The 57671-nt window shown below is 50.7% G+C and carries 51 protein-coding genes, 4 pseudogenes and 1 CRISPR repeat array (1 of these 56 running past the window's edge); of the genes and pseudogenes, 10 read left to right on the forward strand and 45 right to left on the reverse strand.

The features are described 5' to 3' along the window. Positions 1–200: 200 nt before the first annotated feature. Positions 201–308: pseudogene (locus tag T260_RS1000000138680) on the reverse strand (maltose acetyltransferase domain-containing protein); the annotation flags it as partial. A 56-nt stretch (positions 309–364) separates the two neighbouring features. Then, positions 365–1744, reverse strand: a complete 1380-nt coding sequence (gene dsdA / locus T260_RS132110; protein ID WP_020279069.1) for a D-serine ammonia-lyase — start codon at positions 1742–1744, stop codon at positions 365–367. Between the two features lie 277 nt (positions 1745–2021). On the opposite strand from dsdA, the pseudogene T260_RS1000000140765 reads away from it, so the two are divergent. The 3 genes and pseudogenes from T260_RS1000000140765 to T260_RS132100 all read left to right on the forward strand — a co-directional run. Beyond that, a pseudogene (locus T260_RS1000000140765) lies at positions 2022–2379 on the forward strand (MFS transporter); the annotation flags it as partial. 49 nt (positions 2380–2428) lie between these two features. Beyond that, a pseudogene (locus tag T260_RS1000000140770) lies at positions 2429–3163 on the forward strand (MFS transporter); the annotation flags it as partial. 72 nt (positions 3164–3235) lie between these two features. Further along, positions 3236–3715, forward strand: a complete 480-nt coding sequence (locus T260_RS132100; protein WP_023633739.1) for a GNAT family N-acetyltransferase — start codon at positions 3236–3238, stop codon at positions 3713–3715. A 114-nt stretch (positions 3716–3829) separates the two neighbouring features. On the opposite strand, the gene T260_RS132095 is transcribed toward T260_RS132100, so the two are convergent. The 34 genes from T260_RS132095 to T260_RS131925 form a co-directional block, all read right to left on the reverse strand. After that, positions 3830–4453 (reverse strand): urease accessory protein UreH, encoded by a 624-nt coding sequence (locus T260_RS132095; RefSeq protein ID WP_023633740.1) that lies wholly within the window; start codon positions 4451–4453, stop codon positions 3830–3832. Between the two features lie 23 nt (positions 4454–4476). Continuing rightward, positions 4477–5292 carry an urease accessory protein UreD gene (locus T260_RS132090; RefSeq protein WP_023633741.1) on the reverse strand — a complete coding sequence of 272 codons (816 nt, stop codon included), beginning with the start codon at positions 5290–5292 and terminating at the stop codon, positions 4477–4479. After that, positions 5289–5903 carry an urease accessory protein UreG gene (gene ureG, locus T260_RS132085; protein ID WP_011231413.1) on the reverse strand — a complete coding sequence of 205 codons (615 nt, stop codon included), beginning with the start codon at positions 5901–5903 and terminating at the stop codon, positions 5289–5291. Before ureG ends, T260_RS132090 begins: the two co-directional genes overlap by 4 nt. Before the next feature lie 49 nt (positions 5904–5952). Then, entirely contained in the window at positions 5953–6630 is a 678-nt protein-coding gene (locus T260_RS132080) for an urease accessory protein UreF (protein WP_023633742.1), read from the reverse strand. Continuing rightward, positions 6623–7069: an urease accessory protein UreE gene (gene ureE / locus T260_RS132075; RefSeq protein ID WP_020960052.1), complete on the reverse strand. Its 447-nt coding sequence runs from the start codon at positions 7067–7069 to the stop codon at positions 6623–6625. Before ureE ends, T260_RS132080 begins: the two co-directional genes overlap by 8 nt. Before the next feature lie 10 nt (positions 7070–7079). Further along, positions 7080–8789: an urease subunit alpha gene (ureC, locus tag T260_RS132070; RefSeq protein WP_023633743.1), complete on the reverse strand. Its 1710-nt coding sequence runs from the start codon at positions 8787–8789 to the stop codon at positions 7080–7082. A gap of 4 nt (positions 8790–8793) precedes the next feature. Next, positions 8794–9120, reverse strand: coding sequence for an urease subunit beta (locus tag T260_RS132065; protein ID WP_021321540.1), 327 nt, complete (start codon positions 9118–9120; stop codon positions 8794–8796). 43 nt (positions 9121–9163) lie between these two features. After that, positions 9164–9469, reverse strand: coding sequence for an urease subunit gamma (locus tag T260_RS132060; protein ID WP_023633744.1), 306 nt, complete (start codon positions 9467–9469; stop codon positions 9164–9166). Between the two features lie 80 nt (positions 9470–9549). Next, positions 9550–10251, reverse strand: coding sequence for an urea ABC transporter ATP-binding subunit UrtE (gene urtE / locus T260_RS132055; protein ID WP_011231419.1), 702 nt, complete (start codon positions 10249–10251; stop codon positions 9550–9552). Further along, positions 10230–10994 carry an urea ABC transporter ATP-binding protein UrtD gene (gene urtD, locus T260_RS132050; protein WP_013145134.1) on the reverse strand — a complete coding sequence of 255 codons (765 nt, stop codon included), beginning with the start codon at positions 10992–10994 and terminating at the stop codon, positions 10230–10232. Before urtD ends, urtE begins: the two co-directional genes overlap by 22 nt. Further along, complete coding sequence (urtC, locus tag T260_RS132045) at positions 10969–12027, reverse strand: urea ABC transporter permease subunit UrtC (protein ID WP_021321539.1); 1059 nt, start codon at positions 12025–12027, stop codon at positions 10969–10971. The genes urtD and urtC overlap by 26 nt, the downstream gene beginning before the upstream one ends. A gap of 9 nt (positions 12028–12036) precedes the next feature. Continuing rightward, positions 12037–12936, reverse strand: coding sequence for an urea ABC transporter permease subunit UrtB (gene urtB / locus T260_RS132040; RefSeq protein WP_031212522.1), 900 nt, complete (start codon positions 12934–12936; stop codon positions 12037–12039). Positions 12937–12992: 56 nt separating this feature from the next. Continuing rightward, positions 12993–14249: an urea ABC transporter substrate-binding protein gene (urtA, locus tag T260_RS132035; protein WP_023633746.1), complete on the reverse strand. Its 1257-nt coding sequence runs from the start codon at positions 14247–14249 to the stop codon at positions 12993–12995. 289 nt (positions 14250–14538) lie between these two features. Further along, on the reverse strand, positions 14539–15936 hold the full coding sequence (locus T260_RS132030) for a methyl-accepting chemotaxis protein (RefSeq protein WP_021321537.1): 1398 nt from the start codon (positions 15934–15936) through the stop codon (positions 14539–14541). A 117-nt stretch (positions 15937–16053) separates the two neighbouring features. Further along, a complete protein-coding gene (locus tag T260_RS132025) occupies positions 16054–17403 on the reverse strand; it encodes a GntP family permease (RefSeq protein ID WP_020960061.1) in 1350 nt (449 codons plus the stop codon). A 134-nt stretch (positions 17404–17537) separates the two neighbouring features. Then, positions 17538–19082, reverse strand: coding sequence for a gluconokinase (gene gntK, locus T260_RS132020; RefSeq protein ID WP_023633748.1), 1545 nt, complete (start codon positions 19080–19082; stop codon positions 17538–17540). Positions 19083–19099: 17 nt separating this feature from the next. Beyond that, a complete protein-coding gene (locus tag T260_RS132015) occupies positions 19100–20116 on the reverse strand; it encodes a LacI family DNA-binding transcriptional regulator (RefSeq protein WP_023633749.1) in 1017 nt (338 codons plus the stop codon). Positions 20117–20635: 519 nt separating this feature from the next. Then, positions 20636–21571, reverse strand: a complete 936-nt coding sequence (locus tag T260_RS132010; RefSeq protein ID WP_014196016.1) for an AEC family transporter — start codon at positions 21569–21571, stop codon at positions 20636–20638. A gap of 61 nt (positions 21572–21632) precedes the next feature. Next, on the reverse strand, positions 21633–22319 hold the full coding sequence (locus tag T260_RS132005) for a response regulator (RefSeq protein WP_014196017.1): 687 nt from the start codon (positions 22317–22319) through the stop codon (positions 21633–21635). 72 nt (positions 22320–22391) lie between these two features. Next, complete coding sequence (locus T260_RS132000; RefSeq protein WP_021321533.1) at positions 22392–23990, reverse strand: ATP-binding protein; 1599 nt, start codon at positions 23988–23990, stop codon at positions 22392–22394. Positions 23991–24062: 72 nt separating this feature from the next. Next, complete coding sequence (locus T260_RS131995; RefSeq protein WP_023633750.1) at positions 24063–25589, reverse strand: tripartite tricarboxylate transporter permease; 1527 nt, start codon at positions 25587–25589, stop codon at positions 24063–24065. Between the two features lie 13 nt (positions 25590–25602). After that, positions 25603–26067, reverse strand: a complete 465-nt coding sequence (locus tag T260_RS131990) for a tripartite tricarboxylate transporter TctB family protein (protein WP_020279064.1) — start codon at positions 26065–26067, stop codon at positions 25603–25605. A 54-nt stretch (positions 26068–26121) separates the two neighbouring features. After that, positions 26122–27162 (reverse strand): Bug family tripartite tricarboxylate transporter substrate binding protein, encoded by a 1041-nt coding sequence (locus T260_RS131985; RefSeq protein ID WP_023633751.1) that lies wholly within the window; start codon positions 27160–27162, stop codon positions 26122–26124. 366 nt (positions 27163–27528) lie between these two features. Beyond that, positions 27529–28446 (reverse strand): Rpn family recombination-promoting nuclease/putative transposase, encoded by a 918-nt coding sequence (locus T260_RS131980; RefSeq protein ID WP_023633752.1) that lies wholly within the window; start codon positions 28444–28446, stop codon positions 27529–27531. Between the two features lie 100 nt (positions 28447–28546). Next, positions 28547–29042: a CRISPR direct-repeat array (repeat unit 30 nt; unit sequence GTTTCAATCCCTCATAGGTACGATAAAAAC). A gap of 180 nt (positions 29043–29222) precedes the next feature. After that, positions 29223–30383 carry a mannitol-1-phosphate 5-dehydrogenase gene (locus T260_RS131975; RefSeq protein WP_023633753.1) on the reverse strand — a complete coding sequence of 387 codons (1161 nt, stop codon included), beginning with the start codon at positions 30381–30383 and terminating at the stop codon, positions 29223–29225. After that, complete coding sequence (locus T260_RS131970; RefSeq protein WP_014196025.1) at positions 30383–30826, reverse strand: PTS mannitol transporter subunit IIA; 444 nt, start codon at positions 30824–30826, stop codon at positions 30383–30385. Before T260_RS131970 ends, T260_RS131975 begins: the two co-directional genes overlap by 1 nt. Positions 30827–30831: 5 nt before the next feature. After that, positions 30832–32922: a BglG family transcription antiterminator gene (locus T260_RS131965; RefSeq protein ID WP_023633754.1), complete on the reverse strand. Its 2091-nt coding sequence runs from the start codon at positions 32920–32922 to the stop codon at positions 30832–30834. A 311-nt stretch (positions 32923–33233) separates the two neighbouring features. Next, on the reverse strand, positions 33234–34682 hold the full coding sequence (locus T260_RS131955) for a PTS mannitol transporter subunit IIBC (RefSeq protein WP_014196028.1): 1449 nt from the start codon (positions 34680–34682) through the stop codon (positions 33234–33236). 142 nt (positions 34683–34824) lie between these two features. Next, positions 34825–35328, reverse strand: coding sequence for a PIN domain-containing protein (locus T260_RS131950; RefSeq protein ID WP_021322439.1), 504 nt, complete (start codon positions 35326–35328; stop codon positions 34825–34827). Continuing rightward, the gene (locus T260_RS131945; RefSeq protein WP_223813678.1) at positions 35321–35596 is read right to left on the reverse strand and encodes a UPF0175 family protein; all 276 of its coding nucleotides are present in this window, start codon (positions 35594–35596) and stop codon (positions 35321–35323) included. The genes T260_RS131950 and T260_RS131945 overlap by 8 nt, the downstream gene beginning before the upstream one ends. Before the next feature lie 509 nt (positions 35597–36105). Next, positions 36106–37539: a CoA-acylating methylmalonate-semialdehyde dehydrogenase gene (locus T260_RS131940; RefSeq protein WP_023633755.1), complete on the reverse strand. Its 1434-nt coding sequence runs from the start codon at positions 37537–37539 to the stop codon at positions 36106–36108. Positions 37540–37740: 201 nt separating this feature from the next. Continuing rightward, positions 37741–38928, reverse strand: coding sequence for an iron-containing alcohol dehydrogenase (locus T260_RS131935; protein WP_023633756.1), 1188 nt, complete (start codon positions 38926–38928; stop codon positions 37741–37743). 194 nt (positions 38929–39122) lie between these two features. Then, the gene (locus T260_RS131930) at positions 39123–40832 is read right to left on the reverse strand and encodes a sigma-54-dependent Fis family transcriptional regulator (RefSeq protein WP_023633757.1); all 1710 of its coding nucleotides are present in this window, start codon (positions 40830–40832) and stop codon (positions 39123–39125) included. A 388-nt stretch (positions 40833–41220) separates the two neighbouring features. Continuing rightward, positions 41221–42168 carry an aldo/keto reductase family protein gene (locus tag T260_RS131925; protein WP_013523972.1) on the reverse strand — a complete coding sequence of 316 codons (948 nt, stop codon included), beginning with the start codon at positions 42166–42168 and terminating at the stop codon, positions 41221–41223. Between the two features lie 248 nt (positions 42169–42416). Between T260_RS131925 and T260_RS131920 the strand changes: the two genes are divergently transcribed. The 6 genes from T260_RS131920 (at position 42417) to T260_RS131895 (ending at position 47854) form a co-directional block, all read left to right on the forward strand. Next, complete coding sequence (locus T260_RS131920) at positions 42417–43145, forward strand: amino acid ABC transporter ATP-binding protein (RefSeq protein ID WP_013145090.1); 729 nt, start codon at positions 42417–42419, stop codon at positions 43143–43145. Between the two features lie 28 nt (positions 43146–43173). After that, positions 43174–44019 carry a glutamate ABC transporter substrate-binding protein gene (locus T260_RS131915; RefSeq protein WP_011231463.1) on the forward strand — a complete coding sequence of 282 codons (846 nt, stop codon included), beginning with the start codon at positions 43174–43176 and terminating at the stop codon, positions 44017–44019. 88 nt (positions 44020–44107) lie between these two features. Beyond that, complete coding sequence (locus T260_RS131910; protein ID WP_014196037.1) at positions 44108–44761, forward strand: amino acid ABC transporter permease; 654 nt, start codon at positions 44108–44110, stop codon at positions 44759–44761. Between the two features lie 16 nt (positions 44762–44777). After that, complete coding sequence (locus tag T260_RS131905) at positions 44778–45428, forward strand: amino acid ABC transporter permease (protein ID WP_023633758.1); 651 nt, start codon at positions 44778–44780, stop codon at positions 45426–45428. A 223-nt stretch (positions 45429–45651) separates the two neighbouring features. Beyond that, positions 45652–46905: a sensor histidine kinase gene (locus T260_RS131900; RefSeq protein WP_236620422.1), complete on the forward strand. Its 1254-nt coding sequence runs from the start codon at positions 45652–45654 to the stop codon at positions 46903–46905. Positions 46906–46954: 49 nt separating this feature from the next. After that, positions 46955–47854, forward strand: a complete 900-nt coding sequence (locus tag T260_RS131895) for a response regulator (protein ID WP_023633760.1) — start codon at positions 46955–46957, stop codon at positions 47852–47854. 315 nt (positions 47855–48169) lie between these two features. Here the strand turns inward: T260_RS131895 and T260_RS131890 are convergent. Further along, positions 48170–48340: pseudogene (locus T260_RS131890) on the reverse strand (MurR/RpiR family transcriptional regulator); the annotation flags it as partial. Positions 48341–48504: 164 nt separating this feature from the next. Between T260_RS131890 and T260_RS131885 the strand changes: the two are divergent. Next, entirely contained in the window at positions 48505–49032 is a 528-nt protein-coding gene (locus tag T260_RS131885; RefSeq protein WP_014196045.1) for a YceI family protein, read from the forward strand. A 149-nt stretch (positions 49033–49181) separates the two neighbouring features. Here T260_RS131885 and phaZ read toward each other — a convergent pair whose 3' ends face one another. From phaZ to T260_RS131845, 8 genes are all read right to left on the reverse strand, one after another. Beyond that, on the reverse strand, positions 49182–50075 hold the full coding sequence (gene phaZ / locus T260_RS131880; RefSeq protein WP_023633761.1) for an intracellular short-chain-length polyhydroxyalkanoate depolymerase: 894 nt from the start codon (positions 50073–50075) through the stop codon (positions 49182–49184). Between the two features lie 14 nt (positions 50076–50089). Beyond that, the gene (locus tag T260_RS131875) at positions 50090–50956 is read right to left on the reverse strand and encodes an alpha/beta fold hydrolase (protein WP_020279045.1); all 867 of its coding nucleotides are present in this window, start codon (positions 50954–50956) and stop codon (positions 50090–50092) included. A 35-nt stretch (positions 50957–50991) separates the two neighbouring features. Beyond that, on the reverse strand, positions 50992–51969 hold the full coding sequence (locus tag T260_RS131870; protein ID WP_050582821.1) for a branched-chain amino acid ABC transporter permease: 978 nt from the start codon (positions 51967–51969) through the stop codon (positions 50992–50994). 32 nt (positions 51970–52001) lie between these two features. After that, entirely contained in the window at positions 52002–52868 is an 867-nt protein-coding gene (locus T260_RS131865; RefSeq protein ID WP_015375059.1) for a branched-chain amino acid ABC transporter permease, read from the reverse strand. 18 nt (positions 52869–52886) lie between these two features. Next, the gene (locus tag T260_RS131860) at positions 52887–53591 is read right to left on the reverse strand and encodes an ABC transporter ATP-binding protein (protein ID WP_015375060.1); all 705 of its coding nucleotides are present in this window, start codon (positions 53589–53591) and stop codon (positions 52887–52889) included. Then, positions 53592–54341, reverse strand: coding sequence for an ABC transporter ATP-binding protein (locus T260_RS131855; protein WP_015375061.1), 750 nt, complete (start codon positions 54339–54341; stop codon positions 53592–53594). It lies immediately after the preceding gene. 88 nt (positions 54342–54429) lie between these two features. Beyond that, positions 54430–55674: a substrate-binding domain-containing protein gene (locus T260_RS131850; RefSeq protein ID WP_023633762.1), complete on the reverse strand. Its 1245-nt coding sequence runs from the start codon at positions 55672–55674 to the stop codon at positions 54430–54432. A 394-nt stretch (positions 55675–56068) separates the two neighbouring features. After that, positions 56069–57671, reverse strand: the 3' end of a protein-coding gene (locus tag T260_RS131845; protein ID WP_020279041.1) for a BTAD domain-containing putative transcriptional regulator. 1637 nt of this gene lie beyond the right edge of the window; the window shows 1603 of its 3240 coding nt (coding positions 1638–3240); the start codon falls outside the window, past its right edge; it ends in the stop codon at positions 56069–56071.

A 57671-nucleotide genomic window follows, 5' to 3' on the forward strand; every position in this document is an offset into this window, starting at 1 on the left:
TCCATGAAAAAAATCCTTTCTAACGTAGAGTGTTCGTTAGAAAGGATACCATGTTTTTGACGATGCACAAAGACCAAAATTCTTAACTTGATGGGTATGGGATACAGCCCCGCACATGCTTTGATGCGGGGCGCACTTCCTTTGGCTAGTTAATCCATTTGATCACTTTCCCCGGGTTTCCCGCCAACGACCGCGTTGGCGGTTTCATTATACAAACGAACGAGCCGCCGCGCCCGCTCCTTGACGAGCTCCGGGTCGGCGGGGTTGTACCATTGCCCCGCCAACATCTTTTCTTTTTCGGTTTTCATCGAATCCGTCCAACACTTTATGCATTCGTTTCAAAACTCCATCGAATGGCGGGGTCTTATCGCCCTCCGGAAAAACGGTTGCCTGTCATGGTTTCAATCCGCACGCCTTCCCGATAGTAAGCGTCCATCACATCCTTTGGCACCATGCTTCCGCCGGTAGCCCAGCAAATATGGACGGCGTTTTTCATTTTTTCTTTCAAATCGTTTTCCTCTACATACGTTTGTCCCGCCGAATCGCGAAACAACCGAACAGGCCCCTCCACTCCCGCCAATGCGGACGGCTCTAAATAGATTCCTTCTGCATCAGCCATGGCCGCAAGCAGGCGATAAAGCGTCGAATCGTCCACCGTATAAACGCCGCTGATGACGTTCTCAAGCATTTTCCCCACCAACCGCGACGGCCGGCCCACCGCCAGCCCGTCGGCTTCCGTCTTGTTATCGAGGCCAAAATCTTGCACCGACACGCGGTCGTGCTGTCCCGTCATCAGGCCGAGCAACATGCAAGGCGAATGCGTCGGCTCGGCGAAAAAGCAATGGACATGATCGCCGTACACGAGCTTCAGGCCAAACGTCACCCCACCCGGACCGCCGCCGACGCCGCAAGGAAGATATACAAAGAGCGGATGATCCTCATCGACGACGATGTTCATGTCCTCTAATTGTCGTTTCACCCTCGACGCTGCCACCGCATATCCCAAAAACAAATGGATCGAGTTCTCGTCATCGATAAAATACGATGTTGGATCCTCGGCGGACTGTCTTCTCGCCTCTTCCACCACCTTGTTGTAGTCGGTGAGATGTTCGATGACCGCAACCTCTTTGCTTCGCAACAAGTCTTTTTTCCATTGTTTCGCATCGGCTGACATATGAACGGTAACGCGGAACCCAAGCTTCGCTCCGATGATGCCGATGCTCAAGCCTAAATTTCCCGTCGAACCAACGACAAGCGAATAGCGGGAAAAGAACTGTCTGAATTCCTCACTGTCCATCACCGCATAGTCATCCCCCATGGTGATCATATGGTTTGCCAGAGCGAGGTCTTCCGCATGTTTCAGAACCTCGTAGATTCCCCCTCTCGCCTTGATCGATCCGGAGATGGGAAGATGGCTGTCACATTTCAGCAACAGCTCCCCTTCAATGTTGGTCTGAAACATCTTTTCCAAACGCTGTTTCATGTTCGGAATTCGCACTAAAGGGGATTCGATGATACCGTGGGCCGTTCGCGTCTCGGGAAATGCCTTCGCGATGTAGGGGGCAAAGCGGCGCAATCGCTCTTCGGCCTCCTTGACATCGCGCTCGCGTAAAGGAATCGTTCGAATGGCTTGCGCAAACGCGTGATATTTTGGATTGCGCCAAAATACCTCTTCGGCCGCCATGATCGTTTCAAGCAGCGGGAATTCCTTTACCCACTTTTGGATTTCGTTTTTGGTCATCATGCACCATTCTCTCCCATGCGTGTTTGTCGTTTCGTACCCTTGGCGGATGCCGGTCCAAAGTCCACTTCATGGTTTGCCGAACCGTTTGCCGTTTACCTTCAGTCTCGCGAAAACCGCTTCCATTGTCAATGGGGATGAAGGGAAATGGTTTGTGGATGACATTCGGGAGTGATCCCCAGCCTCGTCGGAACGGCCAAGCAAGGTGCGATCTGCTTTGAAAAACGCCTGTCTTTCCATTATGATGAAAGAGGCAAACCATATCGTGGAGATGATGATCATGGGCAATCGCCGTGATTTATCGCTTTTGTTTCTTGTGATGTTTTTGGTCATGGCCGGGTTTGGCATCATTATCCCTGTCCTTCCATTTTACGCAGAAAAAATCGGCGCTTCCCCGACACAACTCGGCTGGTTGATGGCCGTTTATTCGCTCATGCAATTTTTATTTGCGCCGATGTGGGGGAATTTATCGGACCGATATGGACGAAAACCGATGTTGCTCATCGGTGTTTCTGGCTTAGCACTTTCGTTTTTCTTGCTCGCCGCCGCCACAACACTTTGGATGTTGTTTGCCGCTCGCATCATCGGGGGATGTTTATCTGCCGCCACGATGCCGACCGCTATGGCATATGTTTTTCGGCCTGCTTTTCCGGGATGCCGCNTCCGCCCCATCGAAAACGTCGCCGAAAAGGGATCGGCGGCATATTTTCAAAAACGAGCTTGACCGCTCCGTTTTGGATTGCAGGCAGCTTGGCGCTGCTGACAGCTATATTCGTTTTCGTTTTCTTGCATGAATCGCTTCCGAGAGAAAAACGATCGAACATAAAAGCGAAACGACCATCGCTTGCGGTTGCTCTCCGAAGCCCTTTGGCACGCCTATACATGTTGCAGCTCATCGTAACGTTTTCCCTCGCCGGACTTGAAGCGACGTTCGCCTACTTTGCCGCTGAACGAGCAGGGCTTTCGTCGACGGAGCTCGGTTACATTTTCATGATCATGGGGCTTGCAGGAGCCGTCGTCCAAGGGGGGCTTCTTGGAAAACTGATCCGCTCATTCGGGGAAGGCGCTGTCATTCGTTTCGGGCTGTTCCTGTCAGCAGTTGGCTTTTTTCTCATTTTATTCGTTCATAGCTTTTGGACAGCCGCGCTCTATTTAACGATTTTCGGCATTGGCAACGGCGTCATCCGCCCGTGCGTCTCCGCCTTGTTAACGAAGCATACAGCGGATGGCCAAGGAAGTGCGACAGGCGTTTTATCCTCGTTCGATTCGCTCGGCCGCATTGGCGGTCCGGCGATCGCCGGCTGGCTGTTCACCTTAAAGCCCAGTTTGCCATATGCGGCAGGAATTGCGCTTACATTCATTTCCTTTTCCGTTTTTCAATCGTTCCAACGCGCGATGATGCAAAAAGACACGTCCCTTTGATTCAAGAGGGGATGGGGGTGACCCGCTACACACGCAAGTGCAAGTCTTATGGATAAAAGGAGGAGGAATGCTTTGAACATCGTTCCAATCAAACAATTGAACCGCGCCATGGTCAACCAGTTTTTCACCAACCATTGGGGAAGTCCGCAAATGGTTGTCTCGACCGGCATCTATAACTGCAGCGAACTGGATGGATTTGCGGCTGTCGAGAATGGACAGCGGATCATCGGGCTCATTACGTTTGTGATTCGCGGAAACGAATGCGAGATCATCTCGCTAGACAGCATAATGGAAAACCGCGGCGTCGGCAGCACCCTTTTGCATGAGGCGGAGACATGGGCGAGACAACAAAGGTGCACCGCTGTTCAACTGATCACCACCAACGACAACTTGCATGCGCTTCGTTTCTACCAAAAGCGCGGCTACCAAATTGTGAATGTCTTTCCGAACGCTGTCGACAAGGCGCGGCGAATCAAGCCAAGCATTCCGAAAACAAGTCCTGACGGCATTCCAATTCGGGATGAGTTATTGCTGGTGAAACCACTGGCGTGACACGATGTGATGATGACGCCGTATTGGAAAAGAAGCATCGGCCTCCTCCCGAGACCGGTGCTTCTTTCAATTTTTTGAACACTCCTCCACCTATGACGCTAGCCGTGAGGAGTGTCAAATTTCGGTGGCGATATGATAAATGTAATATACCCCATAGGCGATGCTGATGAGGGAAACGGTTTTCACCATCCATTGGTTCATGGCTTGCTGTCTCGCTTTCATCCAAACGAACGGAACGCCAAGGAATGTCGTGAATAACATCATGCCGATGACCGTCCCTAAACCAAAAATCAAAATAAAGGAAAGCGCCATCCAAGTTCCTTTGACCGTCGTCATCGTCAACAACACCATCCCAGCGCTTCCGGCCAATCCATGGATAATGCCGATCAATGTCGATTTGATATGTAAATGATGAATATCGTCATGGTGATGGTGATCCATGCTCATTGTCGAGCGAAAACTGGCGATTCCTAAAATGACGATCATTACGCCAACGGTCATTTCAAGGTAAGAAGCAACCTGTTCAGGAATTTGCCGCTCAAAGGCGATCATCACCATCCCGACAACGAGCAGCGTCAACGTATGGCCGATTCCCCAAAACATGCCGGCCAGTGACGAAAGAGAGAGCTTTTTCGTCCGACTGACGATCGTGGAAACAGCAATCACATGATCCGGTTCCGTCGCATGTTTCATTCCTAGCAACAATCCAAACAAGAGTACAGGCCATATCGCTCCCATTGTCCCATTCCTCTCCCTTGTCATTAATATTTCCGCCAACAGACCAGCGCTTCCTCACCGCATTGTTGGCGAATAAACTGTTGGACGCGTTGAAATATCGCTTCGATGGCCGATGTTTCATACGCCAATATACGTACAGAAAAGCCTGGAACGGCTGCCGCTGAAAAACCGCAGCGAACCTCTTGCGGCATCTCTTCCATTAATTGGTTGAACTGTTCTAACACTTCCTTTGTGATGAACGGAGAAAGAGCCACCAATGATCCGACATGCGTATAGCCGCCAAGCTGCAGCATGCTCGTTAAGTGCTGCCGCGAGTCCAAGTACAGATGATCAAACAGAACGAGCGCCTCGTCTTGATACACCTTCAGTTTCGAGCGAATCCAATCATAGCGGAACAGCTCGCCGCTTTCCGACCATCCAGGTGTGATGATTTCGCCATAAACGAACGTGGAGCTTGGCGTGATGTACACCGTCGTTTCTTGATAAAAGCGCGCATGCTCATAGGCGATCGTCGGGTCGGGGAAATATTCAAGTACGCTTTGCTCCCCAAGTGACAATCGTGTATACTGCCTTACAGGCGTTGAAGGAGTTTTGTAGATTTTCGCCGCCGACTGGGTCGTCACCATCAACCGGGCGCTGGGCTCGAGGAAGATTTCCATATCATATGAATCCCCATCGACATACCCGCCGCCCACGTGGACAAGATATAACGTCGGATGAGCCGGGTCGAGGTAAACAGGACGCATCAGTTTCAGCGCCCCTTCACTATAGTTGTCCAAAATGACGGTGCGGCCGTTTTTCACGACCGCTGTACATCGCAAACGCCCCGTCCAGCTCATTCTTCCAGCCCTGCCAGCAGCACCTGTTTTTCGATCCAATCCACAACGTCAAAAAGACCAATCTCTTCTTTTAAATTCGTAAAAATGACCGGCTTCGCCCCTCGCGCTGCTTTGGCGTCCCGTTCCATCACTTCCAGACTGGCGCCGACGTAAGGGGCAAGGTCGATTTTGTTGATCACGAGCAAATCCGACTTAATCATCCCTTGCCCGCCTTTGCGCGGAATTTTCTCCCCTTGGGCGACGTCGATGACATAAATGGAGAAATCGACCAACTCCGGGCTGAAGGTCGCCGCCAAGTTATCGCCGCCGCTCTCGATCAAAATGAGTTCCACATCTGGATGGCGCCGTTTCAGTTCATCAATGGCCGCAAAATTCATTGATGCGTCTTCGCGAATGGCCGTATGCGGGCACCCGCCCGTTTCGACGCCGATAATCCGATCTTCCGGCAGAACGCTGTGTTTGATTAAAAATTGGGCATCTTCTTTTGTATAAATATCATTCGTAATGACCGCGATGCTAAAGCGGCGATGCATCGCCCGCGTCAGCTTCTCGACAAGCATCGTTTTGCCGGCGCCGACCGGGCCGCCGATGCCGATTCGTACCGGTTCCATTCTGGATTCTCCCTTCTCTGTCCTTCTTTCGTTCCACGTCAAACAAGATTTACGACATAAACAATCGAACAGGAAGACGTTCATGCTGCATTTGTGCAATTTCCAGACCAACGGCTGCCGCTCCGAGCTCCTCTTCGTCGAGCGTCTCGATGATGCTTGCGGCATGAATCAAATATGGCTGCACCATGACAAGAAGCTTTTGCCCGTCCGTTTGACCGAGGGGGATGCCGCGGACCGCGTTTTGCACCATCGTTTGTACGGAAGCAAACAAATACGTCAGCACCGTCGTTTGTTTGGCTGCTCCGATTTTGCGGCCAACCGCCGCAAACACAATGGCCGGATGAATGGACCGCGTCGTTTGCACGATCTCATCCAATTCATCGACTCCGTAAATGTCGCGGCACAGTTTCCATAAGCGCCCCCCAATCATTCTCGTTCCTTCTCGCGTTTCCTTCGCCAAGCAGAGAGCAAACAGCGTGTCGTTCAGCCGCCGCAGTCCTTCCATACGGTCGACTTCCAACTGCTCATAGGCGATCCGGCACGCCAATCCATCCGTATACGTCAGCTGGGTCTGAATATAAGCGACAAGCACATCGCCAAACGTTTTGGCATCGCAAATTTGTTCATTGTACATGTATGTTTCAAACCCAAAGGAATGGGAAAATGCTCCAGACGGAAAATTCGAATCGGAGAGCTGCAGCAGCCACAACAACTGTTGGTCAGTCATGGCGATGCCCGATATGGCGGAACGCTTGTTTTACTTTCCGTTTTTCCCTCTTGTACGGGATGCCGAGTTGCTGGAGCAGCTCTTCGACTAAATAGTCGTATTGGACGAGCATTTCCCCTTCCTCGAATTGGGCGGGCAAGTGGCGGTTGCCGAGCTGATGAGCAATCTCCCCCATTTGTTTCATGGAAACAGGCTGGATGACAAGCAAATCATCGGGAAGAACGGATACGACAATGGCATTATGCTCATCCATCCATAACACATCTCCGTCTACCAATTCTTTCGCTTCTTTCAAGCGAATGCCAATCTCCCTCCCATGGTCGGTCACCACCCGCTGAATTCGTTTTACTAAATCATCGCTTGGCATGTACACCCGTTCGATGTGCGGGGGGAGAGAAGAAAGAGCTCGAATGTTGCCGATAACCGTTTCTACAATCATCATCATCACCTCAAAACAGAAAATATCGTTGCGCCATGGCCACAACTTCAGCCGGTTCGCACGTGATGAGCCGCCCATCGACCTTCACTTCATACGTCTGCGGATCGACATCGATTTGGGGCATGGCGTTGTTGAATACCATATCGTGTTTAGTCAAAGAGCGAATGTTTCCAACCGGCTTGACGATTTTGTGCAGCCCCAGCTTGTCCGGAATGCCGCGCTCGAACGCCGCTTTGGATAAAAAGGTGATGGACGTTTTCGCGATGGCGGCGCCATAGCTGGCGAACATCGGGCGGTACAGCGCGGGTTGCGGCGTCGGAATGCTGGCGTTCGGGTCGCCCATCACGCTGTAGGCGATCATCCCGCCTTTGATGACGAGCTCAGGCTTGACCCCGAAAAAAGCGGGATGCCAAACGACCAAATCCGCGAATTTTCCGACTTCCACCGAGCCGACATATTCGGCAATCCCATGCGTAATGGCTGGATTGATCGTGTATTTGGCTACATACCGTTTGACGCGAACATTATCGCCCCGCCCCGTTTCCTCCGGCAAGCGGCCAAACTGTTTTTTCATTTTGTCGGCCGTTTGCCACGTGCGTAAAATGACTTCACCGACGCGCCCCATCGCTTGCGAGTCGGAACTGATCATGCTGAACGCGCCGATGTCGTGCAAAATATCTTCAGCAGCAATCGTTTCTTTGCGGATGCGCGAATCGGCAAAGGCAATGTCTTCCGGAACGGACGGATCTAAATGATGGCACACCATTAACATATCTAAATGCTCATCAAGCGTGTTTTTCGTATACGGCCGCGTCGGATTCGTGGAAGAAGGCAAAATGTTCGGGAAGCTGGCGACTTTCATAATATCGGGCGCATGCCCCCCTCCGGCTCCTTCCGTATGGTATGTATGAATGACGCGCCCGTTAATGGCCTTCAGTGTATGCTCGACAAACCCGCCTTCATTCAATGTATCGGTATGAATGGCGACTTGCACATCGTACTCATCCGCCACTCGCAAGCACGCATCAATCGCCGCCGCCGTCGTTCCCCAGTCTTCATGAAGTTTGAGTCCAATCGCTCCGGCGCGGACTTGCTCAGCGATCGGCTCTTTCGCCGATGCGTTGCCTTTTCCTAAAAAACCGATATTCATCGGGAACGCTTCGGCGGCTTCAAGCATCCGGTAAATGTTCCACTCTCCCGGCGTGCACGTCGTGGCATTCGTTCCGGTCGCCGGCCCGGTCCCGCCGCCGATCATCGTCGTAATGCCCGATGATAGAGCAGTTTCGATTTGCTGCGGGCAAATGAAATGGATATGGGCGTCGACCCCGCCGGCTGTCACGATTTTTCCTTCCGCCGCGATCACTTCCGTTGAGGCGCCGATGACAATATTGACGCCATCCATTAACAGCGGATTCCCAGCCTTGCCGATGGCGGCGATGTTTCCATCTTTGATCCCGATATCGGCTTTGTAAATGCCGGTGTAATCAACGATGACGGCATTCGTCAGCACTAAATCGACCGCTTCGTCGCGGGTTGCGAGCGGATGTTGCCCCATCCCGTCGCGAATCACCTTCCCACCGCCGAATTTCACTTCATCGCCGTAAACCGTATAGTCATGCTCAATTTCAACCCATAAGTCCGTATCCGCCAACCGGATGCAGTCCCCAGTCGTCGGCCCAAACATATCCGCGTATTGCCGTCTTGACATGGAAAAACTCATTCTCTTACTCTCCCTTCTTGCTGCCATCAAGCGGACCGTTGACCATATTGTTTAATCCGTACACCCGGCGCTCGCCGGAGAACGGAACAAGCTCTACTTGCTTCGCATCTCCGGGCTCAAAACGAACCGCTGTCCCGGCTGGAATGTTCAAATGTTTTCCGTACGCCGCCTGCCGGTCAAATTCAAGAAATGCGTTGACTTCAAAAAAGTGAAAATGGGAACCAACCTGCACCGGGCGGTCGCCGCGGTTTACAACCGTCAGTTTCGTGGCCGATTTTTGTCGATTGCACACAATCGGTTCCTCACGCAATCGGTATTCTCCTGGGATCATATCATCACTCCTCTGTCCGCAGTCATGAAATCGTCCAGCGCCGTTACGACCGGATCGGCTGGTGGACAGTGACGAGTTTCGTGCCGTCCGGAAACGTCGCCTCGACTTGAATCTCGTCGATCATGTCAGCGACGCCTTCCATCACATCATCGCGTGTCAAAATCGTCGCGCCGTATTGCATCAACTCCGCCACCGTCCGCCCGTCGCGGGCGCCTTCCAACAGCTCATACGTAATGAGCGCCACCGCTTCCGGATAATTCAGTTTCAATCCTCGTTCTTTCCGGCGGCGCGCCAAATCGGCGGCCACGACGATCAACAGCTTTTCCTGTTCGCGCTGAGTCAGTTTCACTCATCTCTCCCCCTCTTGAATGCTCCCACCTATACTCGCAGGTTCAAGAAATCTCTCATCGCTAACCCGCGGCCTGTGGCTTAAACAGCAAGAAATGATTGAATATAAGTCAAATCAGCCCCATCGACATCCCCCTTCGCCACGACAGTGCCGCGATCCAAAATATAGAAACGATCGGCACAAGAAAACGCCAGCTCCACGTTATGTTCGACCAATACGATGCCAACCTGTTTTTCTTCGGCGATTTTCATAATCACATCATGAATCAACTCAACGATCGATGGCTGAATGCCTTCCATCGGTTCATCAAGCAAGAGCAGTTTCGGCCGGCCGGCCAACGCGCGGGCGATGGCCAGCTGTTGCTGCTGTCCACCGCTTAAATCCCCTCCTTTTCGCTGGCGCATCTCTTTTAGGACTGGAAATAATGCATACATTTCCTCAAGGATCGGCTGAGGACGGACGTTCTCGGCCTGCGCTTCCAACCCGAGAAGGATATTTTCTTCCACTGTCAGCGCGGAGAAAATTTCCCTCCCTTGCGGCACATAGCCGATCCCTGCCCGCGCCCGACGCTCCGGCGGCCATCGCGTGATATCTTCTCCTTCCCATTCGATCACGCCTGACATCGGGCGAATCAACCCGATGATCGTTTTCATCAACGTCGTTTTGCCGACTCCGTTTCTGCCCAACACCGCCGTCACCCGGCTGAGAGGAATGTCCATGCGAACTTGATCGAGCACAACGCTTTCGTCATAGCCAGCGGTTACATTCCGGAGGCATAACACGCGTTTTTCCTCCTTCCAAGATACACATCGATGACTTGTTCGTTTTGCTGCACCTCATCAATCGAGCCTTCGCACAATACTTTTCCTTCATGCATGACCGTCACTTGCTTCGAATAACGGCGGACAAAGTCCATATCATGCTCCACAATGATCACCGCACAATGTTTGGCGATTTCGTGCAGCCATTCCCCCGTGCGCTCCCGTTCCGCCGCGCTCATGCCGGCAATCGGCTCATCCAATAAGAGAAGTTGCGGGCGCTGAATCAGCTGCATGCCAATTTCCAACCACTGCTTTTGGCCATGAGACAGGGTGCCCGCTAAGCGATGACGTTCATCAAGCAATCCAATTCTCTCTAGTTGTGCTGCCATGATCTCTTCCTCTTCTCCGGTCCGCTTCGCCCGCAAAACAGAACGCAGACGCCGGTCTTGTCGCATGGCCAACTCCATATTTTCCCATACCGTCAAAAATGGAAAAATGGAAGGGCTTTGAAACTTCCGGGCGATCCCCATTTGCACAATTTCATATTCGGGCCGTTTCGTGATGTCATGGGAGAAAAACAGCACTCGGCCGTCCGTCGCTCTCGTCCGTCCGCAAATGACATCGAGCAGCGTCGTTTTCCCCGCTCCGTTCGGGCCGATCAAAAACCGCACTTCATGAGGGTAAACCGCGAGATCAACACCTTGCAAAGCACGAAATCCATCGAAGTCAACGACGACGTCACGACACATCAACACGGGCTTCACGTTCATGCCCCCTTTTTGCTTTGATGCGAACGGCAACGAGCGATTCATAAATGCCCGCCAATCCTTTCGGAACCAATAACACGACAACGACAAACAGCGCGCCTAACAAAAGCAGCCATAGATCCGGATAATTTTCGCTTAAAAAGCTTTTCGCCGTGTTCATGACAATCGCGCCAATGATCGCGCCCATGAGCGATTGGCGTCCGCCGACAGCGGCCCATAACACCATTTCGATCGAAGGAATAATCCCCATCATCTCCGGGGAAATGAGCCCGACTTGCAGGACAAACAACGCCCCAGCCACCCCGGCAAAGGCTGCTGACAAACTATACACAAACACTTTATAGACGGTCGGATTGAATCCTAAAAAACGAACCCGGTTTTCCGCGTCGCGAATCGCGATGAGCACCTTCCCCAACCGTCCGGACGTCAAGCGGCGCGCCGCGACGAAAATGAGAGCGAGACAGGCCGTTGTCAGCCAATACAAAACGATTTGGGTGAGCGGCGATGACAGCGAAAAACCAAACACGGTCGAAAAATTGGTCAAGCCGTTCGTTCCGCCTGTCCATTCTTGCTTGCCGATAAACAACGTAACAAACACGACAACAACCGCCTGGGAAAGGAGAGAAAAATAGACACCTTTAATCCGATTTTTAAACGTTAAATAGCTTAATAGCGCAGCGAGCAACGTAGGAAGAGCGATCGCGGCGGCGATGGCCACCATAGGATGCGCAAACGGCTTCCAAAACCACGGCAGTTCGCGCACGCCGCTCCATTCCATAAAATCAGGCAAATGCCCTCGCGAAGCTTCGAGCTTCAAATACATCGCCATGCAATAAGCGCCTAACCCGAAGTACACCCCATGGCCGAGGCTCAAAATGCCGGTATAGCCCCAAATGAGGGAGATGCCGACCGCCACGATGGCAAAGCAAAGAAATTTGCCGAGCAGGGACAAGCGGAACTCGGTCAAATAAAACGGCGCAAGAAACAAGGCGGCAAAAAACAGCCAGTATCCCCAACGTTTGTTCACCATGCTCCCCCCTCAATCGAGCGACCGCGTTCTCACGCTAAGAAGACCGGATGGTTTCCATTGCAAGAAAGCAATAATCAAAACGAACACAATGACTTTGGCAATGGTGGCGCTTGTGGAATATTCGACGAACGTCGAAATCAAACCAATGCCAAATGCCCCCAGCAGCGTCCCGGCCAGTTTTCCCACTCCCCCTAAAATGACGACCATAAACGCATCGACAATATAGTATGTGCCGATCGTCGGCCCGATCGGCCCAAGCAAGGTCAACGCGCATCCCGCCACCCCCGCCAACCCTGAACCGATGGCAAGCGAGTAAGCATCGACCTTTTGCGTGGCAATGCCGAGGCAGGCTGCCATCGACCGGTTCATGGTGACGGCTTGAATGCGTCGGCCAGCTCGTGTTTTCATTAAATACATATAGAGAAAGAAAACGATCGCCAACACAAGGCAAAGAATAAACAACCGTTTATACGGAAACACTGCCCCAAACAAGCGGATTCCGCCATCCAGCCAGCTTGGCGGCACAACCGCCACGTTGGGCGCCCCAAAGATGAGACGGGCGGTCTGTTGCAAAATCAAACTGATCCCCCATGTAGCCAACAAACTGTCCAACGGACGGCGATACAAATGGCGGATCAAACTTTTTTCCAGCCCCCATCCAAGCAGAGCGGCTGCCAAAAATGACAATGGAATGGCGGCGACAAAATACAGCCCTGCCGAGTGCGGCATATGGCTAGTGAACCATTGCTGGATGACATAGGTCGTATACGCTCCGACCATCATCAGTTCACCGTGCGCCATATTGATGACGCCCATCAGCCCGAACGTGATCGCCAACCCAATGGCAATCAAAAGCAAAATCGAACCGACGCTCAGCCCGTTGAATAATTGGTCAATGAACATCGCCATCCCCCCTCTCATGTCCGCTGGGCGAGAAGGAAGGAAATCCCTTCCTTCCAAGTGAACTATTCACTTAATCCTTTCGCCCATGGGTAGCTCTTTAAATACGGATCTGGCTTCACCGGCTGGCCGGAATTCCATAACTCTTTGAATTGTCCGTCCGCTTGGATTTCGCCAATGCGCACCGTTTTCCATAGATGCTGCGTTTCCCCGTCAATTTTCACCGTTCCTTCCGGCGCCTTGTATTCAAGGCCGGCCGCCGCTTTTTTCACTTGATCAACATCAAAGGAACCGGCTTTTTTCACCGCTTCGGCCCATAAATGAACCGCAGTATACGCCGCTTCAATCGGGTCATCCGTCACGCGGTCTTGTCCATACTTTTCTTTATACTTTTGTACAAATGCCTTATTCTCCGGTGTATCGGTCGTCTGGAAATAGTTCCACACAGCCAAATGACCGGCCAACACATCCGGCCCGATCCCGCGGATTTCTTCTTCTGCGATGCTGACGGACATCACCGTCACGTCTTTCGGCGTGATGCCAGCGTCTTTCAACTGTTTGAAAAAGGCGACATTGCTATCGCCGTTGAGCGTATTGAAGACGACAGCCGGTTTCACTTGTTTGATTTTGCTGATAATGGTGCTATAATCGGTATGGCCGAGCGGCGTATATTCTTCCCCGACCACTTGCCCTCCTTCGACCTTCAGCTGAGCCTTGATGATTTTGTTGGCTGTCCGCGGAAAGACGTAATCCGACCCAAGCAAGAAAAACGTTTTGCCGCGGTTTTTCAAGAGCCAGCTGACCGCCGGAACGATTTGTTGATTCGTCGTCGCCCCGGTGTAAAAGATGTTCGGTGATGACTCCATCCCTTCATATTGCACCGGATACCAAAGCAGCCCATGGTTTTGCTCCACAACCGGAAGCATCGCTTTGCGGCTCGCCGATGTCCAACCGCCAAAAATGGCGGCCACTTGATCTTTTTGCAGCAGTTTTTTCGCCTTTTCGGCAAACGTCGGCCAGTCGGACGCTCCATCTTCCACAACCGGTTCAATCTTCTTGCTGAGCAGCCCGCCCGATGCATTGATTTCCTCAATGGCCATTAACTCGGCATCGCGCAGCGACACTTCACTGATGGCCATCGTTCCGCTTAACGAGTGCAGGATTCCTACTTTGACCACATCCCCTTCTTTGCCAGCCGAAGATGAATCATTTTGATTCTCGTTTTTGGCTTGATCCACTGCTGATGACGCCGCACATCCCCCAAGAGCAAAAACACTGACGCATAAAAGCAGCCATAATTTCCACATGAATGCTGGTTTCATTCGCACACCCTTCCCCCTATTCATTTGAAACATCGATGAATTCCTGCCCCTCGTTCATCTAAAAGAGCGCATCCCTCCCTTGTTCCTCAAAAGCGATGCATGTTCTCCACGTTGAGGATTTGTTCTTGATTAGCAGTATAAGGCCCACGTTTCACGGACTCAACATATTTGTCATATTTTATTACATATTTTTGTTATATTTATTATCAATCATCTTCCGACCAATCAGCCAGGTCGAAAAACAAAACATGCCCCAAAAAGGCACACATGCACCTTTTTGGGGCAGCGTTCATTTCACAAGCGACAAATCCACTCCAATGACCCCGACAATTTGACCGTTATGATCCCTAATGGGAGCGGACACCGTGACGCAAAGATGTTTCGTCAATGCCGATACATACGGATCGGAAACATACACTGTTCCTCTACAAGCTTCCTGAAACCACGACCGGACTTTGGCGTTGACCAAGCCCGCCGGCGGATTCGAATAGACAAACGCCCCATCAAGACGATTCGACCAGACAGCCTCAATCTCTCCATTCTCAGATAAAAATCGATCCAGCACGCGTTGATGCATGGCCTCATCCATTTGTTCCAACGGAGCTGACTGAAGCAAAGCCGATAGTTTCTGAATCGTGTTTTTCACGACCGCATCATCGACAGAAATCGTTTCTCTCATCCAATCACGTCCGACCGTTTGCTGCAGCTCCTCCGCTGTCTTTTGCAGCGCTTCATTAATGCGCAAAATCTGTTCGACGCTTTCATGCTGTTCGTTCATATCCGCCGTCACTCGCTCGACAAACCGTTGATTTTCCCGGCTCAATTGCACGATTTCTTCTAGGAGAACGGCGATTTCTTTCACGCTGTCCGACTGCCCAGACGCTGACCGGACAGAAGAGGAGACGAGGTCCGTCATATCATTCAGCTGTCGCTGCAGCAAATGAAGGAACGACATAATCGCTTCCATTTCTTTCTCTTCGACATCGATTTGCTTTGTTTCTTCGCGAACGATATCGGTTGTCGCTGCGATTTCGCGTTGAATAAGGGACAAAATATCCTGTGTTTGCTGGACAGCTTCCGACGTTTGATTCGCCAACATGCCGATTTCCCGCGCGACGACCGCAAACCCGCGCCCATGTTCTCCCGCACGAGCCGCCTCAATATTGGCATTGAGCGACAAAATTTTCGTTTTCTGCGAAATCTCGCCGATCGCTGATATAATTTCATTGATGCGTCGCGAATGATGAACGAGATGGTCCATTTGTTCCAATAACGTTTCATGGTGGGAGCGCAGTGTTCGAATTTCTTTTTGCAACGTCTCCAATGAATTCCATGAATGCAGCCAATGTTCGGAAAACTGCTGGCTGCTCGCATACATATCACGCGAAGATGCAGCGATTTCCCTAGCCGCCTCCTCGATTGTTCGCATTTTGTTCGCCACTTTTTCCGTATACTCCACCGTTTTCTCGCTATGGTCCATCAGCTCTGCCGCACTATTCCGGCTTGAATCGGAAATGTCATTCAGCGAAAGTGCCGCCATCTTCATCTGTTCCATCGCTGCTTTGAGCTGATCAACCGCCACAACAATTTGCCTTGCAATTTGTTGCGGTCCTCCCTGCGTTTCCTCACGTCGAGGCTGATCCAGTTCGCGCTTTATTTTTCGTTCCGCACGTCTCGCAAAAATCAACAGGCGTCACTCCTTATGTTATTTTTTATTACATAATTATAATATAAAATATAACAAAAGGACATATAAAAATAAGACGCCCGTTCTTCTAAAAACGAGCGTCTTGCCTGGAAAAGGCTAGAGAACCATATTCAATAACAAAATGAAGACAAACGCCACCACCGAAATAATCGTTTCCATGACTGTCCATGTCATGAGCGTTTCTTTCACCGTCATGCCGAAATATTCTTTGATCATCCAGAAGCCGGAGTCATTGACGTGCGACAAGATCAACGAACCCGCGCCGGTCGCCAAGACAAGCAGTTCCATATTCGTTCCCGGCATGGTAGCCGCGATGGGGGCAACGATGCCGGCAGCGGTCATCATCGAGACGGTCGCCGATCCCGTCGCTACGCGAATGAGCGCCGCAATGCCCCAGCCTAACAGGAGCGGAGAGAAGTGCGAGTGTTTCGCCACTTCCGCGATTTGTTCGCCGATGCCGGAATCAAGCAGCACTTTGTTGAATGCGCCGCCCGCCCCGATGACAAGCAGGATGTTCGCGACCGGGCCGAGGCAGTCGTTGGCAAATTTCAAGACAGCGTCGCGGTTGAAGCCGCGGGCGTAGCCTAAGCTGAAGAACGAATAAACCGTCGCGATCAAGAGCGCAACAATCGGGTCGCCGATAAAGCGCAACACTTTCGCCGCTTCTGACTTTTGATCAAGCGTCACGTTTGCCACAGAGGCAATCAACATCAAAATGACCGGAAGCAAAATCGTGAACAGCGTATTGCCAAAGCCAGGAAGCTCACGTGCTTCTTTATGCTGCACAAGCTGTTCGGCAATCTCCGCCGGCACTGTTTTGTGCAGGCGCGAACCGATCCATTTGCCATACAGCGGACCGGCAATAATGGCGGTCGGCAAGCCGACGATGATCGAGTAAAGAATCGTTTTTCCGACATCCGCCTTAAAAATGCCGACTGCCGCCATCGCGGCTGGGTGCGGCGGGACAAGCCCATGCACGACAGACAAACCAGCGACAAGCGGAATGCCGATCGTCACAAGTGAAATGCCCGTTTCCATCGCGATCGTAAAGACGAGCGGAATAAGCAAGACAAACCCGACTTGGAAAAAGACCGGAATGCCGACTAAAAAGGCGACGACCATCATCGCCCAATGGACGCGTTTTTGGCCAAAGCGGTCGATCAACGTTTTCGCAATGCGCTCGGCGCCGCCTGATTCGGCCATCATTTTGCCGAGCATCGTCCCGAGCGCCAAGACGATCGCCAAAAAGCCGAGCGTGTTGCCAAGCCCCGCCTTGATCGAGTCAATGATGCCCGGCGTTTCCGGAGACGGCGCGATAAGCGGCATGCCCATCGCCAGTCCGACGCCGACGGACACTAAAATGAGTGCGACAAACGGATGCATTTTCGCCATAGTAATGAGCAATAATAACACGATAATAGCAGCAACAACAATGGCGATTTCCATCACAAGCTCCCCCTTTATCTTTGAGATAAATCGATTTAGTGAACAAAGCAAACGTTTTCAGATCTTTGAAGGAAAGGGCTAAATCGATTTAGCGCCCGATCATAGCCAGCTAAATCGATTTAGTCTTCCTCCCTTTACCCACTCCGCCGCTGAAACGCAGCGATGATGTCAAATTCCTCTTTCAATCGCTCATACAAGCGGGCATACAAATCAAACAGTTCAGCGTAAATGAGCGTATGTTCTTCCTTCGGCTCATGGCGGGCCGTTGTGTCGATCCACGTTTTCACCGTTTCCAGCGACGGCAGCTCGCCTAACGCGTAAAGCGCCACCGCAGCCGCCCCCAGCGCCGACGCCTCGTGCGTCTGCGGCACGATGAGCGGTTTGCCGAGCATATCAGAAAGCATTTGCCGCCAAAACGGCGACTTGGCGAATCCGCCCGAGACGCGGATTTCCGACATCGGCCCCGTGACATCGCGAATGGCTAAAGCGACCGAGAGAATGCTGAAGCAGACGCCTTCCATGACAGCGCGGATGAAATGCTCGCGCTTATGATGAAGGCCAAGGCCAAAAAACGTCCCACGCGCGTTCGCATTCCAGTACGGCGCCCGCTCGCCCGACAAAAACGGCAAAAACACAAGCCCTTCCGCCCCCGGCGGGACGCGTTCCGCGTATTTCGTCAACAAGTCATACGGATCCATGCCGAGCTTTTTCGCCACTTCCCGCTCGTGGGCGCCGAACTCGTCGCGCAGCCAGCGAAGCAAAATGCCGCCGTTGTTCGTCGGTCCGCCGACGACCCAATAGCCGGGCGTCAACGCATAACAAAACGTCCGCCCTTTTTCATCGGTCGTCGGTTTTGCCGCAATCGTCCGCACCGCCCCGCTCGTTCCGATCGTGATGGCCGCTTCACCTGGGAGCACCGCCCCGACGCCGACGTTGGCGAGCACGCCGTCGCTTGCTCCGACGACAACAGGCACATCCGGAGCGACTCCCATTTTTTCCGCCCATTCTCTTTTCATGCCAGTCATGATATGCGTGGCGGGAACGAGCCGCGGCAGCTGGTCGCGGCGGATGCCGACAAGGGCGAGCGCCTCCTCGTCCCAATCGAGCGTGTCCAATCGGAATAAACCCGTCGCCGATGCCATGGAATGGTCAGCGACATAGTCGCCATACAGACGGTGCAACACGTAATCTTTCACCGACACAAACCGCCGTGCTTGCTGAAATACGTCCGGCTGCTCTTCCTTGAGCCAAAGCAATTTCGATAGCGGCGACATCGGATGGATCGGCGTCCCCGTCCGCCGGTAAATGGCAAGCCCGTTTTGCTCTTTCCACAGCCGCTCCGTTTGAGCCACGCTTCGGTTGTCCGCCCAGATGAGGAGGCGGGTGAGCGGCCGCCCCGACTCGTCAAGCACCATAATCGAGTGCATCGCCGCACTCAAGCCCATCGCTTTCACCTGCGCTGGGCGGATGCCGTGGCGGATCGTCACCGCCCCGACCGCTTGAACGACCGCCGCGAACAGTTCATCGGGATCCTGCTCGGCAAACCCCGGATGCGGCTGGATGATCGGATAGTCGACGGCGTGAGAAGCCAGCACCTTCCCCCGCCCGTCAAACACAACCGCTTTTGTGCTTGTCGTTCCAATATCAATTCCAATGACGACGTCCTCATGAATCGCCATCGTTTCTCCTCCCTTCTTCATTCCTTCCCCCGCCTGATCGATGTCCGTTCCATCAATGTCGGGGAGAAACGAAATACGCGCGGACCGTCGGCTTTTTTCGCTTTCATTTGTTCAAACACGCGCTCAGCTGCTTTTTTCCCCATCGCAAACGTCGGCTGGGCGATGGTTGTCAGCGCCGGCGTGTAAATATCGGCAAACGGCACATCATCGATGTTGATGATCGCCACCTCATCCGGCACACGAACCCCTGCGTCTTTCACAAACCGCAAAACCCCCATCAGCGTCAAGTCGTTGATCGCAAACAAGGCATTAGGCCGCTTCGGTTCGGCAAACCGTTGTTTCAACACTTCCGGCAGCGCGTCCGGATCAGCGGCGATGATGTTCCCATCTTCAACGTCCAGTCCTCTTTTGCGCATAGCCGCCCGAAACCCTTCAAATCGTTCCATCCGCGGCACGTTGTAAGGGACAAGCGGCGGGGTGACAATGGCAATCCGGTCGTAGCCATAGGAAGCGAAATACTGAACCGCCATTTCCGCTGCACCTGCATTATCAAGCAGCACGCTGTCCGCCTCCACCCCCGGCACCATCCGGTCGACAAACACAAGCGGAAAGCGCTCCTCGACAAGGCGGCGGTAGACCTCTTCATTTTTCCCTGTCGGAAACACGATCAGCCCGTCCACTTGTTTCGCCAGCAACATGTCAACATATTTTTTCTCCTTTTCCGAATCATCGCCGGAGTTGCAGACAATGACTTGAAACCCGCGCTTTTGGCATTCCTCTTCAATGGCGTGCAGCACTTGCGTCGTCAACATATGAAGCATGTTGAACACAATCACGCCAATGGTCGCTGTCGTCTTTTGCTTTAAGCTGCGGGCGATGACGTTTGGCTGATAGCCAAGTTCCTCAATCGCTTGAGCGATGCGCTTTCTTGTTTCCTCGCTCATATATTCATAGCGTTTGTTCAAGTATTGCGAGACCGTGCTTTTCGAAACGTTGGCCAATTTCGCGACATCAGCCATCGTTACTTTTTTCAATCGGGATCCCTCTCTTACACTAAATCGATTTAGTTCAAAAACGTTTTCATAAACCGGTTTAGCTTTATTATAAACCAAATGAAAGCGGTTTACAATAGTTTTGGATTGAAATCCTAAAGCGTCAGAGAAAGTTCGAAAATCCAACGTTCTTCTTCGTTTTCGCACCTTTTGAATCAAAACGTCTGGTCAATCGATGAGTTCTTTGATAAACGGAGAATACATGCGAATGTTCCTCCAATGGGTTGGTTTGGTCACCTTTACCATACAGGAACATTCGCATTTTTTGCACCCTCTATTTTTCCTATGCATACCTATCTTAAAATCTCAAGTACAACTTGTGGTGAAGAGCCGATATTGGTTCATCACCAAAAGATGTACTTGCACCTGCCATTAAAGTATGGTAGCTGTTTCTAACTGAACCTGCAATGTAAGCTGTAGGGTTTTGACACGAAAGCACATTGTCGTCGATCCCCCATGATTTTTGCATGATTGGGAGTCGACGACAGCTTGCCCTCGTTTTCATCCAGCGATCGGAAACAACAGCCGGGCCGCATACACAACGCCTGTAACGGTAATGGCGCTCAACAAAGTCGACACCAACACCGCCTGGGCGGCGTAATCTGGGTGGCAGTCATACTCGAGTGCATACAGCGCCGTATTGCGCGAGCACGGATAGGAACTAGCAATGAGCAACGCCTGAGCCGTCACTCCATCAATTCCTAATAGAAAGATCAAAGACGCAGCCAACAGCGGCGACAAAACGAGACGCCCAAACACACTTGCATACACAAGCGGCGGCAAGGCGTTAAAACGGGCGTAGGCGATTTGCGCTCCCAACGTAAAGAGGGCGATGGCTAAAAACGCGTCGGCAACCCGCCGAAGCGGCGTCCATAAAAATGATGGGATTGGGACGTGAAGCCATCGGCAGACCACACCGAACAACAGCGCGTGAAGAACGGGATTTTTCCATATCTCAGCAGCCCATTTCCCACTTTTCCCGTTTCCTGACACGAACTGATACACTCCATATGTATTGGTCAAGAAGTTTTGAAAAATGGTCACGATGATTTGAATCGTCGCCCCGAGCGGATGTTGGTGAAACACCAGCTGGCTGACAGGAATGCCGAAGTTGCCAGAATTGTTCAGCACAACCGTATTTTGAAACACCGCTGCCATACTTCGCTCCAGTTTGAATAGTTTCGCCATGATCCTACTCAAAACCATCAGCCCGCCGTTTTGCAACAGAAGAAACCCTAAGATAGCCGCTAACACCTTTCCATTCAACTCACTGTCGTACACGTTGATGAATGCGACTGCCGGCAGCAGGACATACATGTTCAATTTGGATAATGTATTGAGGTCAAGACGAAAGAAACGGTGAAGCCCTGCTCCCAAGCCGACGATCAGCAACATCGGAATCATGACTTGAAGCAAGATACTCACAAAAATGTACAAGATGTTTTCCCCCGCTTTCTTTATGCATACGGAAGCCGCTATTCTCTGAAACGGATCTCGCTCATCCTCTTTTCTTATAGATCCGCTCCGGACGACCGACCGATCCATAGACAATATCGGCTAGCACTTGTCCCGTGGAGACAAGGTATTCTAAATATCGACGGGCGGTCGTCCGGCTTGTGCCAATTTGCCGTCCGACTTCTTCGGCCGTCACTCCATCTTGACACCGTTTCACAACCATCAGCACTTTTTCAAGGGTTAGCGGCTGAATGCCTTTTGGAAGCATAGGCTGATCCCTAACCGGGGCCTCCCGCCCGATCAGTTTGTCGACATCCTCTTGATCGATCCACTCTTTTTCTTTCATCCACTGCTGCATTTTATCATAATATTCTTTATATCGATGCAAGGTTTCGGCAAATCGATCAAACATAATCGGCTTGATAATATAATCAAACACCCCGCCATGCAGCGCTTGTTTCAAGGCATCCACTTCTCGTGCTGCTGTGATCATAATAATATCGATATTGGAAAAGCGTTCCCGAACCCATTTTAAAAAAGAGAGGCCGTTCATATCCGGAAAATAGACATCAAGCAACAACACGTCGGGTTGCAGCACCTCTGTCAATTCCCTTGCCTCTTCGGCGTTCGTGGCAATGCCGACCACTTCATACCCATTCACTTTCTCGACAAAGCGCCGATTAATTTCAGCGATGCGGCGGTCGTCTTCAATAATAAGTACACGAATCATCCCCCCTGCTTCCCTCCCTCCGAAATATTGATGCATAAAGGTGTAGAGGCCTTTTATGGGAAATGCTTTCTTTCAGCATGGGTTGGCACGGCCCGACCGCTTCGGAATAATGACGGTAAACACCGTTCCCTCTCCTTGTTTCGACTGGTAGGTGATTTGCCCACCAAGCATCGCCAGCGCCTTCTTGACAAGATCAAGCCCATACCCACGGAGGCCGTTGGCTTTGGTCGAAAAGCCGCGGTCGTATATCCGTTCCGCCACATCCGGATCAACGCCTAATCCGTTATCCTCGACCTCAATAATCAAGTCATCGCCGAGGTCGGTCAAAAAAATGGTCACTCGTTTCTCTTCTTTTCCGTTGTGGAGGACCGCTTCCATGGCGTTATCCAACAAATTCCCGATAATCGTCACCAAATGGTCGCGATCGATCCATGGCGGCACATCGCGAAAACTGCTTTCCCGATCAATTTCAAAGGTGATTTTCAGCTCATGGGCGCGGTTGAACTTGCCAATCAGCAGCCCGCCGATGATCGGATCCGGGATTTCTTTCATGACAAAACGAATGATATTTTGTTGTAAGTTCGTTTCTTTCGTAATAAGCTCAAGCGCTTCTTCATACGACTCAAGTTGAATCAACCCAGAGATCAAATACAGCTTATTGGAAAATTCATGTGTTTGCGCCCGCAGCGCATCCGCGTACACCCGGAGCTGGGACAGCTCTTTTGTGAGGCGATACAGCTCCGATTTGTTGCGAAACGTCGACACCGCTCCAATGACGCGCCCTTGCTTGTCTTTGATCGGAATTCGGTTCGCAATGACGGTCTCTCTCCCTAAAACCATCTCATCATCGTATTCCGCCCGCCCTGTTCGGATCACTTCGGGCAAGCGAGAATGGGGAATGAGCCGCAAAATGGGCATTCCCAATACACTGTGCTCCTTCTCATACCCAAGCAACTTCAACGCGGTTTGATTGACCATTGTAATCGTTCCCTCTTGATTGATGGCCACAATTCCTTCGCGAATCGCTTCTAAAATCGCCTGCTTTTCTTGGTAGAGCAAACCGATTTCTTCCGGTTCAAGACCATGAATCGATTTTTTCACCGTGCTGGCGATCGCCATTGCACCCACCGCTCCGAGAAAGAGGGCAAAAACGGAGAAGAGAAACATCTTCATACGATACGACCATACTGTACGCTGAATATCCTCTAGCAAAAAACCAACCGAAACAATGCCGATCACATGTCCGTTTTCATCAAAAATCGGCGCTTTTCCCCGGATCGCCGGACCAAGCGAACCGACCGCCTCGGAAATAATCGCTTTGCCTTTCAGCACTTCGCCGTTGTCGCCCCCTACCATATGCTTTCCAATCCGATCTGGCAGTGGGTGAGCGTAGCGGATTCCCTTACGGTTGCCAATCACTACGTACTCCGCCCCTGTCTTTCGGCGAATATGTTCGGCAAACGGCTGCAAGCGCACTGACGGATTCGGGTCGCGGAACGCCTCGCGCACGAGCGGAGTCGACGCGACCGTCTCGGCCACATTCAGCGCTCGCATGCCAATTTGTTGTTTGAGCGTCGTCGCAAACATATGCTGAAACAAAAACGTTAAAACCACGATCACCAGCAGCAACAATGAACAAATAATGACCATTAACCGTGTCTGAAGCTTCATAGGGCTCGCTCCCCAAACAGCAAATAAAGAAAGACAGTCCGCCTGTTAGGCGGAACGTCTTTCTTTCTATTATTACATATCTTCGTTGATGACGACCGATTTTCCTCTTAGTTTCATGACAAACGGCACGGCAATCCATAAAAAGGCAATGACCAACAAGACGAGCGAAATCGGCTTTTCAAAGAAAACGAGATAGTCCCCGTTTGATGCCGTCAACGCCCGGCGCATATTGTTTTCGATCATCGGCCCGAGAACAAGCCCCAACACAAGCGGTGCCAATGGATAGTCGTGCTCTGCAAGCCAGTAGCCAAGCAGACCAAACGCCAGCAACAGAAACACATCAAACGTCGTCACTTGCACCGCATACACACCGAACACGGAAATGGCAATAATAAGCGGCAACAAATATTTCGTCGGCGTCTGGATAATTTTCGCGAACACTTTGACGAGCGGCATGTTGAGAATGAGCAACATGACGTTGCCGATAAACATGCTGGCGATCAATCCCCAGGCGACAGCTGGATGCTCATCGAACAACAGTGGACCTGGCTGGACGTTGTACATAATGAGTGCACCCATGAGGATCGCTGTCGTCCCTGAACCAGGAATGCCCAGCGTCAAAAGCGGAATCATTGCGCCCCCAGAAGCCCCGTTGTTCGCCGACTCCGGCGCCGCCACACCGGCGATCGTCCCTTGCCCGAACTTTTCCGGATGTTTGCTCACTTTCTTTTCAAGAATATAGGAGAAAAACGATGCCAACGTGGCTCCGGCTCCCGGCAGCACCCCGATGAAAAAACCGAGCAGCGACCCACGGGCGATCGGCCCCGCGCTTTCTTTCAAATCCGCTTTCGTCGGCAACACGCGCCCGATTTTGGCGATGTCCCCGTCGTTCGTCTCATGATGGAGAATGGACTTGAATACCTCTCCTAACGCAAATAGCCCGACCGCTACGGTTAAAAACTCGAGACCTCCATATAAATAGGAAATGTCGTACGTAAAGCGAGCCACGCCGGAAACATTGTCGAGCCCAATCGTGGAAAGCAACAAGCCGAACACTGTCATGATCCATGCTTTCGTCATCGATTTGCCAGCCAGTCCGCTCACCGCCGCCAACCCGAGCAGCATGAGCGAAAAATATTCAGCCGGGCCGAACTTCAGCGCCACATTCGACAACGGTTGGGCCAATAAGACGAGGCCGATTAGCGAAACAATTCCGGCGACAAAGGAACCGATCGCGGAAATGGCAAGCGCCGCCCCCGCCCTTCCTTGCCGGGCCATTTGATAGCCGTCCAGCGTTGTGACAACCGATGACGATTCCCCAGGCGTATTTAACAAAATCGATGTCGTCGAACCGCCATACATCGCCCCGTAATACACGCCGGCGAGCAAAATAATCGAACTGGCTGCCGCCTGTTCCGGACTAAGGCCGGACGTCATCGACGCCGTCACCGGAATAAGCAACGCCACCCCGCTCATCGGGCCAATCCCAGGAAGCACACCGACCGCTGTGCCGATCAACACCCCGATAAAGGCAAACAGCAAGTTATGCGGCTGAAGCGCTGTCTGAAATCCGTCAAGCAAAAACGATAGTGTGCTCATGATGCCCCTCCCTTCATTGGAACCAAATCGGCCAGCTTGGCAATGTTCCTTGCAGCAGCTTCACATAAAGGCCATATACGCCAAGCGAAAAGCCAGCCGCAATGGCGATCGACTTCCATAGCGCCCCTCTTTCCATCGTTTGAAAGCCGATAACAAGAAACAGAAACGTCGTGATTACATACCCAACCGTTTCAAGCAACGTCGCATAGAAAACAGCAGCAATGAAAATGATGAGAAACTTTTTGTACTGCCGCGGCGGCTTCTCTCCCACTGAATCCTTATAATCCTTATAGCCTCTCGTTTCAAACAACAGCTTGATGCTTAATAATGCCAGAACAAGTCCAAGCAAAAACGGAAATACGTTCGGTCCTACCGCACTGCCGTAGGCGCTTTTCGATAGGCGCAAGCTTTCCGCCATAAACAAGGAACCAACCGCCAAGAATGCCACCGCCGCGATACGATCAGCCGTTTTGTTCATGGTTCTTCCTCCTGTTCTTTACAAAAAAGGGGAAGAATGTTCTTCCCCCTTGCTTCATTTATGCATGCCAAGCGACTTCAGAAGGTCGCCGATTTGCTGCTCCTGCTCTTGCAAAAACTTCGTAAATTCGTCCGAATTGCGATATTCCGCCGCCCAGCCTTGTTTTTGCAGTTCTTCTTTCCACTTCTCGTGTTCAGACAACTTTTTCAATGTTTCTTCCCAAAACGCTTTTGCCTCTCGGGACATTTGCTTCGGCCCAAAAACCCCGCGCCAAATCGTAAATTCCGCATCAATGCCAAGCTCTTTCAACGTCGGCACGTCTTTCAGCACTCCGCCGAGGCGTTCTGGAGCGGAAACCGCCAACACCCGCACTTTGCCGGCTTTGAGATATTCGCCAACAGAAGAGGCATCCGTTGCAATCACATCGGCATTGCCGCCAAGCAGCGCAGCCATCGCTTCCCCGCCGCCATCGTACGAAACATACTTGACTGATTTCGGATCGATGCCCGACTTATAGATCGGCAAAATCGCGACTAAATGATCCATCGAACCTGGCGCCGATCCCCCGGCTACCGTGACCGATTTCGGATCTTGTTTAATGGTATTAAGCAAGTCGGTTAACGTTTGAAATTTCGAATCCGCCTTCACAACAATCGCGCCAAAGTCCTTCGTCAACTGGGCGAGCGGTGTCGTGTCTTTGTAGCCAAACGGGCTGTTCCCTTCTTTTTTCAAGTTGTTGATAATAATTGGCGGGGAGTTGACAAATAGTTTGTAATCGTTTTTCACATCTTGGGTGGCGTATTCGGCCATAAAGACCGCCCCGCCGCCGCCTGGTTTGTTTTCAACCGTCATGGTCTGTTTGATGAGCCCCGTCTCATCCAACACCTTCGTAATCGCGCGGGCCGTTAAATCCCAGCCGCCGCCCGCTCCGGACGGAGCGACAATCGTAATCGGCTTCGTCGGATAGTTGGAAGCAGACGAACCGGAGTTGGAACCGGACGGTTTCGACCCCGCCGATTCATTGCCTCCACAGGCCGCCAATGCCAGTGTCATCATCCCAGCCGCTAGCAACCCCCACCATCTTTTTTTCTTCATTCTCCCTTGCCCCCCTTGTTTTCTTTGATAACGTTTTCATCCATAACGTTATCACGCCGCCAGATCGGTGTGAAGTTTTTGAAAATAAAATGAATTTTGTGCATTTTGTTCATGGAGGTATAATCAGACCTGATATCAAGCACCTAGCGGAACGCTGGAGTCTCAAAGCAAAAAAAGACCGCCAGCCTTCAAAGCAGACGGTACATAAAACTTTGGTACAGTACATACTTTCTGACTTTCGTTCCTCATCTTTTATGTGACAGGACAATCATCCGTTTTTTTACAATCTATCACTTACGAATCAATGATTTCATCTGCCTCTTTTGTCGCCGCCAACCGTCCTCGTTAGATAGCCGCCTCTTGTGTTTAATTTCCCTGCTCTTCAAGCAATTCCCGAACATCTTGCTCTGGAAGATCCACCAACCGAGCAATATCTTCCACCTTCATTCCTTTGCGCGCCATGTTGCGGATCAGTTGTTTCATTCCTTGCTTCATTCCTTGTTTCATTCCCTGTTTGATCCCTTGTTCAATCCCGCGTTTAATTCCTTCTTCCAACCCCTGTTTTCTTCCCCTTTGCTCATAGGAAATGATCAGCTCCAACATTTTCTCTTTTTCTGTCGTTTCCATCTCCTTCACCTCTCTTTGCAGTTGTTGCTCTTCCTCCTCCGACAGCTTCACATACGTTTCAAAAAAGCCCAACAAGAGCCGTTGCCTCGCTTCATCCAGCTCCAATCGCACCAACATGCGCAAAAACTCTTTTTTCAACTCAATTTTCTCACTTTCAGTATACCCCATTTTGCCAAGGAGGGCAGCCGCAATCGGATTGTCATGCCGGATATAGTCTCTCCAATGTTTCTTGCGCAACTCCACCGGGAAAAAGCGAAACTGCAGCACGTCGCCAAAGGGAAACTCGATTGAGAACACGGACGGTTCTTCGCGGAGGGTGTCATGGCTGAAGACAGCGATCGGAACGATGCGGGTGCGGTATTTTTCAAACAAACGGCTGAAATAGATAAACATGCGCTCTGGAAACGATGGTTGCACGTAGCTTTGATTCTCCACATGAACGATGATCAGCCCATCCTCCCCTTTCAGCTTCGTCTCGACTAATAGATCGACGCGGTATTTTTCACCTGCCGTGACATCGGTAAACAGTTCTTCGGACAGAAAGGACAAATGGCTGAAATCAATGTGTTCATGCATGTCGGGAAAAAAGAGGAGAAGAAACTCTTCGAAGAACGTTTGGATCAGTTCTTTAAACAACCGGTCGTGGTCAATAGCCATTCCATCACCCCTCTTTGAACGTGTTCAATTCTATCCATTCGCAAGCAGGGGGTGAAAATCCTGCATCGGGGACAGAAAAAGTTGTACCGTACTGTATAGCGCTTCAGTCCCCCACAGGTACGATAAAAACGTATTCCTGTACCACGTGATTTAACTGTTGAACAGATGTTTCAATCCCTCATAGGTACGATAAAAACCAAATTGGATCGGCTTGTACGGTCTGTCGGTGACTTGGAGTTTCAATTCCTCATAGGTACGATAAAAACTTTGAACGCAAGGCGACAGAGAAATACCAACCAGAAATGTTTCAATCCCTCATAGGTACGATAAAAACTTCGTGGCAAATCTCCAAAAACAGTGAGCTTTGAGAGTTTCAATCCCTCATAGGTACGATAAAAACCAACTGGCGCAAAGACCCGTTGTTTGAGCGAGAGCGTTTCAATCCCTCATAGGTACGATAAAAACTGATTGCATGTGAGGGTTATGAGGAACTGGATGCATGTTTCAATCCCTCATAGGTACGATAAAAACATTCATTCATCTTCCGATGGAATCGGACTTGCAGGGTTTCAATCCCTCATAGGTACGATAAAAACCCAAACCATTCGCATAAAATCAAGCTTTTCCCCTTTTGGCTGTTTTCAGAATATCACGTTTCAAAAATTCTGTCAATACTGTTGAGCCGTGTTGGTTGTAGGATTTTGACGCAAAAAAATATTGTCGTCGATCCCCCGGGGTTTTTGCACGATTGGAGGTCGACGACATTTGAAAGGCGGTCAGCTTTTGTTTTTCTCCATTCTCCCGTACTCTTCTCTCACCGCGGCCACAAGCGGGTGCGCACTCTCAAGCCCCGCGTATTGCCGAAGCGCTCCTTCGATTCCGTGGTGTGCGATCGTTTGTTGCAGAGCGGCGGCTTCTGCATCGCTCGCATCATCAAAGCGCAACAGCGCGGCAATTCCTTTGGCGAGACCAGCAGGAACGCTGCCAAATAGTGTGCAGTATTGCGTCGCCGGAGCGATGAGCCGGTCGTTCGGCCCGAGCTTGCGGATCGGCGAACGGGCGACGCGGACGATATCGTCGGAAAGGGACGGGTTGGTGAAACGCCCGATCGTCGTTTTGATATAGGAACGGTGCTCTTCCTCATGCCATCCGTGCTTTTTCACTAAGACGGCTCCCGACTCACTGAGCGCTTGCTCGACATTCAATCGAATACCTTCATCGTTCATCGCTTCCTGGACGGTTTTGTAGTTTCGCAGATACCCTAAGTAAGCGGCCAACGCATGGCCGGTATTGACCGTAAACAATTTGCGCTCGATATACGGCTCTAAGTCAGCGACAAAATGAGCCCCTTGAATCGGCGGAACAGTGCCGATGACGTTTCGCGTTTCAATCGTCCATTCGAAAAACGGTTCCACCGTGACAGCGAGTGGATCGTCATTCGTCTGATTCGGCACGATGCGGTCGACCGCGCAGTTGAGAAAACCAACTTTTTCATCTGCCAGCTGCTGCCCAGCCGTGGAAAGATGGGCAAAGACGTGCGTTTTCAGCGTTTCCGTGCCGCCGATCATGTTTTCACAGGCAATGACATGAAGCGGCTTCTGATGAACCGTGAAGCGCCGCTCAAGCCCAGCGGCGATGACTGGCGCAATAGCCGGCAAAATGTGCGGGCCGACCGCGGTCGTCACCAAATCAGCGTCTGCGATCGCCTCGATGACCGCTTCCCGCTCCGTTTGGCTGTTCAGGGCCGAAACGCCGCGCACCCATTGTTCTTCGCGCCGCTCGCCGGCAACAATGACGCGATACTCCCCCCGCTCTTTCAGCAAACGGACGATTTGTTCATTGACATCAACGAACACGACGTCATATCCCGACGCCGCCAGCAGGCTGCCGATAAAGCCGCGGCCGATGTTGCCGGCGCCAAAGTGGACGGCCCTCATCAGCCGTTCACCTCATGGAGCAGCGCAAGAATTTCCTCGGCCGTTTTGGCGTTCGCCATGGCGGCCACATTGTCTGCTTCGGCGCAGACGAGTGCGAGTTTCGAAAGAATATCCAAATGTTCCCCGTCTTTGCCGGCAATGCCGATGACGATCGTGGCCATGTTGCCGCCTCCAAAATCGACGCCGTCCGGAACTTGCACGATCGAAATGCCGGACTGTTTCACGAGCGCTTTTGCCGCTTCCGTTCCGTGCGGAATGGCGACGTTGTTGCCGATATACGTTGATGTCAGTTCTTCCCGTTCAAGCATCGCATCAACATATGCCGGGGCGACATATCCTTGCTTGACCAACACCTCGCCGGCGAGGCGGATCGCCTCTTCTTTCGTTTTTGGTTGCGCATTGAGCACAATGTTTTCTTTGTTTAAAATCGAATGGGTCAACATCCGTGTCACTCCTTCATCGATATCCAATAATCATCGAAAAATTGTTCCAAATGGCCGCTAATAAGCGAATACACTTCGTCTTCGCCGCCATAAGCCAACGTGGCCGCGCTTTGCTCGTTCTTTACGAGCAACGTGCTCACATGGCTTAATACTGAAAGCACCTCTTCATCCGCATCAGCAGGACCGAGAAGCAACACGACCGTGTTGATCTCCATCGGCTCCCCGTCCATCCCCGCCACCGTTTGCGGCGAATCAAGTCGGTACATCGTCAGAGACGGACGAAGGACAGCGAAGCTTCGAGCGTGGTAAAGCGCCAGCGTCGTGCCAGGGACGCCAAGCCCGCCAAGCGACTCGCGGCGCCGCAGCTCCTCGATGACGACATCGGCATCGACAATGACGCCACTTCGTTCGAGGCGGCGGCACGCGTCCGTCAATATTTCATGAACAGAGCGCCTCTTGACCACCTCGAGGGAAAAACCGTCCAAAATGTGGACGATCGTCTCGCTGATGCGCCGAACCGCCTTCATCGTGTCGATGGCTGGCCTGTTTCGCCGTGCGGTTGACTCTTTCCTCATCCGCTTTTCAGCGGCCGATTTTCGCTCTAAACACTCGCGAATCTTCCGCGCTTCCTCCTCGGTCAGCATCGGGCTGACGACGATATGCGGCCCATACTCCTCAGGAAGCGGCACGGTCGAGATGACGAGATCGTACGCGCTGACATCTTTTCCTTTCCATTCAAACGCGGAAGCTTGTTCCAGCGAAACAATGTCCGGAATCTCTTTTTTCAGCCTCGTCGCTAAAATTTTCGCCGTCCCAAGCCCGCTCGAACAAATGACTAACACCTGCCAGCCTTTTTTCTCCCGCATGAGCGCGGCCGCAAAATGGAGCACCAAATAGCCAATCTCCTCATCCGGGATCGGAATGCCGCCAAACAGCTGCCGCGCCCCATCTGCGACAATGGCGAACAGCTCCGCATAGTCTTGTTTGATTGGATCAAGCAGCGGATTGGCGACCCCCATTCCGTGTTCGAGGCGATACAGAGCCGGCTTTAAATGGACGACAAGGTCTTCGTATAACGTACGGTCGGCGGATAAATCAACGCCGAGCTTATCACTGACAAAGCGGATGAGTTGTTGCGCCTTCATGCCGACGGCCAAACTCGGCTCCTCCATCACCATTCCTTGGCGGCTGCGCCATTTCGCTCCCATCAAGTGCATCGTCATATAGCCGACTTCTTCGTTAGGGATGTCAACGTCAAAGACTTTTTCTAACGATTCAGCGAGCTCATGCGCGATCTCATATTCTTTCGTCGCTTGCAACGCCTGCAGATCCCGCGGATCGAAGTGGATCGCTTCTCCCCGCTTGATGCGCTCGATGGCGAGCGCCAAATGGACGACGAAGGCGATGTACGAGCTGTCGGCCATCGTAAACGGAAACGTTTCTTTCACCTGCGCGATTTGCTGCTCAATGACAGCGAGCTTTTTTCTGTCCACAAGCCCGAGCAGCTTCTCCGCCACGGTGTCAAGCGGAGCGTCCGTCCGTTTTTGGATCGTCTCTTTCATCAATGCCAAAAATTCGTGTTCATCAACATGGCGGAACAACAAGTCGCTCATCAAGCGCCGTTTCGCCGATTCCGAACCGGCAAGCTCCACCCCGTATCCACGCTTGCGGATGAGCGAAAGCCCGTACGCTTCTACCGTTTGTTCCAATTTGTCCAAATCCAAGCTGACAGTGGCGACCGTGACGTTCAAGTCATGGGCCAATGTGACGAGTTTCACTGGCTCGTTGGCTTCCAACAGCGCAATTAAAATCATGAGCTGCCGCTCTTCGGGGGTGTATTCATGATGAGAAAGGCGAAACAGCTCTGCGGCCAGCGCCTGCTTCTTTTCCTCTTCCCCGACGAGGCGGATGCCGACTCCTGCTCTTTTCGCGAGCTTAAGCCCATAGCGGCGGAAGACCGATTCCAAACCTTGCAAATCACGATGAACCGTGCGGGCGCTGACATTCAGTTCCTCCGCCAATTCGCCGACTGTTATGTCCCTATCGTCCGCCAACAACCGTTCAAGCAACTTCCGCTCCCGTGCCGATACGTACATCGCCGTTCACCTCCCATCACGGAACAGCATTATTGACATTTTTGAAATAAATCTTTGCCTCTTCCATCCTTATTGTAAGGGCTTTTTTCTTGATTTGACAATGAATAGATGTTTCGTTTTCGTCATTGTTATTGTTGACAGATTTTAATTTTGCATGTATTTTTCTCTTTCGTCGTTTGACGAAGTTCACCGCGGTCGGGCACATCCATGCGGATGGGAGCGGAGGAAAGTGCCCCTAGCCGTCGAGGTAAACGGGAAATCACAAAGCAAAACGCAGGGGGAACGCCATTTCCCCTGCGTCTCATGCCGATTTACGCGTTCTTTTTCAATTGCTCGATCAATTCATCGTATTTCGGGCTGTTTAAGAAGTTTTCGACCGATACATGGTACGCATTGGGCAACTTCGCCTTCGCCCGGTCGGTCAAGTTTTGATGGGTGACGACGATGTCGGCGTCGGCCGGAAGCTGGTTGATCGCTGTATTCGTCACTTCGATATCGAGCCCGGCCTTTTGTACTTTGTTGCGCAAAATCGATGCTCCCATCGCGCTCGAGCCCATTCCCGCATCACACGCGAACACAATTTTCTTCACGCGGCCAGGAACCGCTTGGGCCACAGTTGCCGAAGCGGCTTCTTTCTGTTGCAATGCGGCAGCCACTTGGCTCTTTTTTCCTTTCAGCTGTTCCATTTTTTCCGTTGCTTTCGTCAACTCTTCTTCCTCTTCAGATTGTTTCGCCGCTTTTAAGAAAATCGAAGCGACGAGGAACGACACCGCTGCAGCGACGAACACGCCGGCTAGCACGCCGAAATAATTCCCTTTCGGCGTCATCGCCAGCAAGGCGAAAATGCTTCCCGGCGACGGCACCGCCACCAGCCCGGCATGGAGCACCGTAAACGTGAACACGCCGCTCACGCCGCCCGCCATGGCTGCCAAAATCAAAATCGGTCGCATGAGAATGTACGGGAAGTAAATTTCATGAATCCCGCCAAGGAAGTGGATAATGACTGCCCCCGGCGCCGATTGTTTCGCCATCCCCTTGCCAAACAGCCAATACGCCAGCAAAATCCCCAACCCTGGACCAGGGTTCGTTTCCAGCAAGAACAAAATCGATTTCCCGGTTTTCGCCGCTTGTTCGACGCCAAGCGGGCTTAAAATTCCATGGTTGATCGCATTGTTCAAGAACAGCACTTTCCCCGGCTCGATGAACAAGTTCGCCAGCGGCAACAAGTGCCAATCAATGATTTTTTCCACTCCTGCCGCTAACGTTTTACTGATCACAGAAATGACCGGGCCGACTCCTTTAAAGGCGAGCAGCGTCAACACGCCGCCGACGATCCCGGCCGAAAAGTTGTTGACGAGCATCTCAAACCCTTGTTTCACTTTTCCTTGGAAGAGCCCGTCTACCTTTTTGATCACATAACCGCCAAGCGGCCCCATGATCATCGCGCCTAAAAACATCGGGATTTCCGAACCGACGACCACGCCCATCGTCGCCGTCGCCCCGACGACACCGCCGCGGACGTCGTACACCATTTTGCCGCCCGTATAGCCAATCAACAGCGGCAGCAAATACGTAATCATCGGACCGACGAGCTTCGCAAACGTCTCGTTCGGCAGCCAGCCGGTCGGGATAAACAGGGCGGTAATCAGCCCCCAGGCGATAAACGCCCCGATATTCGGCATAATCATGCCGCTCAAATAACCGCCAAACCGCTGAATCTTCACACGGAAGCCTGTTTCGTTTCCGGTTGTATGCGTCATAAAGCTGTTCCTCCTTTTTGGCTTGACTGTACCTTTATCTTAAAACGCTTACAACCGGCCCTTCAATGATAAGTAAACGCGATTTTGTCAAGGGGGTTGTTGACAGGTTTTAAAAAGGAAAAGCCGAGCGCGGCGGGCGGGGTTACGGCGTTTCTTCTGCCAACGACAACGCCTCTCGATAGAGACGTTGGGAGAGATAAAATCCATTTTCAAGCAAAGTGTCTAACAGCGGCTTGACTTCCGCTATTTTCCTGTTTTTCTTTCCCAGAATCAAAACTCCGATTGTACCGATAGGCCGTAAAAGGAATTGTTTCGACAATGATCTGGCAGCATGCTCATCAATCACAACGACTTGAGCACCAAGTTCTTTCGCTCCAATAATAACTTCTAACTCCCCGGCATGGAATTTTCCATATAAACTTTCAACAAGGCTGCGATTTTTTACATGGTATAGCCTAAACACCCCCTCGCTGACCAATCGTTTGAGCTCCTCTTTTCCATAATGGCGTGGGGCATGGTTATGAACAATTTCTTGATAGACAGCTTCCGGAACATATACTTCATCAAATAGTTCAGACAAAAGAGTCAATTGACCAACGATCGACAGACCTATAATCGGTGTAGAATTAACCGTAACCCTACTCATTGTGATCCCTATTTTCTTTGCTCAATTTTTGCACCGTGTCCCAATCATCTTTGATGTGTTCCTCCGTATATTCCATCCAAGGAATCGCCTTCGAACGCAATACATCGATAAATTCCCCTAAGGATTTTCCTGCCAATTCAGCCGCTTTCGCCAGCGTCACCTGTTTTCCAACAAACAAACCAATCGCCAATGAAAGCTTTATTTTTGCCTCAACTGTGTTGCCTTCCAATTCATTAATGGCGGGCAAAAACTCTTTCGGCAAGTTCACCTGAAAGTAGTCCATGGCCATTGAACTCACACCCTTTTTTATTTTATTCTATCACACTTCGCGCCTTTTGGATGCTGTCACGGAACGAATAGCATTTCCAAATTTTTTACTACACGCTCAACACGATAGAAATGAAACCGACTCAATTGAACACTCCCCACCCGCGCTCACGTAGAGAAGTAGGGGATTCTCGGGAACACCCTAACATACGGTAAGCTGTCAGCTAAGCCATCCCTGTGCATCCCACCGTTGAGCTTCCTCAAAAAGATCGCAATCGAAGCCCTTCCTTTGTTCTTTTGGTGCAAGGGGAAGATCGTTGGTGGAAGACGCCGGTTCATCCCCCACTTACGCTCATGCTTGGAAGTTGAGGCCTTCTCGGTTCGAGGTGATAAAAAGGGGACTGACCCAAAAGGGTAATTTTCCTTAACAAAACACAACATATTGTCTATATACGGTAATAAGAAAGGGTGTCCCGATCCTTTTGGGACACCCTCTTACAGCCTATTTTACTAATATCTCGCCGTCACCATTTTCTTTCTCGTGTAAAACTCGACGCCGTCGCGGCCGTTGGCATGAAGGTCGCCGTAAAACGAGTTTTTGTAGCCCGAGAACGGGAAAAACGCCATGGGCGCCGGGACGGCGACGTTGACGCCAAGCATGCCGGCGTCGATTTCTTCGCGGAACTGGCGGATCGCTTTGGCGCTATCGGTGTAGATGCAGGCGCCGTTGGCAAATTCCGATCGGTTGGCGATCTCAATCGCTTCGTCCAGATCGCGGGCGCGGACGACCGACAAGACCGGGGCGAAAATTTCATCCGTCCAAATCGCCATGCCTGGTTTGACATGGTCAAAAATCGTTGGACCGATAAAATACCCTTTTCCGCTTGTCGCCGAGTCGCGGCGTCCGTCGCGGACAAGGAGCGCCCCCTCTTTTTCGCCGATTTCGATGTATTTGATCGTCCGCTCTTTATGCGACTCGCGGATGACCGGGCCTAAAAAGACGCCTTTGTCGAGCCCATTGCCAATTTGGATGCGGTCGGCGGCTTCTTTGAGCCGTTCGACCAACTCATCGGCGATATCGCCGACTGCAACGACGACCGAGCACGCCATGCACCGCTCGCCCGCCGAACCNACCACTTCAACGAAAAGATAGCCGAAAACAATCGAATGGTTTTTCGCACCGGCGAGCGCCTGCACCCGCTTGCCGTGGGCGGCGGCTGTTTTGTATACATACTCGGCGACCGGCTGCGAGCCGACGAACGAAACGGCTTTAATATCTTTATGTTCTAAAATGCCGTTCACGACCTCGTGCGCCCCATGAACGATATTGAGCACCCCCGGCGGCAGTCCGGCTTCGGTGAACAGTTCAGCCAAGCGGTTGGCCAGCATGGGCGTCCGCTCAGACGGCTTCAACACAAACGTGTTGCCGCAGGCGATCGCGAGCGGGAACATCCAGCACGGCACCATCATCGGGAAGTTAAACGGCGTAATCCCGGCGACGACACCGAGCGGGTAGCGGTACATCCCCGATTCGATATCGGTCGCGATATCCGGCAGCTGTTGGCCCATCATGAGCGTCGGAATCCCGGCCGCAAACTCCACGCATTCAATGCCGCGCTGCACTTCACCGTAGGCGTCCTCATAGACTTTGCCATTTTCTAGCGTCACAAGTCTAGCGAGTTCGTCCCAATGTTCGACCAACAGCTGCTGGTAGCGGAACAAAATGCGGGCGCGACGCGGAACCGGGACTTTGCGCCATTCGCGGAACGCTTCTTTCGCGGCCGCCACCGCCGCATCCAGCTCCTCGCGCGAGGAGAGCGGCACTTTCGCCAATACTTCCCCCGTTGCCGGGTTCGGCACGATTTCTTCTTTTCCGGATGTCGAAGCGACCCATTGGCCGCCAATAAAGTTTTTCAATGTTTTTGTTTCGGTTACAGAGCTCATGAATGAAACCACCTTTCTAGTCGATCTTTCAAAAGATTGGTTCATGAACGTACACAAGAGCTATGGATGATCGGCGAGCGCTTCCTTTCGCGGAAACGGCCGGCGGGCTGAACGCTTCCAAAAAGTGGCATTCTTTGCTGTCTGTTTGCTGCTGGTCGCTGTCATGCGTCCTGCAATCGCCATCCCAGCCGCCGGACTCATTTACGAACTTACGGTTTTGGTGTCGTACTGATAGTCGTAACAATAATGGTACAATGCCACAATTTCCTCATGCGTCGGCACTTTCGGGTTGTTGGCGGGGCTGCCGCTCGCAAGCGCGTCAGCCGCCATTTTGTCCACCACCTTGTCAAACGCTGTTTTGTCAATGCCCCACGTTTTCATATTCGGGATGTGCAAATCGCGGCAAAGCTGTTTCACTTCCTCAACGAGCGCCTCAGCCGCTTCCGTATCGGAAACGTCTTTGAGCGGCGGCTTGATGATTCGGGCGATCACCGCCAATCGTTCGATGGCGCTGTCTTTTGTAAACTCAAGCACCCCCGGCAGCAACATCGCGTTCGATACGCCGTGCGGCACGTGGAAAAGCGCTCCGATCGGCCGCGACATGCCGTGCACGAGCGTCACCGAGGCGTTGGAAAAGGCCATGCCGGCCTTCATGGCCGCGATCGCCATTTTCTCCCGCGCTTCGATGTCTTGACCGTTTTCGTACGCCCGGCGCAAATGGCCGATGATCGCCTCAATGGCGGATAGAGCTAACACATCGGTCACCGGATGGGCGCGTCGGGAAATATACGCCTCAATCGCATGGCACAGCGCATCAACCCCGGTCGCCGCTGTAACGGACGGCGGGCATGAAACCGTGAGCAACGGGTCGACGATCGCCACGGCCGGAAGCAGCGCCGGCTGGGAAATCATCATTTTGACGTCTGTCTTCGTATCAATAATGACCGTCACTTTCGTCACTTCGGAACCGGTGCCGGCCGTTGTCGGAATAGCGATGAGCGGCAGCGGTTTTTCGGTAAACCGTTTCTGATTGCCGACATAGTCGCTGATCGTTCCTTCGTTCGTGATCATCACCGCCACCGCTTTGGCGGCGTCGATGCTGCTGCCGCCGCCAAGAGCGATAATGACATCGCACTGCTCGCTCCGGCAGACGTCAAGCGCTTCCTTCACATGGACATCCGTCGGCTCCGTGTCAACCCCTGTGTACTTGGCAAACGTCATCCCCACCTGTTGCAAGTATTGCTCGCAACGGGCGACAAGGCCGATTTTCTCCATCACCGGGTCGCTGACGATCAGCGCTTTCGTCCCGAGCGCTTTTGCCTGTGGGCCGACTTCGGCGAACGTATTGCGCCCATACACAACCCGGCTGGGCACCAACAATTCGTACATCGTTTCCCCTCCTTTTTTGACAACGGTTTCATTTCCTTATGAAGCAAATTCCGTGCCAACATACAAAAGACGCCATGATAAGGGGGCTGTTTCGAAACAAAAACGCGTTCACCGACAGTAAGCAGACATTTCTCCTACAATACCAGACACTTATCCAACAGAGCAACAAAAAACAACGGCTTTACCGCCGTTGCCTACAATCCGTATTTTTTCAGCTTCTCATATAACGTCGAGCGGTGAATGCCGAGCCTCCTTGCCGCTTCCGCCTTGTTTCCGCCCGCCGCCACCAGCGCCGCAGCGATGCGCTCACGTTCCGATTGATAGACCATTTCTTTCCACCGATCAGCCATCTTCACACCACCGTTTGGCAAAGACGAGGCTGCCGGTTGAACGGTCGACAAGTAAGACGGCAAGTGTTCGCGTTCTACTTTTTCCCCTTCGACCATGCTGATCAGCCATTCGACGACGTTGACCAGCTCGCGGACGTTCCCCGGCCATGAATAGTGGACAAGCACTTCCATGGCCTCTTTGGTAAACGACTTCAACGCGACGCCAAACTGCCGGCACATCCGATCCATATGGTAAGCCAACAGCGCGGGAATATCCGTTTTCCGCTCGCGCAATGGCGGAAGATGAATGCGAATGATATTCAACCGATAAAACAAATCTTCGCGAAAGGTTCCATTCCGCACCATCTCCTCGAGCGGCTTGTTCGTCGCGGCAATAATGCGCACGTCCACCTTGGTTTCGTATAGTCCGCCGACTTTTTCCACTTTCTTTTCTTCCAAGACGCGCAAAATTTTCGCCTGCATGGCAAGCGGCATATCGCCGATTTCATCCAAAAACAGCGTCCCTCCATGGGCGAGTTGAAACTTGCCGGGCTTGCCCCCTTTTTTCGCACCGGTGAACGCCCCATCTTCATAGCCGAACAGTTCCGCTTCCAACAACGACTCAGGGATGGCGGCGCAATTCACGCTGACAAACGGTCCGTCCGCATGCGGCCCAGCTTCATGGATCGCCCGCGCCACCACCTCTTTCCCCGTTCCGCTTTCACCGGTAATGAGCACCGTCGACGGCACGCGCGCCGCCCGACGAATCATCTGCTTCACAGCGGCGATCGACGGGTGGCGGCCAATGATCCGCTCGATTCCTTTCGGGGCGGAGGCGGCCGTCTCCTGTGGTTTCGCTTCTTTCTTCTCCTTCCGGCTTGCCTCACGCGACAGCTCCTGCAGGCGCCGGAAAATTTCATATACTTCCGATACCCCTTGGAAAATAAGCATCCCGATCGCCCCGATCACCTTGCCGTCCCGCCAAATCGGGATGCGGTGCACAACCATCGGCTGGCCGTAAATTTTTTGAATATATCCTCTTTCTGGAATGCCCGATTGAACACAAATGTGCAGACGGGTGTTTTCGATCACTTCCGTCACATGTTTTCCGATCGCTTCTTCCCGGCGAATGCCGAGAAACTGGCAATACGCCCGGTTGATTTCACGAACCACGCCGCCCTCATCGACGACAACCACCCCTTCGTACGCCGCATCCAGCACCGTTTTCATCGTCTCAGCCAGACGGTGCGTTTCCTCCAACTCACGCCGCAGTCGCTCGAGCTCATTCGTTGCTTTGGAATCGCTTTCGGACATTGGCATTGCAGCGCAGACGCCTTCCTGTTTCGTTTCCCACTTGTCGGAAAATGCCATCAATACTTCCCCTATCGGCATGGAACGATCGAGCCTATCCGCCGCCGCCCGCAGCATCATCCGCCACGTGCACCGCCCCACCGTCCGGCCATGCTCATCGATCACGTTCACCGACTCAAGCCCACGAGCCGCCATCCGTTGCATGACTTCTTGCAACGTTTGGCGACAAACGACGGTTGGCAAAGCACTGCAATCACTCGCCATTCCCCATTCCCCTTTCGTTCTTCCCTCTTTCCGTACCGTTCGCCGTTGGCGTGAAAAAATCCTTCTGTTCCTTCCTTGGAAATGCTGTAGAAGGATGGTGATTGAACAGGAAATACGGCTCAACAATGGGATTTCTCAAATTAGAAAGCTCCATAAAAGGCTATCTTTCTCTTCACTCGAGAACCGTTGATTTAGGAAAAATGGCTGATTTTCACCAGCCTTCTAGGGAAACACGTACCAATGACAAAAAATGGGGCTGACCCAAAAGGGTAATTTTCCTTAAACAAAACACAACATATTGTTTCTTAATGATTTGTTTTATACCTTATATGCGGTAAAAGTAAATAAGAAAGGGTGTCCCGATCCTTTTGGGACACCCTCACCTCTTTTACGCCAAAATCCCCTCAATTTTCTCGAGCACATCTTCGCTGAGCACGACATCGACCGCTTTGACGTTCTCTTCGACTTGTTCCGGGCGGCTGGCGCCGATTAAGGCGCTGGCGACGTTCGGCTGGCGCAGCACCCAAGCGAGGGCAAGCTGGGACAACGTAATGCCAAGCTCAGCCGCGATTTTTTCGAGTTGTTCCACTTTCGTTAACACTTCGTCATTGAGCAATCCTTGGATAAACGTATTCGCTCTTGGATCAGCGGCGCGGCTGTCAGCCGGCAACGCTTGACCTCGTTTGTATTTGCCGGTCAGCACCCCTTGGGCGAGCGGCGAAAAGACGATTTGACTGATGCCGTTTTGTTCGCACACCGGGATGACTTCCTTTTCAATATAACGGTGAAACATGTTGTATTGCGGCTGATTGACGACGATCCGGTCGAGCAAGTAGCGGTCGGCCACGCCGAGCGCCTCTTGAATTTGCTGGGCCGTCCATTCGCTCACGCCGACATACAGCACTTTTCCTTGGCGGACGAGATCATCGATCGTACGCAACGTCTCATCGACCGGCGTTTCTTTGTCATAGCGGTGGCAGTAGTAGATATCGACATAATCCAGTTGCAGCCGCTTTAAGCTCGCATGGAGCTGCTCAAACACATGCTTGCGCGACAGGCCGCGGTCGTTCGGGCCGTCGCCCATCGGCCAAAACACTTTCGTCGCGATGACATACGATTCGCGCGGATATTTGCGCAGCGCCTCGCCGACGATTTTTTCCGCTTCCCCGCGCGCGTAGACGTTCGCTGTGTCAAACGAGTTGATGCCAAGTTCGTACGCCTTGTCAATGACGCGGATCGCGGTTTCTTTTTCCACCGAATTTCCATATGTAAGCCAGCTGCCTAAACTAATCTCACTGACTTTCAGCCCCGTGCGGCCGAGTTTTCGATACTTCACCTTCGCTCCCCTCTCCTTTTGACGGCAATCAATGCCAAATTCTTCATGTCCTCATTATAATCCTCGATCGCTGATTTGCAAAGAGATTTGCCTTACTATTCAAAAAATGACTTCCCCTTCTTTGCGTCCATCATCGTCTTTTTCAATCGATTCACAAAATTTTTGTAGATTTCCGTAGATTTTCGTAGATGCGCATTTACAATCAATTCGAAAAACATTCACAAATTTGTCACAAAGGAGGGGGGCTATTGATTTATTTCCACCAAGTCAACAAATACTACGGCGATTTTCATGTGTTGAAAGACATTAACTTGACGATCAACCAAGGGGAAGTCGTCGTCATTATCGGGCCATCCGGTTCGGGCAAAAGCACGCTCGTGCGCTGCATCAACCGGCTCGAGACGATCTCAAGCGGCGAATTGATCGTAGACGGCATCAAAGTGAACGACAAACACATCAACATTAACGAACTGCGGCGCAATATCGGCATGGTGTTTCAACATTTCAACTTATACCCGCACATGACCGTCTTGCAAAACATCACGTTGGCGCCGCGCAAAGTGCTCGGCATGTCTGAAAAAGAAGCGAACGAGATCGCCATGTATTACTTGGAGAAAGTCGGCATTCCGGACAAAGCGAACGCCTATCCGTCCGCGCTGTCCGGCGGCCAGCAGCAGCGCGTCGCCATCGCCCGCGGATTGGCGATGAAACCGAAAATCATGCTGTTTGACGAGCCGACATCAGCACTTGACCCGGAAACGATCGGCGAAGTGCTCGATGTCATGAAGCAGCTGGCGAAAGAAGGGATGACGATGGTTGTCGTCACCCACGAGATGGGGTTTGCCCGCGAGGTGGCCGATCGCATCGTCTTTATGGATCAAGGGCGCATTTTAGAGGAAGCGCCGCCTGAGGAGTTTTTCGCGGCCCCGAAAGAAGAACGGGCGCGCGTCTTTTTAAGCCGCATTTTAAACCATTAATTCCGGTCAATCAAAGGGGGGTTTGTTCATGAGAAAGAAAGCATGGAAATGGTGGATCGCCGTCGCCTTGACGGCCTTATTGAGCGCTGTTGCTTTAACGGGCTGCAGCACAACGGACAAAGGAGAAGGCGGAACATCGTCAGAAACCGCCAAAGCGACCAATACGCTTGAAAAAATTAAACAACGCGGCAAACTCATCGTTGGCGTCAAATATGATTTGAACTTATTCGGGTTGAAAAACCCGGAAACCGGAAAAGTCGAAGGATTTGACATTGATATTGCCAAAGGGTTGGCGAAAAAAATTCTCGGCGATGAAAACAAAATTGAATTGAAAGAAGTGACGTCAAAAACGCGCATCCCGATGCTGAACAACGGGGAAATTGACGCCATTATCGCCACCATGACGATCACCGAGGAACGGAAAAAAGAAGTGGATTTCTCGGATGTGTACTTTATGGCCGGGCAATCGCTGCTCGTCAAAAAAGACAGCCCGATCAACAGCGTGAAAGACTTGAAAAAAGGCATGACCGTTCTGACAGCGAAAGGATCGACATCGGCGGAAAACATCCGCAAAGTCGCGCCGCAAGTCAACGTGCTTGAATTTGAAAACTACGCGGAAGCGTTTACCGCATTGAAAGCCGGCCAAGGCGATGCGCTTACGACCGACAACGCGCTGCTTTGGGGGATGGCCAAACAAGATCCGAACTATCGCGTCCTTGATGAAACGTTCACCGAAGAACCGTACGGCATCGCCGTCCGCAAAGGAGACAAAGAACTGCTGCAAGTCATCAACGAATACTTGAAAGAAATTAAAGAAAACGGCGAATACGATAAGATCTACGAAAAATGGATCGGCAAAAAGCCGCAACAATAACAGGCGAAACGGTGGGCGGAACAATATCCGCCCACCTGTTTGCCCAAAGGACAGGCCATGAGTCAGCGAGGAAAGGAGGCGTTTAGCCTTGTTGCGCTATTCTATTTTAGTTGAACATTGGGATTTGTACATGCAAGGGTTTGGCCATACGATCAAGGCCAGCGTGCTGGCGCTGATCGGCAGCTTGGCCCTGGGGACTATCATCGCCATTTTCCGCATCGCGCCGATTCGCCCGCTCAATTGGATCGGAACGGCGTACGTGGAATTTATCCGCAACATCCCGCTTGTGTTGATCGTCTTTGTTTTTTTTATGGGCTTGCCCGCCGTCGGCATCCGGTTTGACTCGTTTACCGCCGGAACGCTCGGACTGATGGTGTATACCGCTGCTTTTATCGCCGAAGCGATCCGCTCGGGCATTCAAGCCGTTCCGAAAGGACAAATGGAAGCGGCCCGTTCCTCCGGGTTGACCTACTTACAGGCGATGCGTTACGTCATCTTGCCGCAGGCGGTGAAAATCGTCATTCCGCCGCTTGGCAACCAGTTCATCAACTTGGTGAAAAACTCTTCGGTGCTTGGCGTCATCGCCGGATTGGATTTAATGTATTACGGCGACTTGATTTCCTCGAAAACGTTCGTCACCTTTGACGTTTATATTTTCGTCGCCTTGTTTTACCTCGTCTTAACGATCCCGCTCAGCCTTGGCGTCGGCTACTTAGAGCGCCGGCTGCTCAAGGCGCGGTAGGAAAGGAGGCCAAATGATGGATTTTGCCGGTGCTTACGCGCCCGCCCATTTGAAGTTTTTGCTTCAAGGGTTTCTCGTCACATTGGAAGTGGCGTTCATTTCGATTGTCTTGAGTTTTGTCTTTGGCATTATCATCGGAGTCATTCGCTATACGAAAATCCCGGTGCTTTCCCAATTGCTGGCCGTGCTGGTCGAAACGATCCGGAATTTGCCGCTGTTATTAATCATTTTCTTTACGTATTTCGCCCTTCCGGAAGTCGGATTAAAGCTTGATAAACTATACGCCGCCATTTCGGCCTTGGTCATTTTTGAATCGGCCATGTTGTCAGAAATCGTCCGCAGCGGCCTGCAGTCGATCGATAAAGGGCAAATCGAAGCGGCTCGCTCATCGGGGCTTACGTATGGGCAGACGCTATGGTACATCATTTTGCCGCAAGCATTGCGGCGCATGGTGCCGCCGATCGTCAGCCAGTTTATTTCCTTATTGAAAGATACGTCGCTGGCCATTGTCATTTCCTTGCCGGAATTGATGAACCATGCGCAAATCATTAACGGCCGCAACGTCAATTTTGTCATCCCGATCTTCATTCTTGTGGCGTTCATGTACTTTATCGTCAACTATTCGCTGTCGTTATTATCTCGCCGGTTGGAATACCGTCAGCGGTGATGGAACCGTATCCCCTTCTTCAGCCGGGGCATACGGTTTTTTCTTGCCATCTCTTTTCGTTAAAAAAGATCCGTTGTTTTCGCTTCCCTGTTATATAATAGAATTATAGATTAGGCCATGACTTTCACAAAGGCGGTGACGTCCACTGTTCCAAACGAAAAAAGAACCGCTTTGGCTTCTTTTGCTTTTGCTTTCTGCTGCTGCGTTTCTGGGCGAAATGAAAATGAATCCGTTTGACAGCCCGTTTCGCGTCTCACTCGGCAGCGCCGTCTTTTTTCTCGGGCTTGTCGCTTTTACTTCCCTGCCCCCGCTTGTCATCGGCGCAAGCACCGGAGCGGTGGTCGTTGGGTTTCGCGTCTTTCTTGACTCATTGACGGGCGAAATGTCCGCTTCAGAAAGTGTGCTGACCCACATTCCGGCAGCCGGGTATTATATCAGCTTTTCAGCGATGGCAGCTGCCGTTCGTTTTCGCCATCGAATGGCCACACCGATTCGAGCTGGAGTGGTTGGAGCGGCGCTCGACTTTTTTGCTAACGCCTGTGAACTAGGGATCCGGTATTGGATGGGGGAGCCGTTTGCCTTCAGCGGCCAAACAGTCATCGTCTTATGGTTATTCGCCATTTTGCGCAGTTTCTGCGTGATTGGCGTTTACAATATGTGGGTGACGAAGCATGTCCGCTCGCTCGCTGAAGCGAGAAAGCAAGAACTCGAGCGTCTCATTATGGTGAGCAGCGGATTATACGAAGAAATGTTTTACTTGCAAAAATCAATGGCTCTCATGGAAGACATGACGCGCCAAAGCTATGACCTTTACTCGCGGCTGATCGAAAGAAAACACGTTGAACCGCGCGTCGCCCTGGAGCTTGCCGAACATATTCACGAGACGAAAAAAGATATGCAACGCATTTTCGCCGGCCTTTCTAAGCTTATCGGCCGCCAATCGGTGCGCGGGCGCATTTCGATTGCCGAACTGTGCGCCATGGTCATTCGCGCCAATGAAAAATACGCCAACTTATCCGGAAAAACGATCACATTTTTGTACAACGGCCATATCGATCTCATGACCGACCAACTGTATCCGCTTCTTTCCGTGCTTAACAACTTGGTATCGAATGCCGTCGAGGCGATTGAGAAAACGGGCGCCGTCACTTTGCATGCACGTCTTCGCGGAAACGAGTTAATCATCGAAGTGGAGGATACCGGCCCCGGCATTGCGGCTGATGACATCACTTGGATTTTTCAGCCCGGATTCACAACAAAATACGACCGCCAAGGCAATCCGTCAACAGGCATCGGTCTTACCCATGCACGCGATATCGCCCAAACACTTGGGGGGCATCTACAGCTCGTCAAAAGCGAGCCGGGGCAGACGGTGTTTCGTCTTGCCGTGCCGACAGCCCACCTCCTGCAAAGCACGTCGATCACAGCCAAAATGTCCGATCACGAGGCTGACCAGCAAGAAAATGCCGTGATGTAGGCAATGGCACCCATTCTGGAACTTCCAAAGAAAGGAGAGAACAAAGGACATGGGGCTTCGCTTTTTTCTCATCGAAGACGATCCTGTCGTAAGGAAGATGTTGGAAAAGTTAATTGATGAATCCGAACTTGGCGAGGTGGTCGGCTGTGCCGAAGATGGACTGCACGTTCGCGCGGCCGACTTGCTTCACGTGGATGTGGTGCTCATTGACTTGTTAATGCCGGGGCGTGATGGCATTCAGACGATCAAGGCGTTGCGGGAAGAAGGATTTGCCGGAACCTTTATCATGATTTCTCAAGTTGAAAACAAAGAAATGATCGGCCAAGCCTATTTGCATGGCATTGACACGTACATTCAAAAACCGATCAACCGCTATGAAGTGCTGTCCGTGCTGAAACGCGTCGCCGATCACATGTCCGCCGTCCGCTCGCTCGAGTCGATCCGCCAGGTGCTCAAAGGGTTTGAGACGCAAACGGCCGATGCCGCCGTCTCCAAACCGTCCGCCATTGAGCAACAGGCGCAACAGCTTCTGCTTCTTCTTGGCGTCGCCGGCGAGGCGGGCAGCGCGGATGTGCTTCTCGTGGTGCGCTGGTTGGCCGAGCAAGAAGCAAAAGGCCTTCCCGTCCGCGAACTGCCGCCGCTGAAAGAACTGTATGCAGGACTCGTCCAGCGGGAATACGGCCTGTCTCCGACTGAAACGGCCAAGGAAGCGCGGGCGATGGAACAGCGCATCCGTCGGCTCGTCTTGCAGGCGTTCACCCATCTCGCTTCACTCGGCCTGACTGACTACACGAACCCGACGTTTGAGCATTTCGCACCTAGGCTGTTTGATTTCGGTGACATCCGTCGACGGATGAAAGAGCTCGAACGCGGCCAAGCTGAGACGGAATGCCGGATGAATGTGCGGAAGTTTTTAACGGCTTTTTTTCTCGAGCTGAAGCGCGTCTAGAAAGCTGGTGATTTAGTGAAGAAGGCTGATGGCCCCGCCTATTTTTCAATTACGGACGGACTTGCGATTCTGATCCAACGCCGTTGATTTGCGCGCGACGCCCCGTTTTTCACTAGGCTTCTAGGGGTGGGGAATCCACCATCCCCTTCACTTCACGACCCGCAAATGCGAAAAACTTGGAACTCGGGATGATGAAGTTGCGTTTCCTGTTAAATGGCCAGTCTTCTACATGATGATGGGGCTGCCTTTAGGACAGGTCAACCTTTTTCATTCCTTATGCCAACTGCGCCGCTCTTCGCTAGCAACGAATGAGACAAAACGAACGACGCTCGCTTCGCTTGTGTCAGCCGCCTGAGCCAGTTCTTTCGTCGTCATATTCGGCACGAGCTCAGCATGATCGAGAATGTAGGCGGCTACCTTTTTTTCCGCCGGTGAAAACCGTTCCATTTGCTGTTCAATTTTCGTTAAAATGCCAAGTTCATTCATCTTTTTTCTCCCTTTCCGTCCACCGTTTCATATTCATCTTATCATGGATGGGCGTCTGTTCTTCACGCCAATAAAAACTTTAATAAAAAATATTTGAATTCGAGATATATGTTTGCTATGATAATGATGTGAATATGAATCGTATGACAAGAGGAGGAAAAACGATGACAACATTTCAACTCGACAAAGCGCACAGCTCTGTCGCCTTCCAAGTGAGACATATGATGATCTCCAAAGCGAAAGGGGAATTCACCAACTTTGACGTTGAGGTGCAAGGCGACATCAACGAACTCGAGTCGCTGAACGTGAAAGCGACGATCGACGCCGCCTCGATCGATACGAAAAACGCCGACCGCGACAATCATCTCCGCTCGGCCGACTTTTTCGATGTCGAGAACTATCCAACCATTACGTTTGTCAGTGAATCCGTGCGCAAGCTTTCCGACACGGAATATGAAGTGACCGGGAAGCTGACGATCCGCGGCGTGACGAGAACGGAAACGTTCAAAGTCGAATACAACGGCCAAGTGAAAAACCCGCTCACCGGCGGCATCTCGGTCGGTTTTGATGTCGAAGGAACGATCAACCGCGAAGACTACGGGTTGGTATGGAACGTCGCGCTCGAAACCGGCGGATTCCTCGTCGGGAAAGAAGTCAAAATCCTCGCGAGCTTTGAATTCGCTCTCAGCTGAACGACCAAGCAACAAGCCCTTAGCCATTTGCGAGGCTAAGGGCTTATTGCGCTTCATTGCGCCGTATACCCGCCATCGATCACGACCGCCTGGCCGGTGACGCCTTTAGCTTGTTCTCCCTTTCACCTTTCTGCCCTATATAGATCCCGCTAACTAAGAAAACTTTGAAGTTCTTGCAACAACTCTTCAAGATTATCAGTAAACGGTGAGTGGCCCGCATTAGATAATATGGTAAACTTGGCTCTCCCGCCAAAATCATGAACAATCTCTTCCTGCATACTCTTCGTGACGACCTGATCATGCTCTCCCCAAACAACAAGCGTGGGAGCCACAATACGATCCACCTCACCTGTTCCCTTGGTTAGGCCATTATCAAAATGACTGATATTAAAATGATTCAGTGCATGGTATACGTCAAGCAAATTTCTTTGCATCAACACCTCGTCTAAGTAAACCTCATACCTCTCTGGCGAAGGCTGGTTATGCACATACATCGTTGCATTAAACAATTGCCTTAAAAAATGTTTATCCTTTCTTCGGTATGCATCAGTGATCGGAACACTGCGCAAAGGATCACGGGCGATCTCTTCTTTTGTTCTCAAGCGTTCCGTCAAAATCGGTTGCCCGCGCTCATCCACTTTGTAAAATGGATATCCTCTTGTAGAAACGGAAGCCAATAAAACCAGTTTTTCTACTTGATCCGGGTAATCAGCAGCAAATTGCATGCACACACCGCCGCCCATTGACCAGCCGACAAGGGAAAACGTTTTAAGGCCAAGCATATCGACAAATTGCTTGACGTCTTCAGAGAAATCCTTTAGTGAGTGGATCGGACGGGTGTACGATGAAATTCCTTGGCCGCGCAAATCGATAGCGTACAGCTTATACGTTTCATCCATCTGTTCAAACATCAAATCCCAATGCTTGGACGAGACCATGTTGCCGTGAACAAGGAGGACGTGTTTTTCTCCGCCTTCCCTCTCACGATAACCGATCGTTTCCCCATTGGGCAATACAACTGATTTTAGCTCTATCCGTTTCATGTTGCTTCCTTCCCTTAGAGTTGATTTTGGAAACAAATCTTTTCAGTGTCATGCAAAAATCTCTTGACCTCATCCACCAGTTGCTCATATTTTGATAAAATGATCGAGTAATGATTGGCGTCGTGAATTTCCACAAAATAACTATGTGGCAAAGAGGATGTTAATCGTTCCCATTTTTCCTTCGTCACCATAAACGTCTCCCCATCTTTAAAAGAGTCGGGAGCCCATAACAATAGAGTTGGAATATTGATGTGCTGGTAAAATCCATCAATGGATGTCTCTTTCAACATATTCAATTCCTCCATGATCGCTTGCTTACATACCTTTGAACAGACAGAACCGTCAAACCGATGCTCGACATCTGCATAAAAATATTGCTCCACATATTCGTTCCATTCATCAAAAAAAGGATTTTTCTTCATTTCGTTCAAATATGTGTCAAAATCGGGGAACACCGTATCCAGTCGGTCAATGGCTGGGCGAATTTTCACGAATACTCGTTCATCAATATTTACCCCACCATCAACAAGAATCAAGCGAGATAAACGCTGTGGATAGGTGGCAGCAAAACTGGCGCCAATTAATGCGCCAAGGGAATGTCCCATATAAATGATTTTCTCTAATCCAAGGTGGTTAACAACTTGTAAAATATCTTCAGTATGCTGGCGGATATTATAGCCGGATTTCGGCTTCTCGCTGTCGCCACGCCCTCTCAAATCGATGGCTAATACACGATAACTGTCCACCAGACGTTCCGCCACTGAATCCCAATAACGGCTGTTGGCCGTTAACCCATGGACACAAATAATTGTTTCGCCTGTACCGCCAAAATCAACGAGGTGAAGATCAATACCGTTGATTTTTATTTTTTTGTCTTTCATTAGATTCCATCTCCTTCACTTTTTCCATCCGTGGACTAAAATGTTTTTTCATACTGCGTTTTTGCAACCGAATGTACAACCGTTTGTTTTCTTTTTCTTCGATCTCTCCATTGTCCTAATGCCCCGACAATGCCTTTTGGAAAAAACATGACAGCGAGAATATACACAATTCCAAAAAAGATCATCCATCGTTCAAAAATCCAATGCACCTTTGCTAGACCCATCAAACCATGTTTCGCCAATTCGATGAGCCCTGAGCCGATGATGGCCCCGATTAAAGTGCCAACACCGCCGATGATTGTCATTAACAGCGCATCGAGCGTGATCTCAGTCGAGAAAACCGATGTATTGACAAAACGCAAACTCACTGCATATAAAATGCCGCTGAATCCGGCAAAAATGCCGGCCACCACATTGACAATCACCTTATAATAGAGCACACGGTAACCGAGAGATTCCGCGCGTGCCTCATTTTCCCGGATCGCCACTAGTACTCTTCCAAGGGGCGATTCTGTAAACCGTTGTAAACAGAAATAAGTGATCACCATAAACAAGAGGGAAATGAAATAAAAGGACAGTCGATCACGAAACGGATCTGGCACCATAAAAGTGAATCCGTCATTTCCCATCGTCAAGGACCGCCATTTTTCCGCTACTACCATCAGCAAGCCGGCGACAGCCAAAGTCAACATTGCAAAGTAATGGCTTTTTAACCTTAATGTCAGCATACCAATAGTAAAGCTGAGAATCATCGACAGCATGAGCGTCACGAGAGCGGCCAAAAACACGCCAGCCATAGTCGATTCGTCCATTCTTCTCATGAAAATAGCTAACGTATATGCACCAATCCCGAAAAACATGGCATGACCGAATGACACCACTCCCGTATACCCGAGCAGCAAATCATAACTCATCGCAAATACGGCAAAGATAAAAACTTGGCTAAACAATATAAGCAATGTTCGAGAATCATAAAGAAAAGGCAACGCGATTAGAACAAGCAACACGAACATCAACGAGACAGAACGCCTTGACAGACTCACTCTTACACCGCCCCCTGATCCCCGGCTAATCCTGACGGCTTAAACAGCAAAATCAACAGCATAATCAACATATTGACACCGACAGAAATCTCTGGTACATAATAAGCTGCAAATGAACCGGCAAGTCCAACAAGTACCGAGGCCAATACCGAACCAAGCATACTTCCCATTCCTCCGATGATGACCACAATGAACGCCAAAATTCCGTATTCCAAACCAATCCCCGAATGAATGACCCCCGAATACGGCCCAAGGAGGATGCCGGAAAGCCCGGCCATCGATGCCCCGAGAATAAACACAAACAAAAATACTTTTCGAATATTGATTCCTAACGCCTGTACCATCTCTTTATTCATCACACCAGCACGGACAATTAAACCGATCTTAGTTTTGTTTAGGAGAAGCAACAAGGCAATCCATACGATGAACCCGACCAAAATAACGAACAGCCTGTATTTAATCAATACGAAATCGCCAATCCCCCAACTCCCCGCTAAATATTCCGGTGGCTGTGCCACGATTTGATTCGGCCCCCAAAATACTTTCACCAATTCACTTAACACAAGCATAGCGCCTAAAGTGATTAAAATTTGTTGAATATGATTTCCATAAACAGGGAGAATAATGAACCGTTCCAACAAATATCCAAGAACAATCCCTGCGGCGACCGCAGCCACCATCCCGAGCAAAAAGCTATCGGTTAATGTATAGATCCAAATCCCGGCGTAAGCCCCCCAAAGAAACAGCGCCCCATGAGCAAAGTTTAGTACATCCATCAAGCCGAAAATAAGGCTGAGGCCGGCCGCAAGCAAGAAAAGCAACATGCCTGTCGCCAAGCCGTTGATGATTAAACTGAATATAATGTCCATATGATCTCACCCTCCTTGTTACGTAATCCCTAAATACTGTTGGCGCATTTCTTTGTCTTCTTTCAATTGTTCCATCCGCCCGCTATGCACCGTCCGTCCGTTGTCAATAATGTAAAAGTCATCGCCAATCGCGCTTGCCATCATAAAATTTTGTTCGACGAGAACGATTGTTCTTTTTTCTTTCAGTTGTATAATGGATTCCATGACTTTCTCAACCATGATCGGGGCAAGCCCTTTGCTTGGTTCATCAATGAGCATTAACCGACTGTCATGAATATACGCCCTCGCTAAGGCAAGCATTTGTTTTTGTCCACCACTTAAATGGCCGCCTTTTTTATGCCAAAATGTTTTTAAATCCGGGAAAAGTTTCAACACATAATCGAGCCTTTCCATATCGTTTTCATCATTTTTCCGCATGGCAATGTTTAAGTTTTCTCCTACCGTTAATCCGCTAAAAATTCCTTGATCCTCGGGAACATAGCTAATTCCTCTACGGGCGATTTCGTGAGTGGGCAGCGTATGAATCGGTTCACCATCAAAACAGATCGTGCCTTGGTTGATTTTATAGAATCCCATAATGGAACGCAATGTCGTCGTTTTGCCTGCCCCATTTCTCCCGAGCAGAACCGTTACCCTTCCTTCTTGCGCTTCAAATGATACACCTTGCAAAATGTGATATTGCTGAATAAACGTATGAACGCCTTCCACTTTCAGAAGCGCCATTTACATTCCCCCTAAGTACGCGGACTGAACTTGCTCATTTTCGATAATTTCCTCAGGCTTTCCATCAGCAAGCAGCCGCCCGTTAAAAAGCACCATAATCGTATCCGATAAATCGAGAACCATGTCGATTTTATGTTCGATTAATAAAACCGTTCGATTTCCTTGTTCTTTAATTCTTTTAATAACCTCCAGAATTTTCGGAACTTCCTCAAGAGACATGCCCGCCGTCGGCTCATCTAAAAGAAGCAGCTCTGTCTCTAGTGCAAGCAGCATGGCGATTTCTAGCTTCCGCTTTTCTCCATGTGCAAGGTGAGCGGCCAATTCACCCGCTTTATGGTTCAAAAGAACGAGCTCCAGCCATTCATATGTCTTTCTTTCTATTTCTTTGAAACGCTTCACATGCGAAAACCAGTTAAAATAAACTTTCTCCTTCGATTGAACAGCAAGGCGGACATTTTCAAAACAAGTTAGATGGGGAAAAATGTTTGTAATTTGAAATGATCGTCCAATGCCTTTTCTTGTCCTTAATGCAGGAGACAAGTTCGTGATATCTTCTCCTTTGAAGAAAACACGTCCGTATGTTGGTTTTAACTGTCCGCTTAACAAATGAAAAAACGTTGTTTTTCCCGCCCCGTTCGGACCGATAATCGACTTTAACTGGTGCTGTTCGACTTGGATGCTAACATCGTCCACAGCCACATGATCTCCGAAACAAACCGTCAATTGTTTCGTTTCCAAAATCGTTCCCACTTTCCCAGCTCCCCTCTCATTTCAGGGAGGCGGAGGTTGGCTGATCAGTCGATGCATGTGAATCAACCTCTTCTCCGCCCCTGGATGACTACCGGTTATTCATGATCGGCGGCTCCGTTTCTTCAGGAGTCAGCTCTCTGATCAATACAGGAACCGGATAATCAAATCCTTCCCTTCGTTCCAGTTTAACGGCATATAGCGTCTGCAACGCTTGATGGTCTTCTTTTCGGAATGTCATCTTGCCTTTCGGGGTGTCAAACGACATGCCTTCCATCACCTTCACGAGCGCATCCCCGCTGGCATCTCCATTTGTTTTTTTCAGCGCTTCGACAATCGCGATCGCCGCAGACATTCCTCCCGGAGTGAATAAATCCGGAACTTGACCATTAAACCGTTTTTTGTGCTCTTCGACAAGCCAATCATTAATTTTATTTTTCGGAAGAGTGTAATGGTACACTGTAAATCCTTCCATACCAACAATGCCGTCCATCGTCTTCAACGCAGCAATATCCGGAGCGCCAGTCGAAATTTTAATGCCTTTTTCTTGCACCTTCATGTCGGACAGCTGTTTCCACGGAGAATTCGCGCCGGCCCAAATAACAAACAAATAATCCGGTTTCTTTTCGATGATCCGCTGAATATTCGATGTAAAGTCCACTCCTTGCGGATCGGCATACTCCTCCAAGATAATATGAGCGCCTAATTTTTCAGCGGCTCTTTTAAATGCAGCGACTCCATCGCGTCCAAACGCACTATCCTGGGCAAGTGTAGCAATTTTGACTCCTTCTTTGGCAATCGCCTGCGCTCCAGCAATCGCATCCTGCGAGGAATTTCTAGCGGTGCGGAAAATATACTTGTTCCAGTTTGCGCCGGTAATGCTGTCGGCTACAGCTGGCTCAACGATCATCACCTTTTTGTACTCTTCAGCAAGCGGCAGAACAGCGAGCGTATCCCCTGACGAGCTGGAACCGACAAGGATATCCACGCCGTCGTCTTCGAGCAGTTTCGTCGCCTTTTGTACGGCCGTATCCGGCTTCGTTTCCGTATCTTCGTAAATGACTTTGATTTTTTTACCCGCCACTTCCCGAGTGCCATTTGTCGCATAATCGAGTCCCAGCTCGAACCCGTTAACCGTCTGCTTTCCATACGCCTCCAACGCGCCTGTTAAGGACGCAAGCACACCGATTTTGATCGTTCCTTTGCCCACAGAACCTCCTTTTTCTCCATCGTCCTGATCGCCTCCGGTTGTTCTGGCACTGCACGCCGATACGAACAGAAGTGCAGCAACAGCCAGCAACCCCATCCAGTTGAACAACTTTTTCTTTCTTTTCAACTCGCCTTCCCCCTTTGGTTTCAACATCGTTTGAATGTATTATGGAATAAAACAGTTACAATTCAGTTACAAGCTCCTCTGCATAAAAAAACCGCCTGCTAAGCGGCGGAACACATGGGCAAATATGATTCACGAGTGTGACACTTACTAACAAAACAAATTGCTTCCAGCCCTTAAGCACTTAATATACTTAGAGCCAGGAAGCGACTGAACGTACGTCAACCACATGGATAAGGAAAACAACTCTGTGCCCCTTGAAGGAGACTCCCCCTACAACAGCAAAAATTCGCGTTACGTTGCTTGCGATCTTGATGAATGATAGATAGGACTAGATGGGGAGATATACCATAACGTGAGATCATGAAAATCGATATTATCGCAGACAAGCGAGCCGTCAATTCATTGTAATCATTTCAAACATTTGCTTTGTCGTTTCCAACGGTTCGACGCCAAGCTCGTTTTTCAATTGCTCGCAACATTTTTTATATAGCTTGACCGCATAAGCGCGGTTGTTTTTCCGATAATAGCAGTACATCAGCAGCCGATAGGCTTCTTCCCAACAACGATCTCTAGCGAGTATTTGATTACACCAGTAAATCGCTTCATCAAAATTCTCCTTGGATACGTTAATTTGCGCCAACCGCTCTGCTCCCTTCAAAAATAAAAGGAGCAGTCTTTCTCTCTCTTCGGCACACCAGTCCGCATAAAGACGGTCTGGTAAATAATCGCCTTGGTATAGACTGAGCCCTTGCTTTAACATTTCGGCAGCCGCATCTCGATCCCTCTCTTCCAAACCTTTTTCGATAAGCGTTTGAAACCGGACAGCATCAATTTCAATGACCGCCCTGCTGTTTAATCCGTATAACAATCCCCGTCTTTCGATAAAAAATGATTCCGAACGCGCTTTACGATGGGGTTCGATGACTTTGTTTAGCGCATTTAATGCCACTTTAAAATCCCGTTCCGCTGCCGCTTCATGACTATCCTTCCAAAGCAAAGATAATATTTTGCTTCGCGACAACAGCTGGCCACGCCAGGTAATGAACAATTGAAACAGTTCTTTCGCCTTTTCCCGCTTCCATTCCCGTTCACTCACTTCTTTCTGTCCCAAAAACAGTTTAAACTCTCCCAAAGTGCGAACTTTCAAGGTGTAGCCAGGATGAAAAGAAACATCTTTCATCCCCATGCGTTCAAGCAATCGACTGGCGGTGTGTGTTTCAATTCCTTGTTTTTTCGCTTTCATTAACACCGGTACGATGCTTTGCAAGTCATTCGGACCAAACAATGTTTTTTTCTCAACAAAAAATGAATAGTCCTGCTCATCGATAAGATGCAAACATTGTCCAAAGGATGCATGAAATGCCTGTTCGTTTTTTTGCTCAAATTCAAGCAACGAGATCCAAAAATATGAAACCATTAAACCGTATTGGCAACCGCATTGACGAAACATCGATAAACACTGGTGGAACATTTGTCGCGCTTTTTGAATATCACCGCCATAATATGATGCGATTCCTAGGGCAAGGAGAATAAATGATGACAGCCAAATATCCTTGACCTTTTCCGTTTCCGAAAGCGCTCTCATCCCACATTCCAACGCTAGATCATAGCATCCGCTTCTTCCATACAGCAAACATAATCCCATCCAAGGCTCTGCTTTTCCGCGTGAAATGTTCATGTCATCCATCATACAGATCGCTGTTTCATAACACTGAATAGCCATTTTTTGTTCATATACATCATTCAACTGCAGAGCGTGTCCTTTTCTCATCCATCCGCAAGCTTCAACAAAAGGAGCTTTCCATTTGATCCCTTGGAGGATTCCTGACTCAGCTAGTTTTTTGGCTTCTTTGATCTCTCCCATATACACACAAATGAGCGCCAGTAAAATTTCACTGGTCCGATGAGCTCTCGATAAATATAACTGCTGGTTTTGTTTTTCCCTATAGTTTTTCAAGATTTCTTTCGCTTGTTTAAGCCGCCCTGTTCTTAAATAG

The organism is Geobacillus thermopakistaniensis (assembly GCF_000498995.1).
Taxonomy (GTDB): Bacteria; Bacillota; Bacilli; order Bacillales; family Anoxybacillaceae; genus Geobacillus; species Geobacillus thermoleovorans.

Bases quoted from the DNA above. Each gene is read 5' to 3' on its own strand.
- phaZ (WP_023633761.1), bottom strand. From the start codon at position 50,075: ATGAAACGGATAGAGCTAAAATCAGTTGTATTGCCCAATGGGGAAACG.
- T260_RS131990 (WP_020279064.1), bottom strand. From the start codon at position 26,067: ATGAACAAAACGGCTGATCGTATCGCGGCGGTGGCATTCTTGGCGGTT.
- T260_RS131955 (WP_014196028.1), bottom strand. From the start codon at position 34,682: ATGACGCATACAACCGGAAACGAAACAGGCTTCCGTGTGAAGATTCAG.
- T260_RS131995 (WP_023633750.1), bottom strand. From the start codon at position 25,589: ATGAGCACACTATCGTTTTTGCTTGACGGATTTCAGACAGCGCTTCAG.
- T260_RS132090 (WP_023633741.1), bottom strand. From the start codon at position 5,292: ATGAGCTGGACGGGGCGTTTGCGATGTACAGCGGTCGTGAAAAACGGC.
- T260_RS132080 (WP_023633742.1), bottom strand. From the start codon at position 6,630: ATGACTGACCAACAGTTGTTGTGGCTGCTGCAGCTCTCCGATTCGAAT.
- T260_RS131905 (WP_023633758.1), top strand. From the start codon at position 44,778: ATGGATTTTGCCGGTGCTTACGCGCCCGCCCATTTGAAGTTTTTGCTT.
- T260_RS131915 (WP_011231463.1), top strand. From the start codon at position 43,174: ATGAGAAAGAAAGCATGGAAATGGTGGATCGCCGTCGCCTTGACGGCC.
- T260_RS131870 (WP_050582821.1), bottom strand. From the start codon at position 51,969: ATGTTCGTGTTGCTTGTTCTAATCGCGTTGCCTTTTCTTTATGATTCT.
- ureG (WP_011231413.1), bottom strand. From the start codon at position 5,903: ATGGAACCGGTACGAATCGGCATCGGCGGCCCGGTCGGCGCCGGCAAA.
- gntK (WP_023633748.1), bottom strand. From the start codon at position 19,082: ATGGCGATTCATGAGGACGTCGTCATTGGAATTGATATTGGAACGACA.
- T260_RS131965 (WP_023633754.1), bottom strand. From the start codon at position 32,922: ATGTACGTATCGGCACGGGAGCGGAAGTTGCTTGAACGGTTGTTGGCG.
- T260_RS131900 (WP_236620422.1), top strand. From the start codon at position 45,652: ATGAATCCGTTTGACAGCCCGTTTCGCGTCTCACTCGGCAGCGCCGTC.
- T260_RS132005 (WP_014196017.1), bottom strand. From the start codon at position 22,319: ATGATTCGTGTACTTATTATTGAAGACGACCGCCGCATCGCTGAAATT.
- T260_RS131895 (WP_023633760.1), top strand. From the start codon at position 46,955: ATGGGGCTTCGCTTTTTTCTCATCGAAGACGATCCTGTCGTAAGGAAG.
- T260_RS131980 (WP_023633752.1), bottom strand. From the start codon at position 28,446: ATGGCTATTGACCACGACCGGTTGTTTAAAGAACTGATCCAAACGTTC.
- T260_RS132025 (WP_020960061.1), bottom strand. From the start codon at position 17,403: ATGGAAATCGCCATTGTTGTTGCTGCTATTATCGTGTTATTATTGCTC.
- T260_RS131985 (WP_023633751.1), bottom strand. From the start codon at position 27,162: ATGAAGAAAAAAAGATGGTGGGGGTTGCTAGCGGCTGGGATGATGACA.
- T260_RS131950 (WP_021322439.1), bottom strand. From the start codon at position 35,328: ATGAGTAGGGTTACGGTTAATTCTACACCGATTATAGGTCTGTCGATC.
- T260_RS131970 (WP_014196025.1), bottom strand. From the start codon at position 30,826: ATGTTGACCCATTCGATTTTAAACAAAGAAAACATTGTGCTCAATGCG.
- urtC (WP_021321539.1), bottom strand. From the start codon at position 12,027: ATGGTGAACAAACGTTGGGGATACTGGCTGTTTTTTGCCGCCTTGTTT.
- T260_RS131865 (WP_015375059.1), bottom strand. From the start codon at position 52,868: ATGGACATTATATTCAGTTTAATCATCAACGGCTTGGCGACAGGCATG.
- T260_RS131930 (WP_023633757.1), bottom strand. From the start codon at position 40,832: ATGGCGAGTGATTGCAGTGCTTTGCCAACCGTCGTTTGTCGCCAAACG.
- T260_RS131935 (WP_023633756.1), bottom strand. From the start codon at position 38,928: ATGTACGAATTGTTGGTGCCCAGCCGGGTTGTGTATGGGCGCAATACG.
- dsdA (WP_020279069.1), bottom strand. From the start codon at position 1,744: ATGATGACCAAAAACGAAATCCAAAAGTGGGTAAAGGAATTCCCGCTG.
- ureC (WP_023633743.1), bottom strand. From the start codon at position 8,789: ATGAGTTTTTCCATGTCAAGACGGCAATACGCGGATATGTTTGGGCCG.
- T260_RS131885 (WP_014196045.1), top strand. From the start codon at position 48,505: ATGACAACATTTCAACTCGACAAAGCGCACAGCTCTGTCGCCTTCCAA.
- T260_RS131860 (WP_015375060.1), bottom strand. From the start codon at position 53,591: ATGGCGCTTCTGAAAGTGGAAGGCGTTCATACGTTTATTCAGCAATAT.
- urtA (WP_023633746.1), bottom strand. From the start codon at position 14,249: ATGAAACCAGCATTCATGTGGAAATTATGGCTGCTTTTATGCGTCAGT.
- urtB (WP_031212522.1), bottom strand. From the start codon at position 12,936: ATGGCGATGTTCATTGACCAATTATTCAACGGGCTGAGCGTCGGTTCG.
- T260_RS131875 (WP_020279045.1), bottom strand. From the start codon at position 50,956: ATGAAAGACAAAAAAATAAAAATCAACGGTATTGATCTTCACCTCGTT.
- T260_RS132000 (WP_021321533.1), bottom strand. From the start codon at position 23,990: ATGAAGCTTCAGACACGGTTAATGGTCATTATTTGTTCATTGTTGCTG.
- T260_RS131975 (WP_023633753.1), bottom strand. From the start codon at position 30,383: ATGAGGGCCGTCCACTTTGGCGCCGGCAACATCGGCCGCGGCTTTATC.
- T260_RS132065 (WP_021321540.1), bottom strand. From the start codon at position 9,120: ATGATCCCAGGAGAATACCGATTGCGTGAGGAACCGATTGTGTGCAAT.
- T260_RS132095 (WP_023633740.1), bottom strand. From the start codon at position 4,453: ATGGGAGCGATATGGCCTGTACTCTTGTTTGGATTGTTGCTAGGAATG.
- ureE (WP_020960052.1), bottom strand. From the start codon at position 7,069: ATGATTGTAGAAACGGTTATCGGCAACATTCGAGCTCTTTCTTCTCTC.